At 41.5% G+C, this 57,671-nt stretch carries 48 protein-coding genes, 2 tRNA genes and 1 pseudogene (1 of these 51 running past the window's edge); 31 read left to right on the top strand and 20 right to left on the bottom strand.

Going from position 1 to position 57,671, the window contains the following annotated elements; translation table 11 throughout:
* Positions 1 to 398: 398 nt before the first annotated feature.
* Both H6G18_RS11855 and H6G18_RS11860 read right to left on the bottom strand, forming a co-directional pair.
* Entirely contained in the window at positions 399 to 584 is a 186-nt protein-coding gene (locus H6G18_RS11855) for a hypothetical protein (protein ID WP_190407307.1), read from the bottom strand.
* Between the two features lie 94 nt (positions 585 to 678).
* The gene (locus H6G18_RS11860; RefSeq protein ID WP_190407308.1) at positions 679 to 975 is read right to left on the bottom strand and encodes a hypothetical protein; all 297 of its coding nucleotides are present in this window, start codon (positions 973 to 975) and stop codon (positions 679 to 681) included.
* A gap of 306 nt (positions 976 to 1,281) precedes the next feature.
* Here H6G18_RS11860 and H6G18_RS11865 point away from each other — a divergent pair, with 306 nt between their 5' ends.
* Complete coding sequence (locus tag H6G18_RS11865) at positions 1,282 to 1,773, top strand: helix-turn-helix domain-containing protein (protein ID WP_190407309.1); 492 nt, start codon at positions 1,282 to 1,284, stop codon at positions 1,771 to 1,773.
* A gap of 49 nt (positions 1,774 to 1,822) precedes the next feature.
* Here H6G18_RS11865 and H6G18_RS11870 read toward each other — a convergent pair whose 3' ends face one another.
* The 5 genes from H6G18_RS11870 to H6G18_RS11890 form a co-directional block, all read right to left on the bottom strand.
* Positions 1,823 to 2,197, bottom strand: coding sequence for a hypothetical protein (locus H6G18_RS11870; protein ID WP_190407310.1), 375 nt, complete (start codon positions 2,195 to 2,197; stop codon positions 1,823 to 1,825).
* 14 nt (positions 2,198 to 2,211) lie between these two features.
* Positions 2,212 to 2,595, bottom strand: a complete 384-nt coding sequence (locus tag H6G18_RS11875; protein ID WP_190407311.1) for a papain fold toxin domain-containing protein — start codon at positions 2,593 to 2,595, stop codon at positions 2,212 to 2,214.
* 120 nt (positions 2,596 to 2,715) lie between these two features.
* Positions 2,716 to 6,294, bottom strand: coding sequence for a pyruvate:ferredoxin (flavodoxin) oxidoreductase (gene nifJ, locus H6G18_RS11880; protein ID WP_190407312.1), 3,579 nt, complete (start codon positions 6,292 to 6,294; stop codon positions 2,716 to 2,718).
* 368 nt (positions 6,295 to 6,662) lie between these two features.
* A complete protein-coding gene (locus H6G18_RS11885) occupies positions 6,663 to 7,103 on the bottom strand; it encodes a YidH family protein (RefSeq protein WP_190407313.1) in 441 nt (146 codons plus the stop codon).
* A 179-nt stretch (positions 7,104 to 7,282) separates the two neighbouring features.
* Positions 7,283 to 8,002, bottom strand: a complete 720-nt coding sequence (locus H6G18_RS11890; protein WP_206757212.1) for a hypothetical protein — start codon at positions 8,000 to 8,002, stop codon at positions 7,283 to 7,285.
* Between the two features lie 331 nt (positions 8,003 to 8,333).
* On the opposite strand from H6G18_RS11890, the gene H6G18_RS11895 reads away from it, so the two are divergent.
* The 8 genes from H6G18_RS11895 to H6G18_RS11930 all read left to right on the top strand — a co-directional run bounded on the left by H6G18_RS11895 (position 8,334) and on the right by H6G18_RS11930 (position 20,036).
* Positions 8,334 to 9,074 (top strand): cytochrome c biogenesis protein CcdA, encoded by a 741-nt coding sequence (locus H6G18_RS11895; protein WP_190407315.1) that lies wholly within the window; start codon positions 8,334 to 8,336, stop codon positions 9,072 to 9,074.
* 3 nt (positions 9,075 to 9,077) lie between these two features.
* On the top strand, positions 9,078 to 10,463 hold the full coding sequence (locus H6G18_RS11900) for a cytochrome c biogenesis protein (protein ID WP_190407316.1): 1,386 nt from the start codon (positions 9,078 to 9,080) through the stop codon (positions 10,461 to 10,463).
* 339 nt (positions 10,464 to 10,802) lie between these two features.
* Positions 10,803 to 11,516: a biliverdin-producing heme oxygenase gene (locus H6G18_RS11905; RefSeq protein ID WP_190407317.1), complete on the top strand. Its 714-nt coding sequence runs from the start codon at positions 10,803 to 10,805 to the stop codon at positions 11,514 to 11,516.
* A 400-nt stretch (positions 11,517 to 11,916) separates the two neighbouring features.
* Positions 11,917 to 13,299 (top strand): oxygen-independent coproporphyrinogen III oxidase, encoded by a 1,383-nt coding sequence (gene hemN / locus H6G18_RS11910; protein WP_190407318.1) that lies wholly within the window; start codon positions 11,917 to 11,919, stop codon positions 13,297 to 13,299.
* Between the two features lie 311 nt (positions 13,300 to 13,610).
* Entirely contained in the window at positions 13,611 to 13,883 is a 273-nt protein-coding gene (locus H6G18_RS11915) for a GlsB/YeaQ/YmgE family stress response membrane protein (protein ID WP_190407319.1), read from the top strand.
* A 153-nt stretch (positions 13,884 to 14,036) separates the two neighbouring features.
* Complete coding sequence (locus H6G18_RS11920) at positions 14,037 to 14,726, top strand: manganese catalase family protein (protein ID WP_190407320.1); 690 nt, start codon at positions 14,037 to 14,039, stop codon at positions 14,724 to 14,726.
* A 211-nt stretch (positions 14,727 to 14,937) separates the two neighbouring features.
* Positions 14,938 to 15,681: a DUF3891 family protein gene (locus H6G18_RS11925; protein ID WP_190407321.1), complete on the top strand. Its 744-nt coding sequence runs from the start codon at positions 14,938 to 14,940 to the stop codon at positions 15,679 to 15,681.
* 824 nt (positions 15,682 to 16,505) lie between these two features.
* Positions 16,506 to 20,036, top strand: coding sequence for a hybrid sensor histidine kinase/response regulator (locus tag H6G18_RS11930; protein ID WP_190407322.1), 3,531 nt, complete (start codon positions 16,506 to 16,508; stop codon positions 20,034 to 20,036).
* Positions 20,037 to 20,299: 263 nt separating this feature from the next.
* On the opposite strand, the gene purH is transcribed toward H6G18_RS11930, so the two are convergent.
* A complete protein-coding gene (gene purH / locus H6G18_RS11935) occupies positions 20,300 to 21,838 on the bottom strand; it encodes a bifunctional phosphoribosylaminoimidazolecarboxamide formyltransferase/IMP cyclohydrolase (protein WP_190407323.1) in 1,539 nt (512 codons plus the stop codon).
* A 343-nt stretch (positions 21,839 to 22,181) separates the two neighbouring features.
* Between purH and H6G18_RS11940 the strand changes: the two genes are divergently transcribed.
* Together H6G18_RS11940 and H6G18_RS11945 are read left to right on the top strand one after the other, a co-directional pair.
* Positions 22,182 to 23,189, top strand: a complete 1,008-nt coding sequence (locus H6G18_RS11940; RefSeq protein WP_190407324.1) for a zinc-dependent alcohol dehydrogenase family protein — start codon at positions 22,182 to 22,184, stop codon at positions 23,187 to 23,189.
* A 317-nt stretch (positions 23,190 to 23,506) separates the two neighbouring features.
* The gene (locus tag H6G18_RS11945; RefSeq protein WP_390824859.1) at positions 23,507 to 25,504 is read left to right on the top strand and encodes a pentapeptide repeat-containing protein; all 1,998 of its coding nucleotides are present in this window, start codon (positions 23,507 to 23,509) and stop codon (positions 25,502 to 25,504) included.
* Here the strand turns inward: H6G18_RS11945 and H6G18_RS11950 are convergent.
* From H6G18_RS11950 to folK, 3 genes are all read right to left on the bottom strand, one after another.
* Complete coding sequence (locus tag H6G18_RS11950) at positions 25,497 to 27,119, bottom strand: NAD(P)H-hydrate dehydratase (protein WP_190407325.1); 1,623 nt, start codon at positions 27,117 to 27,119, stop codon at positions 25,497 to 25,499. The genes H6G18_RS11945 and H6G18_RS11950 overlap by 8 nt on opposite strands.
* Before the next feature lie 110 nt (positions 27,120 to 27,229).
* Positions 27,230 to 27,778, bottom strand: a complete 549-nt coding sequence (locus H6G18_RS11955; RefSeq protein WP_190407326.1) for an NUDIX hydrolase — start codon at positions 27,776 to 27,778, stop codon at positions 27,230 to 27,232.
* An 84-nt stretch (positions 27,779 to 27,862) separates the two neighbouring features.
* Positions 27,863 to 28,357, bottom strand: a complete 495-nt coding sequence (folK, locus tag H6G18_RS11960) for a 2-amino-4-hydroxy-6-hydroxymethyldihydropteridine diphosphokinase (protein WP_190407371.1) — start codon at positions 28,355 to 28,357, stop codon at positions 27,863 to 27,865.
* A gap of 563 nt (positions 28,358 to 28,920) precedes the next feature.
* Between folK and H6G18_RS11965 the strand changes: the two genes are divergently transcribed.
* Positions 28,921 to 31,254, top strand: a complete 2,334-nt coding sequence (locus H6G18_RS11965; RefSeq protein WP_190407327.1) for a transglycosylase domain-containing protein — start codon at positions 28,921 to 28,923, stop codon at positions 31,252 to 31,254.
* Between the two features lie 314 nt (positions 31,255 to 31,568).
* On the opposite strand, the gene H6G18_RS11970 is transcribed toward H6G18_RS11965, so the two are convergent.
* A tRNA-His gene (locus tag H6G18_RS11970) sits at positions 31,569 to 31,641 on the bottom strand.
* Positions 31,642 to 31,765: 124 nt separating this feature from the next.
* Between H6G18_RS11970 and H6G18_RS11975 the strand changes: the two genes are divergently transcribed.
* The 3 genes from H6G18_RS11975 to cobA all read left to right on the top strand — a co-directional run bounded on the left by H6G18_RS11975 (position 31,766) and on the right by cobA (position 33,833).
* Positions 31,766 to 32,149 (top strand): DUF4359 domain-containing protein, encoded by a 384-nt coding sequence (locus H6G18_RS11975; RefSeq protein ID WP_190407328.1) that lies wholly within the window; start codon positions 31,766 to 31,768, stop codon positions 32,147 to 32,149.
* Positions 32,150 to 32,337: 188 nt separating this feature from the next.
* On the top strand, positions 32,338 to 33,051 hold the full coding sequence (locus H6G18_RS11980; protein ID WP_190407329.1) for a sirohydrochlorin chelatase: 714 nt from the start codon (positions 32,338 to 32,340) through the stop codon (positions 33,049 to 33,051).
* Entirely contained in the window at positions 33,048 to 33,833 is a 786-nt protein-coding gene (gene cobA, locus H6G18_RS11985) for a uroporphyrinogen-III C-methyltransferase (protein ID WP_190407330.1), read from the top strand. Before H6G18_RS11980 ends, cobA begins: the two co-directional genes overlap by 4 nt.
* A 62-nt stretch (positions 33,834 to 33,895) precedes the next feature.
* On the opposite strand, the gene H6G18_RS11990 is transcribed toward cobA, so the two are convergent.
* Positions 33,896 to 35,032 (bottom strand): response regulator, encoded by a 1,137-nt coding sequence (locus H6G18_RS11990; RefSeq protein WP_190407331.1) that lies wholly within the window; start codon positions 35,030 to 35,032, stop codon positions 33,896 to 33,898.
* 946 nt (positions 35,033 to 35,978) lie between these two features.
* Between H6G18_RS11990 and H6G18_RS11995 the strand changes: the two genes are divergently transcribed.
* The 13 genes and pseudogenes from H6G18_RS11995 to H6G18_RS12055 all read left to right on the top strand — a co-directional run bounded on the left by H6G18_RS11995 (position 35,979) and on the right by H6G18_RS12055 (position 46,969).
* A complete protein-coding gene (locus H6G18_RS11995; protein WP_190407372.1) occupies positions 35,979 to 36,674 on the top strand; it encodes a Uma2 family endonuclease in 696 nt (231 codons plus the stop codon).
* A gap of 151 nt (positions 36,675 to 36,825) precedes the next feature.
* Entirely contained in the window at positions 36,826 to 37,764 is a 939-nt protein-coding gene (locus H6G18_RS12000) for an RluA family pseudouridine synthase (RefSeq protein WP_190407332.1), read from the top strand.
* Positions 37,765 to 38,791: 1,027 nt separating this feature from the next.
* Positions 38,792 to 38,989, top strand: a pseudogene (locus H6G18_RS24740) (hypothetical protein); the annotation flags it as partial.
* Positions 38,990 to 39,667: 678 nt separating this feature from the next.
* The gene (locus H6G18_RS12010) at positions 39,668 to 40,189 is read left to right on the top strand and encodes a phycocyanin subunit beta (protein ID WP_010994704.1); all 522 of its coding nucleotides are present in this window, start codon (positions 39,668 to 39,670) and stop codon (positions 40,187 to 40,189) included.
* A 90-nt stretch (positions 40,190 to 40,279) separates the two neighbouring features.
* Positions 40,280 to 40,771 carry a phycocyanin subunit alpha gene (gene cpcA / locus H6G18_RS12015; RefSeq protein ID WP_190407333.1) on the top strand — a complete coding sequence of 164 codons (492 nt, stop codon included), beginning with the start codon at positions 40,280 to 40,282 and terminating at the stop codon, positions 40,769 to 40,771.
* A gap of 161 nt (positions 40,772 to 40,932) precedes the next feature.
* On the top strand, positions 40,933 to 41,793 hold the full coding sequence (locus tag H6G18_RS12020; protein WP_190407334.1) for a phycobilisome linker polypeptide: 861 nt from the start codon (positions 40,933 to 40,935) through the stop codon (positions 41,791 to 41,793).
* 129 nt (positions 41,794 to 41,922) lie between these two features.
* A complete protein-coding gene (locus H6G18_RS12025; protein ID WP_190407335.1) occupies positions 41,923 to 42,165 on the top strand; it encodes a phycobilisome linker polypeptide in 243 nt (80 codons plus the stop codon).
* Positions 42,166 to 42,177: 12 nt separating this feature from the next.
* Positions 42,178 to 43,005 carry a HEAT repeat domain-containing protein gene (locus H6G18_RS12030; protein ID WP_190407336.1) on the top strand — a complete coding sequence of 276 codons (828 nt, stop codon included), beginning with the start codon at positions 42,178 to 42,180 and terminating at the stop codon, positions 43,003 to 43,005.
* Between the two features lie 74 nt (positions 43,006 to 43,079).
* Positions 43,080 to 43,682: a HEAT repeat domain-containing protein gene (locus tag H6G18_RS12035; protein WP_190407337.1), complete on the top strand. Its 603-nt coding sequence runs from the start codon at positions 43,080 to 43,082 to the stop codon at positions 43,680 to 43,682.
* Between the two features lie 37 nt (positions 43,683 to 43,719).
* The gene (locus H6G18_RS12040; protein ID WP_190407338.1) at positions 43,720 to 44,559 is read left to right on the top strand and encodes a phycobilisome rod-core linker polypeptide; all 840 of its coding nucleotides are present in this window, start codon (positions 43,720 to 43,722) and stop codon (positions 44,557 to 44,559) included.
* 40 nt (positions 44,560 to 44,599) lie between these two features.
* The gene (locus tag H6G18_RS12045; protein WP_190407339.1) at positions 44,600 to 45,343 is read left to right on the top strand and encodes a phycobilisome rod-core linker polypeptide; all 744 of its coding nucleotides are present in this window, start codon (positions 44,600 to 44,602) and stop codon (positions 45,341 to 45,343) included.
* Positions 45,344 to 45,381: 38 nt separating this feature from the next.
* A complete protein-coding gene (locus H6G18_RS12050) occupies positions 45,382 to 46,092 on the top strand; it encodes a phycobilisome rod-core linker polypeptide (RefSeq protein ID WP_190407340.1) in 711 nt (236 codons plus the stop codon).
* Positions 46,093 to 46,207: 115 nt separating this feature from the next.
* Entirely contained in the window at positions 46,208 to 46,969 is a 762-nt protein-coding gene (locus tag H6G18_RS12055) for a phycobilisome rod-core linker polypeptide (protein WP_190407341.1), read from the top strand.
* Positions 46,970 to 47,097: 128 nt separating this feature from the next.
* On the opposite strand, the gene H6G18_RS12060 is transcribed toward H6G18_RS12055, so the two are convergent.
* Together H6G18_RS12060 and H6G18_RS12065 are read right to left on the bottom strand one after the other, a co-directional pair.
* Positions 47,098 to 47,910 (bottom strand): class I SAM-dependent methyltransferase, encoded by an 813-nt coding sequence (locus tag H6G18_RS12060; RefSeq protein WP_190407342.1) that lies wholly within the window; start codon positions 47,908 to 47,910, stop codon positions 47,098 to 47,100.
* Positions 47,911 to 47,918: 8 nt separating this feature from the next.
* Positions 47,919 to 48,557 (bottom strand): HD domain-containing protein, encoded by a 639-nt coding sequence (locus tag H6G18_RS12065; RefSeq protein WP_190407343.1) that lies wholly within the window; start codon positions 48,555 to 48,557, stop codon positions 47,919 to 47,921.
* A 169-nt stretch (positions 48,558 to 48,726) separates the two neighbouring features.
* Between H6G18_RS12065 and pruA the strand changes: the two genes are divergently transcribed.
* Positions 48,727 to 51,717, top strand: a complete 2,991-nt coding sequence (gene pruA / locus H6G18_RS12070; protein ID WP_190407344.1) for an L-glutamate gamma-semialdehyde dehydrogenase — start codon at positions 48,727 to 48,729, stop codon at positions 51,715 to 51,717.
* Between the two features lie 291 nt (positions 51,718 to 52,008).
* On the opposite strand, the gene H6G18_RS12075 is transcribed toward pruA, so the two are convergent.
* The 4 genes from H6G18_RS12075 to H6G18_RS12090 all read right to left on the bottom strand — a co-directional run bounded on the left by H6G18_RS12075 (position 52,009) and on the right by H6G18_RS12090 (position 53,409).
* Positions 52,009 to 52,082 (bottom strand) — tRNA-Pro (locus H6G18_RS12075).
* A gap of 50 nt (positions 52,083 to 52,132) precedes the next feature.
* Positions 52,133 to 52,498, bottom strand: coding sequence for a DUF1818 family protein (locus tag H6G18_RS12080; RefSeq protein ID WP_190407345.1), 366 nt, complete (start codon positions 52,496 to 52,498; stop codon positions 52,133 to 52,135).
* 29 nt (positions 52,499 to 52,527) lie between these two features.
* A complete protein-coding gene (locus H6G18_RS12085) occupies positions 52,528 to 53,082 on the bottom strand; it encodes a hypothetical protein (protein ID WP_190407346.1) in 555 nt (184 codons plus the stop codon).
* Positions 53,083 to 53,172: 90 nt separating this feature from the next.
* Positions 53,173 to 53,409 carry a DNA-directed RNA polymerase subunit omega gene (locus H6G18_RS12090; RefSeq protein WP_010998779.1) on the bottom strand — a complete coding sequence of 79 codons (237 nt, stop codon included), beginning with the start codon at positions 53,407 to 53,409 and terminating at the stop codon, positions 53,173 to 53,175.
* Positions 53,410 to 53,754: 345 nt separating this feature from the next.
* Here H6G18_RS12090 and H6G18_RS12095 point away from each other — a divergent pair, with 345 nt between their 5' ends.
* Positions 53,755 to 54,174, top strand: coding sequence for a fasciclin domain-containing protein (locus H6G18_RS12095; RefSeq protein ID WP_190407347.1), 420 nt, complete (start codon positions 53,755 to 53,757; stop codon positions 54,172 to 54,174).
* A gap of 198 nt (positions 54,175 to 54,372) precedes the next feature.
* Here the strand turns inward: H6G18_RS12095 and H6G18_RS12100 are convergent, their stop codons facing one another.
* On the bottom strand, positions 54,373 to 55,839 hold the full coding sequence (locus H6G18_RS12100; protein WP_190407348.1) for a glycoside hydrolase family 13 protein: 1,467 nt from the start codon (positions 55,837 to 55,839) through the stop codon (positions 54,373 to 54,375).
* A 240-nt stretch (positions 55,840 to 56,079) separates the two neighbouring features.
* Between H6G18_RS12100 and H6G18_RS12105 the strand changes: the two genes are divergently transcribed.
* Positions 56,080 to 57,671, top strand: the 5' portion of a protein-coding gene (locus H6G18_RS12105) for a S8 family peptidase (protein ID WP_190407349.1). The gene runs 166 nt beyond the window's last position; the window shows 1,592 of its 1,758 coding nt (coding positions 1–1,592); the start codon lies at positions 56,080 to 56,082; its stop codon lies beyond the right edge, outside the window.

The raw sequence follows: 57,671 nt of genomic DNA on the forward strand, positions 1-57,671 counted from the left end.
GTTATGTTCATTGGTTTGAGGAGATAATGTTATGTTGACTATTTTAGGACTTTTGGAGTTAGTCTAACTAAGAATGTAAAGTTTTGTATCAGCTTTCAACATTTCTGTTCTTGAACAAATTCTTCAGGATTTTTGCGGAGTGCTGAAAAAACTGTTTCTGGTAATTGAATTGCTACAGTTCGCATAAAATGACATATTATGGCTATTTTATATTTTTATTATAAAGCAATTTTGAATTAGCACAAAAATTATAACCCTGACTTCTTGAAGAAATCGAGGTTATGGAAAAGAGCGATCACCTCTAGATTAGAGATGATAAACTGGAGGCGATCGCTATCAACATAATGCGTACTCATTTACCTAGCTTACCTACTGAATTAAAAAACTTGTTAACCGCATTACAGACTACAAATCCAATTCCAAATATCTGATCCAATTTGGATAACAATACCAATTACTTCATATATTAACTGTATTAACCAAGCTGTATCATTGGCATCAAGGGCTGTCTTCACTTGACTAGCAAAACGATCATCAGCGTCAATTCGTTGAGCTATGCGACGTTTAATTTCATTTTTATCCATAATTTCTCCTTGTATTTTCATTTAATCTGAACACTCAAATAAATCAACCTGAACATCACTTATGAATTACTTAAGATCACATTCAAAGACAAATCTACATTTTTGATAGATCAAAGATAACTTTATCTTTTTGAGCATCGTATGCCACTATATTTGAAAAATTGCGTGCTTTATCCCAAGAGACATGGTTCATATCCTTTGATATAAATTTACCAAATCTTAAACTTGCTTCACCACCGATTTTGTTGACGATAACGCTCATCAATTTGGCAAGATTATATCTAAAGCGAGAAGAGCAATAGATGACATCTGAGTTTTCATAAAGACGTATAAAAATACCTTTATACCTGGGATAGGTATTTTGCAGCATATCTAGCGTGGATAAAGACATTACTCCAGAATAATAGACAAAGTATTTGTCAGAAGTGAAATTCTCTAATTTCAAATCAAAGATGCCATCATGAAATGTTTTAGATACAAACTTATTTTTATATGGTGCTATCAGCGACTTTTTGAAATAAGCTGCTTTTGCATCTAAAAGTTTTTCTGTTTCTTCAGTGGCATCAAATATAACATCATGTCCTTTTTTATAGAGAATCCAAGGTTTTGGCGTAATTAAATCCGCCTTGCTCAGATTATCTGACGAAAATCAGGATTTATACTAGAATTACATCAGGAATTACAGAGGATTATACTGATGACAGCCACCGATGAGCATTTTGGCGAAGCAGCCAGTGAATGGGATTTAGAGACTTTATACACGGATTTAGCCTCTGCTAAGGGAAAGCGACTGACACCAGTGGAGAAGTTACATCTGCGGGGGTTGCTTTGTGGTCATAGTCCGGCGGAAATTGCGGAAAAGCTGAGTAAAAATGGTAAGGGTGTGGAAACTGATCTTTGTGCAACTGTGTATAAATACGTTAAGGGTTTGGTTGATAAAAGTAATGGCAAGGTAGAAAATTGGCGAAATATTTCGGAATGGCTGGAAGAAGCCGGTTATAAAAGTTTGTCTTCTGCAAAAGTGCAGGGATTAGAGTTATTACCTGAAAAAAGTATAGTAAATATTACAAATATTAATATCGAAAAAAATCAAATAGTATTTTTAATTAACCTACGAATCCCAACTCAATTATCTTCAGATTTGCCAACAGAAAACTTAGGCGAAGATATTTTTAAAGGCTTACAATAGCTTGCTTGGGTTTTAACCAGATCGCCGATGTTAGGAGACGTACTCATTGTTAAATGCTTGAATAATCTGGATTGCTTTTGGTAGTTAATTCTAAATTTGCAGTGTTTGTTACTCCATGAAGGAATTGTTCAAATAGTTGAAAAAATTTATAAAAAGCATCTTTTTCATCAGTAGAATTTGCGAGGATAATACTATCCCAACTTTGACTGGTATTAATATTAAATTTATTCTGTACCCATTCTTGAAAATTATCAAAATTTTTTTCTTGTTTTGTACGCGGTAATCCTAATTCCATTCTCGCTTGACTATAACCGACCAATAACATATTTAATCTAGTAATAGAACATTGTCCTATATACATTCCTGGTCTTTGCTTAATTCTTTCTAATAAATGATAAAGATATTCATTTTTTACGTCTAACATATCTCTCAATATCCTCAAAATTCAATTTCTGTAATTTGAAATTGCTGACCAAAATGTACTAAGCCCTGAAACAAGAGATTTGCCATCCATTCATCTCTGGAAATTCCTGCGGGGTGGTGATTATCAAAAACTGTTTCTATACCATTAATAATAACGGCAATACCTTGATGACGACCATTAGTAGAGATAGCTTCTTCAGGAAATGCTTCATCATAAATAAAGCTGTTTGCTCCTGTGGATGCTCCTGTGTATAACTTAATCAGCTTGCCAGAGATTCTTTCGGAAATTAAGTAGTCTTTAATGACTTGACTACATTCTACACATTGAAAGTTGTCATAGCTGCTGGCAATAGTATAAATTTGACGCAGTTGTTCGGGATTAAGAGAAATGAAATGCAACTCCAGTAAAAATGCAATATTGGCATTTTAATACACATTCCGCATCCAATCATTTTACAAGTCTAGATTCAGACGAAAATAGTCATAGGTAATAGGAAAAACCCTATTACCCATTAACTATTACCTATTCGCCAAATATTGATACATTTGCCAACGTGCATCAACTTCTGCTTGCGCTTGTGCTAGCAATTGTTTAGCTAACTCTGGTTTACTTTTCGTCAGCATTTTGAAGCGATTTTCTTGATACATTGATTGCTCTACCGATTGAGTAGGCGATCGCATATCTAACTGTAAGGGATTTTTGCCCTGTTCTCGCAACAATGGATTATGACGATATAACAACCAGCGTCCCGATTCTACCAGAGCTTTTTGATGGTTCATGCCCGTAGTCATGTTGATACCGTGGGCGATGCAATGGCTGTAGGCAATAATTATTGATGGGCCGTCAAAGGCTTCTGCTTCTAAAAATGCTTTGAGGGTTTGGTCATCTTTCGCACCCATCGCTACACTCGCTACATACACATTACCGTAATTCATGACCATTAAACCCATGTCTTTCTTGGGTGCTGGCTTACCACTGGCGGCGAACTTGGCTACGGCTGCTTTAGGGGTGGCTTTGGAAGATTGACCCCCGGTGTTAGAATACACTTCTGTATCCATCACCAAAATATTTACATTGCGACCACTGGCTATCACATGGTCGATACCACCAAAGTCAATATCATAAGCCCAACCATCACCGCCAATAATCCAGACGCTTTTTTTCACTAGATAATCAGCCAGCGATTTGAGATTTTGGATTTTGGATTTGAGATTGGGGTCAAAGGTAGAAATTTTATCTAACTGTTGCTTTAACAGCTCAATCCTTTGTCGTTGTTCCCAGATATCAAATTCTGTTTTTTGTTGTGCTTTGAGAATAGACTCGACAAGGTTCTCACCCACTTCTGTGCTGAATTGTTGGAGTAGTTCCGCCGCAAACTCAGCTTGCTTATCTAAAGATAGACGGTAGCCAAAACCAAACTCGGCGTTATCCTCAAATAGGCTATTAGACCAAGCCGGGCCTCGTCCGGCGGCGTTTTTTGTCCAGGGTGTGGTGGGGAGGTTTCCGCCGTAAATGGAAGAACAACCAGTGGCGTTAGCAATAACTGCGCGATCGCCAAATAGTTGTGTTAATAGTTTTAAATAGGGTGTCTCTCCACAACCAGCACAAGCACCGGAAAATTCAAATAAGGGTTCTTGCAATTGTTGTTGGCGAATCTGATTGACTTTTAATTGTCGTCGGTCAGGATTAGGCAAACTCAAGAAGAAATCCCAATTTTCCCTTTCCTGTTCCCGCAAAGGTAGCTGCTGTGCCATGTTAATGGCTTTGCGTGACGGCTCAGATTTATTTTTGGCTGGGCAGACATTTACACAAATGGCGCAGCCTGTACAGTCTTCTGGGGCTACTTGGATAGTAAATTTTTGGTTTGCAAAGTCTTTATCTTTAGCATCCACCGACTTAAAAGTAAGGGGTGCATTCTGCAATTCACCAGGCTGATAAACCTTAGCGCGAATCGCACCGTGGGGACAAACCATCACACACTTACTACACTGTACGCAAACATCTCTATCCCATACAGGTATTTCTTGAGCAACGTTCCGCTTTTCCCATTTGGCTGTGCCTGTGGGAAATGTCCCATCAGGTGGTAGTGTACTTACAGGTAAGTCATCACCTTGCCACACCATGATTTTTCCCAGAACGTCCCGTACAAACTTGGGGGCGCTGGTGGGGAAGGGACTCTGGTTAGATAGGAATGCTTCCTCATCTATCCATTTCCCTTTTTCCTCAATTGGGATTGTTGCCTCATGTAAATTTTCTAGGGTCTGGTCTACCGCCTGTAAGTTCATGCGGACAACTTCCGCCCCTTTCTTACCATAAGTCTTTTCTATTGCTTGTTTTATTTTGGCGATCGCTTGCTCTTCTGGCAAGACCCCCGCTAAAGCAAAGAAACACACCTGCATAATGGTGTTGATGCGTCCACCCATCCCACTATCACGGGCTACTTGATTGGCGTTGATGATATAAAGTTTGAGTTGCTTATCCAGAATTTGCTGCTGTACTTTCAGGGGTAAATTTTCCCAAACAGTATCCACATTGTATGGACTATTTAAAAGTATAGTTGCCCCGTGAGCAGCTGCTTTTAAAACTTCGATGCGTTCCAAAAATCCCCAGTGATGACAACCAATAAAGTTCGCTTGGTCAATCAAGTAAGTAGAACGTATGGGTTGAGAACCGAAGCGCAGGTGAGAAACTGTCATTGAGCCGGATTTTTTGGAGTCGTAAACAAAGTAGCCCTGGGCGTAATTGTCCGTTCCTTCCCCAATAATCTTGATTGAATTTTTATTAGCCCCCACTGTACCATCAGCACCCAAACCGTAGAACATCGCCCGGACAACGTTATCCGGTTCGGTGGAGAAATTGGGGTCAAATTCTAAGGATGTATGCGTTACATCATCATTAATCCCGATAGTAAAGTGATTTTTCGGCGTAGTTTGAGCCAAGTTATCAAACACAGCCTTCACCATCGCCGGGGTAAATTCCTTCGATGAAAGCCCATAACGACCACCAACAACCGATTTTAAATTTGGGATTTGGGATTTTGGATTGGCTTCATGAATGGCTGTGACTACATCTTGATACAAAGGTTCTCCCGCGCTTCCTGGTTCTTTGGTGCGGTCGAGGACAGCGATCGCCTGTACACTATGAGGTAAAGCCTGGACAAATCTCTCTACATCCAAGGGGCGAAACAGTCGGACTTTGAGAACGCCTACCTTTTCACCACGGGCGTTGAGGTAATCTACTGTTTCATGTACAGTCTCACAACCGGAACCCATGAGAATAATTACGCGATCGGCATCACTCGCGCCGTGGTATTCATAGATTTGGTAATATCTCCCCGTGCGTTCTCCGAATTTATCCATGATATTTTGGACAACTTCAGGACAAGCGTTGTAGTAAGGGTTTGCACCTTCACGGGCTTGGAAGAAGACATCAGGGTTTTGGGCTGTACCCCGCAATAAGGGACGGTCTGGGGTGAGGGCGCGGCTACGGTGAGCAAATATTTTATCTTCATTGATGAGCGATCGCACATCATTATCTGATAAAAGTTCCACCTTCTGCACTTCATGGGAGGTACGGAAACCATCGAAGAAATGCAAAAATGAAACTCGTGTTTCTAAAGTTGCTGCATGAGCTATGAGGGCAAAATCGTGACTCTCCTGCACCGAAGCCGAACACAGCATGGCAAACCCAGTACCACGCGCCGCCATGACATCACTATGGTCGCCAAAAATAGACAGGGCGTGGGTAGCCAAGGAACGAGCTGCAACGTGAACCACCATGCTAGTTAGTTCACCCCCAATTTTGTAGAGATTGGGAATCATTAACAAAAGCCCTTGAGAAGCAGTGAAAGTTGTACTTAGGGAACCCGTTTGCAAAGCCCCATGCACCGCACCAGCCGCACCCCCTTCACTCTGCATCTGTACCACACTGGGAACTGTACCCCAGAGGTTGGGACGACCTTCCGCAGCCCAAGCATCAGCCCATTCCCCCATCGCTGAAGAGGGGGTGATGGGATAGATAGCAATTACTTCATTTAATTTATAAGCAACACGGGCGACAGCCTCATTCCCGTCGATAGTTGCAAAGGTTTGGCTCATAATCTGATTGTTGTCCTAGTCTCTAAACTGCAAATGTGGAGACGGAAGAATTAGAAATAGCCAAAGCCAAGAAGTTATACTAATTCAAAATTCAAAATACCCTGTGGGTAGGTTGACACCTGCGTAGCAAAGCGCTACAAACTTAAGAAAGTTAGATTTCATCTGTTACTTTATTTTTATAAAAACGAGTGTTTATTGGCGGCTAAGGGCTGATTCGACTTTCTACAAATACTCCATAGGTTAGTATCTCATCCGCAATACTTCGTATATGTGCAATCCATTAAGAATGTACTCTATTGGTCAATTTATTTAATGATGAGCTTTGGAGATGATTTTTCTGTATTTGTGGGGTAGAGGTGCGGGAATGGTTAACGCAGTTTTTGGGATTGAGGCTGCTTGAAAATAGAAGATGGTCGCGGTATTGATTGATCCCGTAACAAGAGTAAAGGAATACTTAAAAACCCTAAAATCATCACGACTCCAGTCATCAACCACACTGCAAATCGATTGGGTCGATAGTCGCCTCGTTCTATTTGCCAAAACACCTGATTATAACGCCACGCCGCGAGAGCGATCGCTAAAATACCAAAAAGTACTAAAGTAATCCCTAAGTTCTCGGAGTTAAAGATGGGATTGACAGAAGTTTCTCTTTGAGTAATCGCTGTATCAAGCTGACGCAAAAATAGCCCAAATCTAGCAATAGCAAAACCAAAACCAATTAATGCTATGGAAGTACGTAACCAAGCTAAAAAAGTACGCTCATTTGCTTGATGTTCTCGTTGACGGTCTATCTTCGGCAGCTTATTCATGATTAATCTGCTTGTGACTTGAATCAAGAGGAACACGAAAAATAAAATATTACCAGTAAACAGCAATTTTTGCTACCATTCACTAGTCATAATTATCATTTAAGGTCATTCAGGAGTTATCATCTAACTCTCTAAGTTTTTCTCCTACAACTTGAGTTCGATCAACCCCTACTCACTCTTTATTGCTGAAATCTTTTCCTTTCCGTCCCAACAATATTGATATGTATGTCTGTTACAAAAGACTTGATATATAAAAGTATGCCATGTATGAAAATAGTCAAACCAATAATTTCCAAACATTCTTCAATAGTGGTGATTACTTCTGCAATAAATAATTTTTGATTATATATATTAGGGAAATAATATACACCCAAGAACTCAATAACAACTCCACCAATAACAAAGAACGCAAAGGCTAAAACAAATAAAGTTTTAATTTTTTTGGGTAGATGCAATAAAAACTTAAAATAAATTAATGCAAAAACTAATGCTAAAGAAATATTTAAAATATCCCAATTTTGCCCAGGTGCAGATTGTGCCGTTTGATTTAATATGCCGTTAACTTTTTCATGAATTTCTAACAATTCATCAAAAGATAAATACATAAAAATAATTGCTAAACCATGCCAGTAAGGAACATAACGGTTTCTTTCTTTTTGCTTTGCTAAGGCGACCAATTCTAACAAGATAGAACAAAATATTAATATAAACCCTGTAAATAGAGTGGGAATATTACGCTCCTCATCTAAGTCGAACATTCTGACTACACCTGAAAACTGTTCTCCATTCACAAAGTATGCGTAAAACTGACCTGAAAGGCTGGCAAGACCAATACCTAATGTAATGAAGACAAGTAATCGAGTTATTTGGTTTGGAGAAATTTTAAAGTCCACTCTCATCCACCTCTTTTTCCATTCTTACAGGTAAAAAAAATACTCAGTAATTACGGTATTTTTGTAAAAAACTTTAAATCTGTGATCTTTTAACCTAAGATTACTTTTTCTTAATTTCTTCTTAAATAAGATATATAACAAAGTAGAAATTTTATCAACCCAGAGAAAAAATAACGGTAAATCTCTCTAGTGACATGACAGCCCCAAGGAGAAGTTGATGATATTCACACAAGTACTGCTTAAGCTTCTGGATATCGGTAAATCATTCGCCCAACGCAGAAGCCAAAAGTAAGCTAGAATGCAAGTATATTAAGCATTCCACGCTCAGTAATCATCCATGCTAGAGACTCTGCAAACCCAAATTTACCAACTAGAAAAATTTGCTAACACCCTTGTCTCTTACCAACTAACACACTTGAGTTTGCTGAGTATTGGCATCATTTTTGCCGCAGGGTTACTTACTAGTCTCACGCCCTGTATGCTCTCTATGCTGCCAATTACTATTGGCTATATCGGTGGTTATGAAGCCAAAAGTCGTTGGCAAGCTGCGGCACAATCAACATGGTTTGCTTTGGGATTGGCAACTACCCTAGCGGGACTAGGTGTAACGGCGGCTTTAGTGGGCAAAGTCTACGGTCAGATAGGTATTGGTTTACCAATTATTGTCAGTATCATCGCCATATTGATGGGGCTAAATTTACTAGAAGCATTACCTCTGCAACTCCCATCTTTTGGTGATACTAATTGGATTTCACCAAATTTACCTCCAGGGGTGCGTTCCTATGGCATTGGGTTAACTTTTGGCTTGGTCGCCTCTCCTTGTAGCACGCCTGTTTTAGCTAGCCTACTTGGTTGGGTTGCTAATACGCAAGATTTAATGTTAGGTGCTGTTTTATTGATTTCTTATACAGCCGGCTATGTAACCCCCTTAATTTTGGCAGGTACTTTCACAGCATCAATTAAAAAGTTGCTGGAATTACGTCGCTGGTCTGGTTGGATTAACCCAGTCAGTGGCGCATTGTTGGTAGGATTTGGTGTATTTTCTCTGATTTCGCGGATTCCCCTTGGCAGTTTTTAAGCAATGACTACAGATAATTCAGCCTCTACAGCATCCCCTTGGTGGTCAGTACCAGGAAAATTTTTGCGACGAGAGTTTTTACCTGTACTGACAGATTTGCGTCTAGCGATCGCTCTACTATTAATCATCGCTCTATTCAGCATCACTGGTACTGTAATTGAACAAGGACAGTCACCAGCATTTTATCAAGCTAACTACCCAGAACACCCTGCTTTATTTGGTTTTCTCACTTGGAAGGTCGTCCAGATCGTAGGGTTAGATCATGTTTATCGGACTTGGTGGTTTCTATCCTTACTTGTTTTATTTGGTACTAGCCTGACAGCTTGTACTTTTACCCGTCAGTTACCAGCTTTAAAAACCGCCCAACGCTGGAAATATTACGAAGAACCAAGACAATTTCAAAAACTCGCTTTAAGTGCAGAACTAGATACTGGTTCTGTAAATTCTTTAAGTCAATTACTACAAAACCGCCGATATAAAATTTTTCAAGAAAAAGACGATATCCTCTACGCTCGTAAGGGCATAGTTGGACGTATTGGGCCAATTATTGTGCATATAGGTATTGTGACTATCCTTTTGGGAGGCATTTGGGGGGCTATGACTGGATTTCTGGCCCAAGAAATGGTTCCCAGTGGTGATACCTTCCAGGTGAAAAATATTATTGATGCTGGGCCACTTGCTGCTGCCCAATTTCCCCAAGATTGGTCTGTGCGCGTTAATCGTTTTTGGATTGACTACACTCCCACAGGAGGCATTGACCAATTTTATTCAGATATGTCTGTCTTAAATAATCAAGGGGAGGAAGTTGACCACAAAAAGATTTTCGTCAATCAACCTCTGCGTTATCATGGCGTAACTTTTTACCAAACTGATTGGGGAATTTCTGCTGTTCGTGTCCGCCTGAATAAAAGCCCCATCTTTGAGCTACCAATGGCGCTTTTGAATACCAACGGCCAGGGAAGGATTTGGGGAACTTGGATTCCGACAAAACCAGATTTGAGCGAGGGAGTTTCCCTTTTAGCTAAAGACTTGCAAGGTATGGTGTTAATTTATGATACCAAAGGCCAGCTAGTTGACACTCTACGTGCGGGAATGTCTGCTCAAGTAAACGGTGTTACGCTAAAAATTTTAGATGTAGTTGGTAGTACTGGCTTACAAATTAAAGCCGATCCTGGCATACCAATCGTTTATACTGGCTTTGGCATACTGATGCTGGGTGTAGTGATGAGTTATTTTTCTCACTCACAAATCTGGGCATTACAAAAAGGCGATCGCTTGTATGTTGGTGGTAAAACTAATCGCGCTCAAGTCGCTTTTGAACAAGAAATTTTGGATATTTTAGAACGCTTGAGTTCACAGTCTACGACAGCAAGTAATCAGCAGTCTTAAATTAGGGTGCGTCAGTGCGAGAAAACTTAGTTGTACCAAGAAATTATTCATACTGACGCACCCTACTAACCGCCAATTTGGAATAATTTATTTTTTGGTGTTCCCTTAAGAGAAATATAAAAAAATATTAATAGCTATATGGTTATATACTTATTGATAGTTAAATGATTTTGGGGCTAAAAATAGTCTGGGTCTATATGGGCAGTGATAATTGCCAGATAGATGAATGCAGAGCCTCTCTAAACCTAGAATAACAATCCTCACAACTCTGGTAACTATTCTGAGTTGGTGGATATGACTGCCTAAAAATCTGGCGCTTGAATTAAGAAGGAAGCAAAAATGAGTAGCAATCTAGCCGTCAAACTGCGCTCTGGCACTCAAAAAGCGCATACAGCCGCAGAAAACGTAGGATTTATGAAATGTTTTTTGAAAGGCGTTGTCGATAGAGAAAGCTTTGCCAAATTTTTAAGCAACTTGTATTTTGTCTACAGTGAATTAGAAAGTGCGATTAAAAGTCATGCAAACAATCCAGCGATCGCCGCGATTGACTTCCCGGAACTGAATCGCCAAGCCGCTTTAGAAAAAGACATGGTGTTTTATTATGGCAGTGAATGGCGCAGCCTCATCGCGCCCTCAACTAGCGCTCAAGCTTATATCAAGCATATTCAAGAGCTTTCTGTCACCGAACCTGCACTATTAATCGGTCATACTTACACCCGCTATATGGGCGACCTCTCTGGCGGTCAGATGTTGCAAAAAATTGCTCAGTCAACCTTAAAACTATCTGGCTACGAGGGTACATCCTTTTATAATTTTGAGCAAATACCTGACAAAAAAGCCTTCAAGGACAAGTATCGTCAGGCGTTGGACTCAGTACCCGTTGATGACACAACAGCCGACAGAATTGTTATCGAAGCAAATAGTGCCTTCCAGTTCAATATGCAAATGGCTACAGACCTAGAAGGCAATTTAATTAAAGCCCTCGGTCAAGTAGTATTTAATAGCTTGACTAGCACCCGTAACCCTGGTAGCACTGAAGCTGCTGCATCGTGAGAGGCTAGGGACTAGAAGAAGCAGGGGGTAGAAATTCTTTAATTTTGGGCAGTGATTTTAAATCTTCGATTGTTCAATCCAAAATCCAAAATTTCCCCATCCCCTGATTTAGTTCAATCAACACATCATGGTCTAGCTTTGATATCTAAACTAAGAAGCAGCTAGAGCATAAAGCTTGTATTGGCAATTTGCTGTGCGTCGAAAAACAAATTGCTTTTCCCTTATACCCACATAACCAACCACTAGTTATGACGGAAGTCAAAATATCACTAGACAAAATTCCAAAAACTCCGTAAATAGGTGTTGTCGAATTTTGTAGCGCTTGCGCTTCCCGTAGGGTATTGTAATTTTTGACTTCCACGTAGCGGTAAGGTGTGGTTGCAGTACCTTGGAGGTTTTGATGGTTTTTGCCTTACCTGGTGTCAAATTTGATCTGGATATGATCAAAAAGTATGACACTCCTGCACCGAGATATACCAGTTATCCACCCGCTACACAGTTAACTGAAGGATTTACCTCCACCGATTATCAAAGGGCGATCGCCGCCTCAAATCAAAGAAAATCGCCACTTTCTTTGTATTTCCATATCCCTTTTTGTCAGAGTTCCTGCTATTTTTGCGGCTGTAACACGGTAATTTCCAACAACAAAAATATTGCTAAACCTTACTTAGAGCATTTGGAGAGAGAAATCAAGAATACAAGCAACTTGATTGACCCAGATAGAAAAGTATTGCAAATTCACTGGGGCGGCGGTACACCTAATTACTTAGATTGTGACCAAGTAGAATTTTTGTGGAAAAGTATTACTCATCACTTCAACATAGATCCACAAGCAGAAATATCTATTGAGATTAACCCCCGCTACGTTGATAAAGACTACATCTTCTTTCTGCGTGAGATTGGTTTTAATCGTATAAGTTTTGGCATTCAGGATTTTAATAGCCAAGTACAAAAAGCTGTCAACCGCATCCAACCAGAAGAATTGCTGTTGGATGCCATGAGTTGGATTAAAGCAGCTAAGTTTGATAGTGTAAATGTAGACCTGATTTATGGCTTACCCTATCAAACCTTGCAAACCTTTCGGGAGACGGTGAAGAAAACCGTTGCATTAGACCCCGATCGCATTGTAGTTTTTAACTTTGCCTACGTCCCTTGGTTGAAGCCAGCCCAAAAAAATATTCCTCTGGAAGCGTTGCCAAAACCACAGGAAAAGTTGGAAATTTTAAAAATGACCATTGAGGAACTGACCAATAGCCAGTATCGGTTTATTGGTATGGATCATTTTGCCAAGCCTAACGATGAACTAGCGATCGCGCAACAAAATCATACACTCCAACGTAACTTCCAAGGCTACACTACCCACGCAGGTACAGAACTCTTTGGTTTTGGTGCTACATCTATTAGTATGCTGCATGATGCTTATGTGCAAAATCATAAGCAGTTAAAAGATTATTACCAAGCAGTTGCTAGTGATGCGTTACCTGTAAGCAAAGGTATCAAACTCACAGCCGATGATGTTCTCAGACGGGATGTGATTATGTGCATTATGTCTAATTTCCATCTGCATAAGCAAAAAGTTGCAGAAAAATATCACATCAATTTTGATGAATATTTTGCTCAGGAATTAGACGCATTAAAACCATTAGAAGCTGATGGATTAGTTAGCATCTCAAGCAAACACATCCAAGTTACAGAAATCGGTCGATTATTAGTCAGGAATATCGCTGTTGTCTTTGATATTTATCACCACAATCAAGACAAACACTTCTCTCGTACTATCTAAGTCAGTAAACAGAAGGATAGGGGAGAATAAATTCTGGAATCTTGAATTGATTAGTCCCCAATCCTCACTGTATTCATAATCTTTAATCATTAGTAATTAGATAAAAAATATAGAACTAGCTACAAAATATCTTTCTAGGGAAAGATAGGCAATATTTTATGATCTGATTTTGGAGGAATCTTTCAATAATTAAATATTAATCCTCTATATCTATCTTCTGGATTTTCTATTTATCTCATTTGGGAGAAACAATTGTAAAGCAGACTTAGTAATCTAGATACAGATGCAAGTTAATTTTTTGAGGTGTTTATATGAATATTATTGCTTGGATAGTATTAGGTCTATTAGCTGGTGCGATCGCTAAAGCCATTTATCCTGGTACACAAGGTGGCGGCATCCTCTCCACTATGATTTTAGGTATCATCGGTGCATTTATTGGTGGTAGTCTATATAGCCTATTTGCAACGGGGACTTTACAATTAACCGCTACCAGTTTAAGTATTCCTGGCCTCTTAATCGCAATACTTGGGGCAATGATAGCTATTTATTTGTGGGGACTACTCAGCAGAAGTAGAAGCGTCTAGCTCCATGAGGCAAAAGACAAAATCAAAACTTATGGAAATATTAAGTTTTTGATTTTGTTAATCCTCCTTAAGTAAATACTTTTGTCTTAATGGCTAGCAACTGAATGTTGTAGTTAGTCTTCTATTTGTTGCAAATAATTACAGAGGCAGTTCATGTTTTTTCATAAAAAAGAGCCAATTCACGTTGTCGATATTGGGGAAGCCAACCCTCGTTTTGCTCAGTTACTTCTAGAGCAATTTGGTGGAGCAACAGGTGAATTATCGGCAGCTTTACAATATTGGGTGCAATCATTCCATGTGGAAAATGCTGGAATTAAAGATATGCTCCAAGATATTGCTATCGAGGAATTTGGCCATTTAGAAATGGTTGGCAAACTCATCGAAGCTCATACAAAAAATGTGGATCAAACAGAGGCTTATAAAAGTACTCTTTTCGCTGTGCGTGGTATGGGCCCTCACTTTTTAGATAGTCAAGGGAATGCTTGGACAGCAAGTTACCTCAATGAAGGTGGTGATGTAGTTCGGGATTTGAGAGCTAATATTGCAGCTGAAGCTGGAGCGCGTCAAACCTACGAAGAACTGATTAAGCTATCACCAGATGAAGGAACTCAGAAAACTTTAGTTCATCTTCTCACACGAGAAATTTCTCATACCCAGATGTTTATGAAAGCTTTAGATTCACTGGGTAAATTAACAGATCCATTCTTTGGCAATGTCCAGCCTGACGAAACCGTTGCGCTCTATTACAATCTGTCATCCAATGGTAATGGCCATGATGAACGTGGTCCTTGGAATTCAGAGCCAACATTTAAATATGTTGCTAACCCTCTGGAAAAGCACTGATAATTCAAGATTTGAGGTTTAAATTTCAGTTAGTTTTAGGGTGTTAGACAATCTATCGATCAAGTTACCTAACAGATGTATTTTAATGTTGGGTAACTAATTTATTAAGGATGGTAACTGATAATCATAAATAGAAATATTTTTGGGCTAATAGATAAAGTATTTAATAATCATTTTTAAAAATCACAACTTAAAATTCGGGAGATTAATTGTGATTGTGAATGCGACACCGACTGGATGGGAAGTTATTTATCACCGTTCCCATGCTTTATTAGCAGCTCAATTAGCGGGACAATGGAAACGCAAAAACTCTCCTGCCAGAATATACGAAACCCTAGCCGCAATCTCTCATCATGATGATTTAGAAAAAGAATGGGAAGAAGATAATCTGACTGAAGCTGGCACGCCTAAAGATTTTATGATGGCTGACGATACTATAAATTCAGATACTTCATGCCAAAAACTAGCTAATCTAGCCAATAATGCTCGTTATCGAGGACGGTGGGTAGCTATGTTAATTTCTATGCACATTAGCCGTTTGAATGAGTCAAAACGGGGTCAGGATAGCGGATTCGACAAATTTTTAGATGAACAATTGCAAAACCAACAACGTTACCGTGAAGAACTAGGTATAAAAAAAGATGAAGTAGATGCAGCTTATGCGTTCATGCAGTGGTGCGATCGCTTATCTCTCATTTTATGTCAGCAAGAGTTACCTGCTGACGAACGGTTTTTAGAAATTAGTCAGGGCCCTGATGGTCAACGCTATGACATCATGCAACGTAGCGATAACTTAATCACTGTCCAACCTTGGCCTTTTGAAGATGAGAACTTTACCGTCAATGTGGAAGCTTGTGACTTAAATCAAGTCAAATTTGCCAGTAACGCTGAATTAACTCAAGCACTGCAAACAGCCCCAATTAAGGTACTAGAGTGGACTTTCGTCAAAAGCTAAAAAGCACCTGGGAGTGTTGCCGTGTTTCCACCCCAGATGCTTTTAATTTTCAACTTGCTCCTCACACACAATCAGAGAATATCACTTGTTATTTTGCTAGGCAAGTATATTGTGTGACACTTTCTTAACTGCACAGAAAGTACTGGAATATCCTCAATCAAAAAGCGCCCGGGAGTGTGGCCGTGTTTCCACCCCAGGCGCTTTTTATTCTTAACTTGCTCCTCACACACAAGTAAAACATAACACTTATTGTTCTAAAAAGTAAATCTATCTTGTGACAGTTTGCTATCTGCACAAAATAGCAGTATTTTTCCGGAATCATGAAAAAACGCCTGGGAGTGTGGCCGTGTTTCCACCCCAGGCGCTTTTTATTTTTAACTTGCTCCTCACACACAAATAGAAGTTATCACCTATTTTTTGAGAAGGCAAGTATAAGGTGTAACGCTTTATGAATTCTTTAAATAAAGTCTCAAAATCAGTACTAATTTATTAAAGATTCTTAATAAACCTAGTCTATCTGTTTGCTGATTGAGTTGCTTCTATCGGCTATGTGTGAATCCAACAAAGCTATAATTTGAAAGGCAACAGTAACCCAACGGCCCGAAAAATTCTACTTCAGGGATGAGGTTGTTCCTATGAACTATGTACACTAACAAGTTATGAAAGTGGATTATTTTCCCTCTCTCCACTCTCTCTCCCCTACTCTTTACTTTAAAGTCAAACATTTATACTTGCTAGTGTGAGATATATCTCAAGATTGTTACCTATAGTAGAAGAACACTTTATGTCTGATAAACAGGTTACTGCCAGGGATTAAATGCAGTATGTTAAATATCCAGCGCTCTCATTTGCAGCGTTCCTGTATCTCTATTGTGTCAGTATTATTGGCGCTGTTACTAGGCTTATTGCTGGAAAGAGGTTTAAAAGTAGAGATTTCGCCACTTTTTTTTGCATCGGTAGTCTTTAGTAGCTGGTACGGTGGATTGGCTCCGGGTTTATTCGCTGCATTCTTGGCTATTTTAGTGAAAAATTATTTCTTCGTTGTACCGTTCTACTCACTAGGACTAAGCCAATGGAGTGACATATTAAATTTAATCGTCTTTGCCTCAGTAGCACTATTAATTAGTTCATTGAATTCGCAAATACGTGCTGCCAGGCAAGTATCTGAGGCAAAGCTAGCAAAGTTGAGGGTGAGCCATCACCAGTTGTTAGAGACAGCCCATGAAGGTATTTGGATATTTGACCATGAAGGAAAGACAGAATATGTCAATCCTCAGTTAGCCAAAATGCTTGGTTACAGTATTGAACAAATAGGTGATCGCTCAATTTTTGATTTCATTGCGCCTCAACAACGCCTGGAAATTGAGCAATGGCTAAAGCAACAGCAAAGGCACCATCAACAAACTAAACAGCAGTTTGACTTATGTTTACAACGCCATGATGGATCACCACTTTGGGTAATTATTTCCCTGAGTTCAATACTAGATCAGCACAGCCAATTCTCTGATGTAATGGGCTACACCCCACCGGATGTCATGGCTATGCTCACAGATATCACCGAGCGTAAGCAGTCGGAGGAGACTTTAGCACAGGAACAAGCAAAACGTGACCTCGAAGGCCAACGCCTGCGTGCCATCCTGGATATTCTCCCGATGGGAGTATTAATTGCTGATGCTAAAGGAAAGCTTTTAGAGATTAATCCGGGCGTGAAAGCAATTTGGGGAGAAGAGGCCCCATTGCTCGACAACACCAGTCAATATCATGAATATAAAGGATGGTGGGCAGATACAGGCAAACCTTTGGCAGCCAAAGAATGGACACTAGCCCGTACCCTAGCTACGGGTGAGGCCATAATTGGGGAAGAGATTGATATTGAAACATTTGATGGGCAGAGAAAAACCATCCTCAATTTTGCTATACCCATTTGTGATGAAACCGGAGCGATACTTAATGTAGTAGTTGTTAATGTAGATATTACTGAGCGCAAACGGGTAGAAGCAGCATTACGGCAAAGTGAAGCACTAGCCAAAGCACGAGCAGAAGAACTGGAAACTATCATGGAAACTGTGCCGGCGGCTGTCTGGATTGCTCATGATCCCCAATGCCATTTCATGACTGTTAACAAAACTGCTTATGAAATGATGCGGATGTCACCAGGATCACCGATGACAGCAACTCCTGCCAGTGGAGAATATCCCTTTCCATTTAAAATTCAAAAAAATGGTCAAGATATTCCCCTGAATGAGTTGGCAATGCAACAAGCCGGTCTGACTGGGCAAGAAGTAGAAGCAGAATTTGAATTTGTTTTTAGCAAAGAGGATGTACGATACATTTACGGTAAGTCTACTCCTGTACGTGATACAGATGGTAATGTCCGAGGCGTAATTGGTGCTTTTCTCGATGTCACTGATCGCCAGCAAGCAGAAGCAGCGTTACAGGAAAGTGAAGCTCGACTAAAACAGTTATTACAATCGAGTATTATTGGCATTATTGAGGCAGATTCAGAACGAATTAATTTTGCTAACGATGCCTTCCTCGAAATTGTTGGGTACACCCATGAAGACTTGCTCACAGGAAAGCTTTGTTGGCAAGACATGACCCCACCAGAGTATAGTGAACTGGATCAAGCCAAGGTAGAGGAAGTATTAAATTCTGGATTCTGCACTCCCTTTGAGAAGGAATATATCCGTAAAGACGGCTCTCGTGTTCCCATTTTATTGGGTGCTGCTCGATTAAGTGTCAGCCCATTAAGATGGGTCTGCTTTATTCTAGATTTAACAGAACGCAAACAAGCAGAAGCCGCACTACAACAAAGCGAATTGATGTTTCGCACACTAGCAAACACAATGCCGCAAATGTTTTGGATTACACAGCCTAATGGCTACCATGAGTATTTCAATCAACGTTGGTATGACTATACAGGAATGACATTAGAGCAAGCCCAAGGCGAAGGATGGCAAAACATTCTCCATACTAATGATGTGCAAGCCACGATGGCACATTGGCAAGATTGTGTCCAGACTGGCAAAAATTATGATATCGAGTGTCGTTTGCGTCGTGCGGCTGATGGAGAATACCGTTGGCATTTAGCCAGAGCCTTCCCATTAAGACATGACAATGGTCAAATATTAAAATGGTTTGGTTCTTGCACAGACATTCATGACCAGAAGTTAGCTATTGAGGAACGCGCCCAGGCTTGGGAACAGGAACGTGCAGCCCGGATAGAATTAGAACAAGCCAACCGAATGAAAGATGATTTTCTAGCAATAGTTTCTCATGAGTTGCGATCGCCACTTAATCCCATTCTCGGCTGGGCAAAACTCCTCAAGAGTCACAAGTTAGATACATTCAAAACTCATCAAGCCCTAGAAGTTATCGAACGCAATGCCAAATTACAAGCGCGATTAATAGACGATTTACTAGACGTTTCGCGGATTTTGCGTGGTAAGTTGAGTTTGAATGTCTGTACAGTTGATTTGGCAAATACTGTCGAATCTGCATTAGAAACTGTGCGTCTAACGGCTGAGGGTAAATCAATTCACATAGAAACTGAGTTGACTTCCAATGTGTGCCGAGTAGAAGGCGACCCCAACCGTTTACAGCAGGTGGTGTGGAATTTGCTGAGTAATGCTGTAAAATTTACACCCGATGGAGGGCGAATAGAAGTTAAGTTAGAACGAATTGGTTCTTTAGCGCAAATTCAAGTCAGCGATACAGGAAAAGGTATTAGTCTTGACTTTCTCCCTTATGTGTTTGAACGCTTCCGCCAAGCCGATGAGGTGACAACCAGAAAATTTGGTGGATTGGGGTTAGGGTTAGCGATAGTCCGTCATCTTGTAGAACTCCACGGTGGTTCTGTGCAGGTAACAAGCCCAGGAGAAGGATTAGGCACAACATTTACTGTCAATCTGCCCCTGATTGTGGCTTCTCAAGTATACGACGAGTATTTTGCCCCTGACACTACCCCAAATCTACAAGGACTGCGGATAGTAGTGGTAGATGATGATCCTGATACTTTAGAATTGCTAAGTTTTATTTTGGAACAGTATGGAGTGGAAGTTAAGGCAGTAAATTCAGCTAATGAAGCATTGCAAGCGATCGCTCAAACCAAACCAGATTTACTATTAAGTGATATTGGGATGCCAGAAGTCGATGGCTATATGCTGATTCAGCAAGTCAGAGCGATGGAAGTAGCATCAGACACAAAGTTACCAGCGATCGCCCTCACCGCATTTGCAGGGGAAACTAACTTTCAAAAAATTATTTCTGCTGGCTTTCAAAGGCATCTCACCAAGCCTGTAGAACCATTAGAATTGGCAACAGTTATAGCTAATTTGATTTACAGTAACTCGTGATTTTTATATTGAGTAATGAGTAAGGAGTAAGGAGTAATGAGTAATGAGTAATGAGTAATGAGTAATGAGTAATAGAATCAATTTTTAGATAATTAAAAAGCGCTCAGAAGTGTTACCGTGTTTCCACTCTAAGCGCTCTTAAATTTCAACTTGCTCCTCACACTCCTAGAGTGTAACACTGCGTTGAAACCAAAGCTGATGTTATCAGTGACACTTTGCTAACTGCACCAATGTGAGGAGGAAGTTTTGTATTTTCTCCTGCCTTAGTGTAAAAAGTGACGCACGCCAGTTAACACCATGAGTAAACCCAGTTCGTTCGCAGCTTTGATAGAATCTTGATCCCGCAGACTTCCTCCTGGTTGGACAATAGCGGTAATACCGGCGGCGGCGGCGGTTCTGACGGAATCATCGAAGGGGAAAAATCCATCGCTGGCGAGGATTGCACCTTTAGCTTTGTCTCCTGCTTGTTCTAAGGCGATTTTGGTGGAACCGACGCGGTTCATTTGTCCTGCACCTACACCTAGAGTAGTGCGATCACTTGTGATGACAATGGCATTAGATTTAACGTGTTTGCAGACTTTCCAAGCAAACAGCAATTCTGCTAATTCTTCAGCAGTAGGCTGGCGATCGCTAACCACTTTCCATGTACTCGGATCCGCAACCATATCATCCGCAGCTTGCACAAGAAAACCGCCAGCAATCTGTTTGATTAAGGTTTTCGAACCACTACCCAAATCTGCTAAAGTTAATATCCGCACATTAGATTTCTTTGCCAGAATTTTTTGTGCTTCTTCATCACAATCAGGCGCAACCACACATTCTAAAAATGTCTTCGTTAACTCGCTGGCTGTAAGTGCATCGATGGGACGGTTCAGGGCGACGATACCCCCAAAAGCAGAAGTAGAATCAGCATTAAACGCCTTTTGATAGGCTTCAACAATGGTATCTCCCAAGGCTGTACCGCAAGGATTGGTATGTTTAATAATGGTTGCGGCTGGTGTATCGGTAAATTCGCCAATAATTCGACGGGCTGCTTCTAAATCAACCAAGTTATTGTAGCTGAGTTCTTTACCTTGTAGTTTCTTGGCTGCTGCCCATCCTGTTGGGGTAGTCCCTGTTTGATACCAAGCTGCTGGTTGATGGGGATTTTCACCGTAACGCAGAGATTGTAATTGTGTACCACCTAGACTGTGTTGTTGGGGTAGGGATTCTGGAGATTGTTGACTGAGGTAGGAAGCGATCGCCTGATCATAATTAGCCGTATGTAAAAATCCTTTTAAAGCGGCTTTTTGGCGAAATTCTAAAGACGCTTCCCCATTATTTTGGTGTAACTCTTGCAGATATTCATCATACTGTGCTGGGTCACACAACACCGTCAAATGAGCAAAATTCTTTGATGATGCGCGTAACATCGCCGGGCCGCCGATATCAATCTGTTCCACAGCTTCCGCTAATGTCACCCCTGGTTTAGCGATCGTAGACTCAAACGGATAGAGATTTACCACCACCAAATCAATCGGGCGAATTTGGTTACTTTCTAAATCTGCAACATCACTAGCTACATCCCGCCTCGCCAAAATCCCACCATGAATCCGGGGATGTAAGGTTTTGACTCGTCCGCCTAAAATTTCTGGGGAACCCGTGTAATCTGCAACCTTCGTCACAGGTAAACCCGCATCCTTGAGGGCTTGAGCTGTTCCCCCACTGCTGATTAAATCAAACTCAAATTCTTCCACCAAGCGACGAGCTAAGTCAATTAAACCAGTTTTGTTAGATACACTCAGCAGTGCTAGACGCGCCATGTCTCGATTCCTCAGATGCGAAAGACCCCAATTTTCACATAACCCTTGGTTCACTTCAAGACCATTGGGAATAACAGTTCAAAATTCAAAGAAGATACACTTAATTATCTCAGAACCAACAAATTATCATAAGAAAATCTCTGCGTACCTCAGCGCTACTCTGCGTTAAAAAGGATAAAATCTGGCGCAGCTTTACAAAGAAACCGATAATACCATACTGCCTTGAGATGGTATCTGGTTTTCTTAATGGCAAATTGCGAATTGGTATTAGACTGTGTTGGTAGGCTCAATTATTATTGAGCCTACATCTTTTTTGGAGAAGTTCAGCCTGGAGGAGAAAATTGTGAAAGCCGTTCTCATGACAGCACCTGGTAGTCCAGAAATGCTGCAATTACAGGAAGTTCCCCATCCCAGTGTTCCTGTGGGAAGTACAGAACTTTTAGTCCGCTTGGTAGCGGCTGGTGTTAATCCCCTTGACACCAAACTACGGAAACGTGGTACTTTTTACCCAGAACAAATGCCCGCCATTTTAGGATGTGATGGTGCAGGTATTGTGGAAGCTGTGGGTAATGGTGTTCAGCGTTTTCATGTGGGGGATGCAGTATATTTTTGCAATGGTGGTTTAGGTGGACACCAGGGAAATTACGCTGAGTACACTGTGGTAGATGAACGCTTTGCAGCCCATAAACCTGCTTCTCTGTCCTTTGCTGAAGCCGCAGCCGCACCTCTGGTACTCATTACCGCATGGGAAGCTTTATATGAACGGGGAAGGTTAGAACCAGGTGAAAAAGTTTTAATTCATGCGGGTGCGGGTGGTGTTGGTCATGTAGCGATTCAATTAGCAAAACTCAAAGGCGCAACTGTTTCTACTACTGTTGGTTCTGAAGAAAAGGCGCGTTTTGTCGAGCAAATTGGCGCTGATCATGTTATTTTCTACAAACAAACAGACTTTGTTCAAGCTGCTTTAGATTGGACGAACGGCGAAGGCGTTGATTTAGCTTTTGATACCGTTGGTGGTGAAACCTTTCACAAAACCTTTCCCGCAGTACGTGTCTATGGCGATATTGTGACGATTCTGGAACCTGATGCGAATACAGTTTGGAAAATTGCCAGAAACCGTAATCTGCGTATTGGTTTGGAATTGATGCTGACACCGATGCTGTTAGGCTTAGTAGAAGCACAGCAACACCACGCAGAAATTTTAGCAGAATGTGCTGACTGGATTGACCAAGGTAAGTTAACAATTCATGTTAGTCATCAGTTTCCCTTAAAAGATGCAGCTAAAGCTCACCAGTTACTTGAATCTGGTGGTATTACAGGGAAAATTGTTCTGCTGATTAGCGATGAGTAATGAGTGATGAGTAATGAGTAATGAGTAATGAGTGATGAGTAATGAGTAATGAGTGATGAGTAATGAGTAATGAGTAATGAGTAATGAGTAATGAGTAGGGAGTAGGGAATATTTATTTATTACTTAGATTGTTTAGCTGGTGGCAAAAAGTTAAGTTATTCATCGGTTTGTGTGCGTTTTTATTGTTTTTGCTTCCTCTCCCAGTTTGGGCAGCACCAATACAACCAGAACGTACACCTTTAACTCTAGAATTATTACAAGAGCGATTACGAACACCAAATCTCCGCGAAGGCAATTTAACTGTAGATTTGCGACAAATGGTAATTGATTTGCGTCCAGAAGATGTTAGTTTTCGAGATGCGTTTTATCAGATGTTGCGGAAGGAACTACAAAAAACGGGGGCTAAACCTCTAGGTTTAGACTTGAGTTATTCTCTGATTCAAGGGGATTTTATAGGTAGTGATTTAGGCTTAAAAACACCTTTGTATGCTCAAGCGATCGCTCCCATTTTTACCCCTACTGAACAAGCTCAATTAGAACGTTTACGGCTCGTTTGCTTGCAATCATTAGCTGTAGGTTTACACAATTCTAAAGACTGTCGATCACTTCTGGGAACTCAATCAACAGTATCCAGTGAAGTGACTGTTTTTCGTGGTGCATTAACCCTGGAACAAACCCGATTTAATGGGGAAGCAACATTCGCTAACACATTTTTCCTGCAATCTGTCAATGCTAAAAATGCCACATTTCTCCAGTCTACTAATTGGCATGAAACTAGATTTAGTCGTCCTGTAAATTTCACTAGTGCAAGTTTTAGACAAGCTAGTAATTTTCAAGATAGTGTTTTTTTTGACCAAGCTAATTTTAAACAAACCCAATTTCAAGAAATAGCTAATTTTCAAGGAATTAGTTTTGAAAATACAGCTAATTTTAATCAAGCTAATTTTAAACAATTAGCTAAATTTAATGGTGTCCAGTGGCTAGGAAACGCTGATTTTTCTGGTGTGAGATTTGCTAATCAAGCTCAATTTACGCGGGCTAATTTTAATCAGTTACTTTCTTTAGTAGAGACAAGTTTTGAGCAAGCTGTGATTTTTCGAGAAACATTGTTTAATCAACCAGTAGATTTACGAGGAACAAGTATTCTCAATCAAGCAGATTTTAGTGATGCTATATTTTCTCCAGCAGCATTTTTAAACGTCCCTGGATTAACATTTAATTCTAATCAAGCCAAAATTTTAGGTAATCCAGGGGAGATTGGCAAAATGTTTTATATTCCTACATTGCAAGGGAATCAAAATGTTTTGCGGAATTTAGGACAGAACTTTCGACAACAGCAGCAAGTTACTGATGCTAATCAATTAGAATATACAAAACAACAACTACATCTCAAAGAATTAAGTCAACGTTTAATCGGGACAAATATTAATAGTGCATCTGTAGTAAATTTAATTAACTTGGGTTTTTCGCCTACTCAAGCAAATGTGATTGCTAAACGTCGAGAAGTAAAACCATTTCGTAACAGCAGTGAGTTATTGAGTTTAGCAGACATTGATTTAGAAATATACACCAAATTGAGCGATCGCCTGGTAGTTGCTGAACCCCTTTCACTAGGAAGTTGGTTACTGGAGGCTTGGGGTTGGTTAGCCTTGAGTGTATTGTTGCTGTTAAGTGGCTATGGGACAAACTTTTGGCTAGTTTTTGGCGTGGGGGGAGTAGCGATCGCTTATTTTGGGTTACTCTTTTGGTTAGTAGATCGCGCTCGTCGTCTACATCCTACACCCATCATTCCCACATACTACGAAACCGTTGCCATATTAACTAGTTTTAGCTGTTTAGAATTTTTTAGTTTATTAGCTATTTTTCAGAATGCTGAACAGCCTTTACTCACATTAGGCTGTATTTTGATGATTATTTTCCCCTTACCTGTAGCATTATTAATTCGTCTTTATCAACAAGGACGTTATCACGATTTAATGAATATTTCCTACTTCACAGAAGATGGAACCTTCAGACAACTACGCCTACTAATTGGACGCTTACCAGTCATCCCCAGAAATCAAACCTTTCGAGAAAGATATATGCCATTATTAAGCGATCGCCATTGGAACTGGCTCAATTATTATGATTTTAGTCTCAATAATTTATTGCGGTTAGGATTTAACGATATTCGCCTCAGAGATGAACATTTACCAGGAATTATTGCTACCCTTGCTTGGTATCAATGGAGTTTAGGCGTACTCTACATCACCCTAGTTCTGTGGACACTCTCCCGCACAATTCCCGGATTAAATCTATTAATCTATCTCAAATAACCCCTCCGCGCCCCTCCGCGTTTAACACCCCCAACAAATACTGTGACAAGGTAAACGCATCTACCCCTAACTCAGTACGTTCACGAGCTGCTAAAATACCTGCTTGAGCGTGCCACCATGCAGCAGTAGCCACAATATCCTCTATCGGGATTTCTTTATTTACCACTTGTGCTAACAATCCCCCAAGTAACCCCGTTAACACATCGCCACTACCACCACGAGCTAAAGCTGGTGTACTTTCGGGATTAATCCACACTGAACCTTGAGGATTAGCTATGGCAGTTCTCGCCCCTTTTAACAATACCACTGCCCCACTTTGGGCGGACGCTTCCCGCACAGCCTTGACTCTATCGTGTTTAGCATCAGCAACATCAGGAAACAATCGAGAAAATTCCCCTGTATGGGGTGTGAGTATTGTTGCAGATTGGCGTTTTTGTAATGTGGGAATTGTCCCTAACTGTGCCAAAATATTTAAACCATCGGCATCGAGAATTAAAGGGCGATCGCTAGTTAGAACTTCCTCCACAATAGATGTAGCATCTTTAGTTAAACCAGGGCCACAGGCGATCGCACTAAAGGAACTTAAATCAGTATTATCTGGTAATTGTAACTGAGCGATTGCCCCTGTTTCCGTCTCAGGACAACCAATCACCAACGCTTCCGGTAAATGGGATACCAAAAGATGCTTGAGAGATTCGGGTACAGCAATTGATAGCATCCCGACACCGCTACCCCTAGCACCCAAAGCCGTCAAAATCGCCCCACCAGCATAACGCCGGGAACCACAAATTAATAGTAAATGCCCTTCTTTATACTTATGCGTCACTGGGGGACGGGGTAAAGGTAAAGTAGATAGGGCTGCTGCTCGTGTAATCCGTTTGATTTCGGGTGTATCTCCCAACACAGCCAGCACATCAGCTAAAGGTATATCAAAATCAATTAGCTCAACTTTACCTACATAATCTAAAGCTTGATCCTGCAATAAACCTTGCTTCCATAAACCTAAACAAAAGGTATAAGTCGCCCGAATCGCGGTTCCCAATACTTCACCTGTATCAGTATGTAACCCCGAAGGCAAATCAATACTAATAATTGGTTTACCCCATTCATTCAACTGATTAATTGCTGAAGCAATGGGTTCAGTAATTTTTCTTTCTAAACCAAAGCCAAACAACCCATCAACCAAAACATCACAATCAGATAATTGCTCAATATCTTGATAACAAGGAATCCCTAGACTTTGAGCATACTGCAAATGCTGTGAAGTTAATTCCTTCAGCTTATCAAAAGGTGAATAAATCCAAACTTCATACCCCATAAAATGCAATTCCCGCGCCACAACCAACGCATCACCACCGTTGTGTCCTGGCCCCGTGAGGATTCCCACACGGGAAGAAATACAATCTTGTCCTAAAATATCTTGAATGCGCCTAGCAATTAATCCTGCCACTTTTTCCATCAAAGCAGATACAGGCATTCCTGCTGCAAATATCCGCGCTTCAATGTCTCGCATTTGCGTAGCAGTAACTATGATTTGGGAAATGTGTTCGTTTCTAGTTAGCACTGCACTTTGTTCTAAAGCAAGAGCGTTCACCGAAGGTGTTGGCGGAGCCATCGCTTCATACAATTAATTTTATCCTAGCCTGAACGATAAAAATCATCTAAAAGGGACGCACAGTAATCTGTACGCCCCTACAATAATCTATTTGTATCAGCAAGCTGACTTTAAACTAAAAACGGCCGCGCTAAGAAAAAGCTAGTAATTGACTTCGCATCTATGGGTTCTCCCTCCAGAATGGCTCTTTCCATTTCTTCTGGTGTTAACAGTACAGTTTCAATATCTTCGTCGTCGTCTTGTTTTGGTGGTGTGTCTAGCTTTTCTAAATCCCTCGCCAGAAAAGCATAGATAATTTCATCGGAATAACCAGGTGCGAGGAAAAACTCGCCTAATTTATCCCACTTTTGCGCGCTATAACCAGTTTCTTCTTCTATTTCGCGCTTTACGGTTTCTAAAGGCTCTTCTGTGGGTTCTAAAGTTCCTGCGGGAAATTCAAGTATCCGCCCTTGCACAGCAAAACGATATTGACGGACGAGTACAAGTTTACCTTCTGGCGTTACAGGCACAGCTAGAGCGCCGCCGGGGTGACGAATGCACTCCCATTCGCCTTCGGCTTTGTTGGGTAAACGCAAGCGATTGACTTCAAAATCAAATTTGCGCCCTTTATAGAACAAGCGTTGTTTTAATAGCTGTGGTAATTCTCTACCTAATGGCATAATTAAGATTATTTTGTCTTAAATAGCACAGATAAACACTGGAGTTGTTCGTCCTATCAGCGTTTTCTGCTCTGGGTAATGGTTTTAACTGCCCTTTAACAAATGTACATCAGAACAGTCTACCTTTTTTACCAGCTCTCTAATTACATATCCGGAAAGTGGCTCTATCCAATCAGGCACAATCTCCGCTAAAGGCACTAATACGAAGGCTCGCTCTTGCATTCGCGGATGAGGTATCTGGAGAATTGGTGTATCAATAATTAAGTCATCATACAATAACAAATCCAAGTCCAGCGATCGCGGGCCCCAACGTTCTTGTCGCACCCGCCCAAATTTTTGTTCTATTGCTAGCAATGTTTCTAACAATTTTTGGGGATTCATCTCTACCTGTAGTGTGATGCAACCGTTTAAGTAATCTGGTTGTGGCGGCCCTACTGCTTTGGTGATATACCAACTGGATTTTGCTTGTAGTTGAATGCCTGGAATAGCTGCTAATTCTGCTGTTGCAGCTTCTAATATTGTTAAAGAATCACCTATATTACTACCAAGGGCGATCGCTGTTTGCGTGGCGTTGCTCATCGCACTTGCTTGAATCTTTGGCGTAAATTCTGCATCGTGGTTTGTGAATACTTTTTGGCTATTTTTATTATTATAAACAGTCAATAGAATTTACTGTATTTTTATTTACAAACACTAATTACTTGAATACTGTAACAGTTTTGTGTTATTTCTGATATTCGATGTGCGACTTCAATCTTCCCCATTTCTCCAAAAATTCGAGGATTTTGTTGCCAATAAATGATTTATGAAGGCTACAAAAAAATGATAATTTAAAATTTATCAAGCTTTAAGGCTGTGATAAAGATCAAATCAATATAATTTTCTATTTATTTTGTTAGGCTATCTGTCCCTGAATTTCCACTTGTTAATAGTTCTGCAAAAAACATTTTTATAAAATGATGAATTTAGTTAATTGTTTATAAGCTATTATGATAACACCAATGTGTTGCACAGAAACTTAATTTATCTCTTAAGGATTAGTGCAAAATATTGTGCGAAGAACTAACGTGGAGAAACTTAATCTCCTAGTTCAAGCAACAAGTAACTAAATTTTGAGTGACTCTGACAAGGGGGAACTACACTTGCCGCCTAGTAATCGTTACGAGCAACAAGAATCCACAAATGAGAGCTTACCGCCAACAAAGGTGGTAAGACCAAATAAATTACTCAACCGGATAGGTGGTCTAACGTCTGGGATCGTTAGTGGATTTACGAGCCGCCAGCAGCCTATCTATCGTCGTTTATGGTTTTGGGCTGGCTTAAGTGTAGGTGGTGGGATCATTGCCTTCACCTATTTATTAGGGGAAATAGATAGAAGCTTACCTGATAAATCGGAACTGCAAGCAGTTGTTCGTGAGCAAACAATAACTATCAAAGCTGTTGATGGGAGTATATTACAGCAGCAAGGAGAAGCAACCAGAGAAAAACTAAATCTGGAGCAGATACCTGATACTCTCAAAAACGCTTTTATTGCTTCCGAAGATAGTAGATTTGGGCAGCATGAAGGTATTGATGCCCCAGGAATTATCAGAGCCGCAATTAATAATTTGCGATCGCAAAATGTGGTAGAAGGTGGCAGCACCATTACCCAACAGTTAGTCAGAATTCTGTTTCTGAAACACGAGCGTACAATCTGGCGCAAACTCAAGGAAATGCGTCTGGCTCAGAAATTAGAACAAGAATTAACCAAAGAGCAGATTTTAGAGCGTTATTTGAATTTAGTATATTTGGGTGCTGGAGCTTACGGAGTAGCAGATGCGGCATGGGTATACTTCAGTAAACCAGTAGACCAACTTACCCTTGATGAAGCAGCAATGATTGCGGGGCTACCGCCTGCACCAAGTCTGTTTTCCCCAGACAGAAGCCCAGAAGCTGCCAGAAAACGGCGAAATTTGGTATTGCAACGCATGGAAACAGAGGGCTTCATCACCTCTGCCCAAAAGCAAGCCGCCATGCAAAAAGCAATTACTCTCAAATCCAGTTTGCCCAAACGACTGCAAGTAGAATCGCCTTACTTTAGCACTTACATTCAGCAAGAATTACCAAAGTATGTTTCTCCTGAGGTGTTAGCCACTGGAGGCCTAACTGTAGAAACAACCTTAAATCCAACTTGGCAAGCAGCAGCCGAAGCAGCAGTTGCTAAAACCTTAAAAAATCAAGGACGTTGGCAAAACTTTAGACAAGCAGCTTTAGTCGCCATTGACCCCCGTAACGGGCAAATACAAGCTATGGTTGGGGGCAGAGACTTCGGTAAAAACCAATTTAACCGCGTTACCCAAGCAAAACGCCAGCCAGGCTCAACATTTAAGGGTTTTTTATATGCTACCGCGATCGCTACTGGCAGAAGCCCTTACGATACTTATTTAGATGCTCCCTTTGTTGTCGATGGCTACGAACCAAAAAACTACGGTGAAACTTTCCGGGGCATGATGAATATGCGCGATGCTCTCACCCGTTCAGTGAATGTGGTAGCCCTGAAAGTCATGCTTGATGTGGGATTTGAGCCAACTATTCAGACAGCCAAGAACATGGGGATTAAATCGCAACTCAATCCTCATTATTCTCTAGCTCTTGGCTCGAATGAAGTCAATTTATTAGAGCTAACCAGTGCTTACGGCAGCTTTGCCACCCAAGGATTACACTCTGAGCCACATGGCATCCGCCGCATCCTCAACCGCAAAGGAGATGTCATTTGGTCGGCAAAATTTGATTCTCAGCGAGTCCTTGACCCTACTAGCGCTGCCATCATGACATGGATGCTGCGTAACGTTGTTGATTCTGGCACTGGTGCAGCAGCCAGACTTCCGAATAGACCAGTGGCCGGGAAGACCGGCACATCCGATGAAGCCCGTGATTTGTGGTTTATTGGCTACATTCCCCAACTAGTGACAGGGGTTTGGTTAGGTAACGATGACAATCGCCCCACCTCTGGCGGTAGTGGTAGCGCTGCGTCTACTTGGCATGAATTTATGAAACAAGCTGTAGAGGAAATGCCAGTAGAAAAATTCCCTGAAAGACCCAAATTAGAAGGTCGCAAAGGCAGCATTAAAGCAAAACCTATCAAGCCCAAACAAATCCTCCACCGTTCTCTTAAATCTGATCCTGAAGCAGTCCAGGATACCAGTTCATCCACAAGGCGCAGAAGAAGAAATCAGCAGTTAGAACAAAACACCCCGACTGATTCACCCAGAAGAAGAAGAAGACGCTCTAGCAGCCAAGAATCTGGCTCTAGTGTTAGTGAAAATACATCTCGCACAAGACGGCAAAACAGGGTAGCAGAGTCAAATACCCCAGTACCCCGTAGAGATCGAAGGTCTTCATCTCTAAGAAGTAGTAGTTCTAGCTCCGCTAATTCTTCAACACCCAAACCTTCCTGGCGAGACAGGCTCAGACCTATGCCATCCTCTTCTGACTAATCCCAGTTGCTAGTTAAAGTGTTTTTTCTGCGAATGTGTACTGCACCAAACAGAGAAATGGTGTATCTAGATTTAGTTTTGAGATTTGGTAATTGGTGACGGGTAATTGAAAAGCAACTTTCTCCCATTACCCATTACCAGTTTTGTAAGGCGTTTTATGATGTACGTGTACACCTTGGGGCTGGAACCTGAGAGGAAATAGAAACTCTACAAGACACCGCAAGCCAAAGAATGAGCTACAAAGCTCATATTTTTCAGATTATCCCCATTTGAACAATGGTGTACATTATTTATGCTATCTTTTAGCAAAAAAGGGCGAACGAGGGGACTTGAACCCCCGAATGGTGGAACCACAATCCACTGCCTTAACCACTTGGCTACGCCCGCCATAGACATACTTGATTATAGCACGTGTTTGGTGAATTGATCCAGATTTTTTTGAAAGGAACGGACTGTACTGATTCAGAGTCTGAGGAATGCAAATTAATTTAGCGAATTAAAGTTAGAAAGTATGAAACTATTTACCATCATGGCATCTGTAGGAGCGTTAGGACTAGCAGCTGTGTTGGGAGTAGGAATGGCGAAAACCAATCCTCATCAGACTGAATATGAAGAGTATGCTGTACAACGACTGACGGGATACTTAAAAAATGATGTCTGCAATAAAACAACGAAGCTCTTAGAACGGTTAATAAATTATAACTGTGACAAATTAGTAGATTCCGCTAACCCCCAAATACGGCAACTCCTCTCAGCTACTACCGAAAGACAAGACTTTGTTCTTTTTAGCATTTACCGTACTGAATTAAAATTAAGTACCTGGATACCATCCTACAAATTTGAAACCGTGGGAGCATTTAATAACTTTTATACTTACACGGCAGAAGAACAGTGAAGAGCAGGGGGCAGGGGAGCCACTGCGGTCTTCTCTACGTTCCCTACGGGTGGCGGAAGCCTCTCGTAGAGAAGTGGTCTCCCCAAGTGGAGCAAGTGGCGTAGCAGGGGAGAAGAAAACCAATAACCAATGACTAATAACTTTCTGTAACATAGTAAAAATAGTTACGAAAAATTGACCTATTGCCCATGTCATCTGCCTACTTGCTGGTATCCCACGGAAGCCGAGATCCGCGTCCAGAAATTGCTATGCAGCAATTAGCAAAGCTGGTGGCTGAAAAACTACATATTCCAGAAAAGCTAGTGGGTACAGGATATTTGGAAGTGGTTTCTGAGCCTTTGCATGAGCAGATTAGAAATTTTTCCCAAAATGCTGAAGCTGTTGGTTGTCATCGCCTGAAAATCATACCCTTGTTTCTGCTCCCAGGCGTTCACGTGATGACGGATATTCCTAGTGAGGTAGCACAGGCACAACAGGCTGTATGTCAAGATATCCTGATTGAATTACAACCATACTTGGGTAGTCATGGGGGTTTACAAGCATTCCTCCAAAAGCAAATCGCTAGTATAAAAGCAGAAGCGTGGATTCTTTTGTCTCATGGTAGCCGTCGCCCAGGTTCTCTACAGCCAGTGGAGATAATGGCGGTGAATATAGGGGCTGTTACTGCTTATTGGTCTGTAGCTCCTAGTTTAGAATCGCAGATAGAAGAGTTAGTAAGGGCTGGTTACAAAGAAATTGCGATTTTGCCATACTTTCTATTCTCAGGTGGCATAACTGATGCGATCGCTCAAGCAGTTGAGGCGCTAAAATTACAATTTCCTGGGGTGAGTTTATACTTAGCAGCACCTCTGGGAGAAAGTGGAGAATTAGCCGATTTAATTGGGGATTTAATTTACAGATGAACCGCACAGACAACGAGGGGAAAAAGGATTTGGGTAAGGTTTATTTGGTGGGTGCGGGGCCTGGTGATCCAGGGCTGATGACTGTGAAGGGAAAAGGTATCTTAGAATGTGCCGATGTGGTGATTTATGATGCTTTAGTCAGTCCGGCAATTTTGGCAATGATTAATCCCCAAGCAGAGCAAATTAACGCTGGTAAGCGGATGGGGCGACATTCACTGTTGCAAGACGAAACAACTCAACTACTAATTGAACAAGCCCAACATCACGCTGTTGTCGTGCGCTTAAAAGGTGGCGATCCTTTTATTTTTGGTCGTGGTGGAGAAGAGATGGCTGATTTGGTTGCTGCTGGTATCCCAGTGGAGGTTGTGCCAGGAATTACATCTGGGATTGCAGCGCCAGCCTATGCAGGGATTCCCTTAACTCATCGCTTATATAGTTCATCTGTTACTTTTGTAACTGGTCATGAGGCGGCTGGTAAGTATAAACCGAAGGTAAATTGGCAAGCGATCGCCCACGGTTCAGAAACAATAGTAATTTATATGGGAATCCACAACCTACCTTACATTGTGGAACAGTTAAATAAGGCTGGATTGAGTTTAGAAACACCGATTGCTTTAGTACGTTGGGGTACACGTCCCGAACAAGAAGAACTAATTGGTGAATTGGCGACAATTGTAGAACTAGTGGAAAAAAGCGGGTTTGAAGCACCAGCGATCGCAGTCATTGGATCGGTAGTCAATATGCACCGTATTTTATCTAGATTAGAGTTGCTGCATGATTAACGCTTTTAGTCTATGATCGGTCACGAGTTTCAGCTTCATGACGTAACTGACGAAATTAAAAATTACACAATATGTTTAAAGATTACTTTTAGTAAATCTCCTTGAGTAAAAGGTTTAGTTAAATGACCTGACGCTCTGACTATCTTAGCTCTGGCTCTATCAATTAGACTAGCTTTTGCTGTCACCATAATCACAGGTGTGTTTTTAAAATATGAATGTTTGCGTAATAAAGAACATAATTCATAGCCATCTAAATCAGGCATATCAACGTTGATCAAAATGATATCTGGCTTTGTGCAGAGAATTTCCATCAAAGCTTTTAAGGAATCTGTTACGCCAATTACTGCAAATATTTGGTCATCTAAAAAAGTTCTAATACTATTTAGTACAATTGGATTTTCATCAATACAAAATATCGTATAAACTTTTTTATCAGCAGATGGAGATACCTGCTGATATCCATTATTTACAGTATTAGGCTGAGATATATAGCGCTTTGGATATTCTAAAGATTTATTAGTATTTATTTGTGGTAATCGTGGCTCAGGTTTAGGCTGAGTATGTGTACGCGATGTAAATTTATTACTATGTCTGCTGTTAATTGACGACTGATTATTTTCTGTAGATGAAGATGTTTCTTGAGTAGATGCTTCCCTACGGAATTCTTGGGGAACACGTCCACGCTGTTGACATTGTTCCACTAATAATCGAACATTCAGGTAACAAAATTTAGGTAAATCGTCTAAAAAACTTTCGGGAATAAATTCATAACTACCTTCTTCTAATGCCAGAAATGATTCTAAAACTTCTAATGCTAATTCTTCTATGAGAATGGCTGTTTGTGTGGAACTAATATATTTCTGATTTACTAACCAACAAATAGCCAAATAATCGGGATTTGGTATTGCTTGACTTTCTATTCCCGTTTCAAAAATTGCTCGTAACTGCTCGTTAATTTCTTTAGGTAGTGTCGTAATTTGTTGGCTCAAACTCCGCAAATGTCTATAAAGCGGTTCAAACATTCTCTCGGAATAGCAAGCATAAATCAGCTTACCCTCTTCTACATATATTGACCAAGTGCCTGAAGTACTGAATACTTGCAAGCAACCAGTAACTGTCTTCCCAGTAATTTTTTTTAATAAAGATAAGGGTTGTAATTTCTGAAAGAATCTGTACCTAGTAATCGGAAGTGTTTTCATGGCGATCGCTCTGCTATTAAATCAAGATTTAAAATAAAAATTAGTGAAAAAGCTTCCACTGTTGACCAATATGTTTGTGAAAATAGTTTTAGTTAAATTTAAGTTTTTACATTTGAGTAACGACAGTGAATTTTGACTTTTTGCCATGACAAATTTTCCACCAAGCAGTAGCACATCTAAGTACAACTCACCCTGAGTGGAATAGCGTCATGATGCCAAACAGAAAAATTACTCAACTGATTACTAGAAAACAGTGTTTCAAAAACCAGATTGATTTTCTGTATCTTTCATTAACTTGGCTAATCTAACAGTACCTTAAGTACTACACGTAGAGTTATTGGCTCAAACCCATCAGTAGCAAAAGTTTTATCTGTCTTCTCACTGTATAACGCCAAATTAAGGTAAATTAAGCTGAAATACGGTTACATAGTGAGAAGCGAGTGTTTTTACGCACTCAGCAATTGTTGCTTTGTAACTTACTTAAGTTTGAGATTTTAGAGATGTTATTAGCCAGATTTTTCACAGCAATCACTTGCCAAATGTCAATAGCAGATTTTTACTATAAAGATTTCTCTTTTCTTTAAATGGTAGATAGGCAAGTAATGGCTTACTAAATGCTAGGTTACTCTAATTTATCTAGGGAAATAAAAATAATATATAAACTTTATGGCTAATGCTTAAAGAAAGCGTGAATAAAAATTAAACTGGAAGGTATTTGAATACTTCCTTACTCATTAGTTTTCCTGAGGGTGAAAAATTGTACAGTAGAAACCACATTTTTATAATTTTTTAATGTGAATCCTGTTCAGTGTATGTGCAATATTGCCATTTCCACAATAAATTAGCGATCGCCTACATTGGCTTGTTGCTAAACCTTACCTGTTTCTGGCTCTTAACTCAATTCGTTAAAATTAACAATGCCACTTGTGAAACGGGAATTACCGCAATGGTTACACTGATACCATCCTCCACCTCAAAAGGCATTATCTACCCGGACAGCGACGGACTGCCAATAGCAGACAACACAAAACAGTTTGAGTTGATTGTACTAATCAAGAAAAACTTGGACTTATTGTTTGCCAATGACCCTAATGTATTCGTCGCAGGTGACTTACTCTGGTATCCTGTTGAAGGTGATAACCTAAAACGTCGTGCGCCTGATGTAATGGTGGTTTTTGGCAGACCAAAAGGCGATAGAGGCTCCTATATCCAATGGCAAGAAGAAAACATTTCACCGCAAGTAGTGTTTGAAATTCTCTCCCCTGGTAATACTGCTAAAGAGATGATTGCAAAATACAAGTTTTATGAACGCTATGGGGTAGAAGAATATTATTTATATGACCCTGAGAAATTTGAGTTAAGTGGTTGGTTACGCTCTGGTGATGAATTAGCGGAAATTTCCCAAATGGCTGGATGGACAAGTCCTCGTCTCGATGTCCGCTTTGAGTTGTTAGATAGTGACCTTCAGATTTATCGTCCAGATGGTCAAAAGTTTTTAACATATTTAGAACTGGCGCAGCAAAGGGAAGAAGCGCAAATACAAGCTGAACAAGAACGCCAACGCGCTGAACAAGCAGAAAACCAATTATCAGCACTTCGTGCTTTACTGCAAGCCAAAGGAATTAATCCAGACGAATTATGACTCAGGGCTGAGTGTTGAGTGCTGACTTAAAAATATTATTTTCTAATCGCCAAAATTTCCTGAATTTTGTGGCGCTTGCGTTTCCCGTTCGCGGTAGCGTTGCGTAACAAAGAGTATTTTGAATTTTAAATTGATTTGTCCTTAGTGCCTAATGTTGAACGAATTTTACTTACTAGTTGAAGAAAACAGCGAACGCATCGACCGTTATCTTGCTGAAGAATTACCAGATTTATCCCGTTCTCGGATTCAACAGTTAATTGAACAGGGTAAAGTCCAAGTTAATGGCAAAGTTTGTACATCTAAAAAGATAAACCTGAAAGTAGGCGATCGCATCATTTTAGCAATTCCCGAAGCCCAACCCTTAGAACTACAAGCAGAAGATATACCCCTAGATATTCTCTATGAGGATGACCAGCTACTCATTCTCAACAAACCAGCTGGTTTAGTTGTTCATCCAGCACCCGGACACCCTAATGGCACATTGGTAAACGCTTTGTTGGCGCATTGTCCTAATCTCCCAGGTATTGGGGGTGTGCAAAGACCGGGAATTGTCCATCGTTTAGATAAAGATACAACGGGGGCAATAGCGATCGCTAAAACCGACATTGCTTATCAACATCTACAAGCGCAACTCCAAGCCAAAACCGCACGGCGAGAATATTTAGGTGTTGTTTATGGTGCGCCAAAAACTGCAACTGGCAAAGTAGATTTACCCGTTGGTCGCCATCCCCAAGACCGCAAGAAAATGGCTATTGTCCCCGTAGAAGAAGGGGGAAGGTCAGCCATCACCCATTGGCAAATACAAGAACGTCTGGGAAACTTCACATTAATTCACTTTCAACTTGAAACTGGACGCACTCACCAAATTCGGGTTCACAGCGCTAAGATGGGTCATCCTATAGTCGGCGACCCTGTGTATGGTTCCGGTCGTTCTGTGGGAGTAAATTTACCAGGTCAAGCTCTCCACGCTTGGCGATTGAGATTGCAACATCCAATTTCTGAAGATTGGGTTGAAGTCACAGCAACTCCTCCACAAAGTTTTACAACTCTCTTAGACATTCTTAGACGCAGAGCCGCCATATCTTCTTGACCCTGTTTAAGCAATCAGACTCTTCATTTTGAAAGGGGTGCGAGGGTAATACCATTTTGGATTTTAGATTTTAGATTTGGGATTGAAAACCGCTTGGTGTATATGGGTTTTCTCCGTCCATCTGTCGCCATCATTTTTCAAATTAGAATAACTAGTCGTCTTACTGTCAGCAAGACAGCATATATAAGCTTGATTTAATACCAGGGTAGAAAAAATGCTCAATCATTTATTAAGTAAAGTAAATAAAATGATTTAATTATTAAACTATTGTTCATACAAAGTAACTAAAACCTTTATAAAAAAATAAGTTTTGGGAAAGTCTGTGTGTATTAACACTAACTTAAAAAACTTAAGAATAAATTCATTCAAGCGGTATGTAAAATAATAAATAAGGATTTAAAAGCAATTTTAAATCCTTATTTTAATTACTAATATAATTTACATATAGGTGCAGGTTTTTTCAATTATCTATTCGGGAAAGATTGCTTTAAAATTTACTCTTTAGGCATGGATAATAATTGTAAATAAACTGAAAAATGGTGCAATTACCTTTAGATAGGAATAAAAAAGGCTTGACCGTAGCAATTGCTGCTTTATCTAATAATCACTAAATTCTCTATTGCGCTACTCATTCAAAATTTCCTTCACTTCGGGACACTGCAAGAATACTGGCGCTCCGACTTTTCTCTGTATTCAGAATTAATTCAAAATTTTTTATTCTTCATTTTGAATTATCTTGGCACAAGCCTTCCCTATGTTAGTGTAAGCCTAGCTGTAGGCTAATTTACATTTTCCGTTCAAGAAAATTCACTATTTAATGTTAATAATTAGTGATTGAGAATTTTATACTGTTATACTTTCAGTCCATTATCTTGTACATTTTTCCATCAAAAGTCAACTTATTAATAAACCCATATTTAGCTTACAACTAAATCAGGCTGAGACTCCAGAATAAGCGATCGCTTTAGCCGCTATTACTGCCTTAACCTAAACATTTCATCATCACTATCCTAACAATGCCCAATAAAAGCTAATTTGGGTATTACTCACACCCGAAGATCGAGGATTACGTTACGCGGTGGAGGTGTCTTTACAAGAAATTGCCACACCAGAAGCTCAAGCTGTTTTACGACAAGCGATCGCTTTGGGTTCAAAAAAGCAGGGATCTGAAATACTCTTCCCCAATCCCCACTGTCTTTTCATCTCTGGATTTGCGTTAGCGTAGTGGACGCAGCGCAGCGAGTTTTTAAATTATGAGATTTTGTGTAATCCCATATCTGTCTTGAAATTATAGTGCTTCGACGAGGGAAACCCGTCCACGCAACTTTCCGCAAGATCCAAAATCCAAAATTCTCCAGTCCCCTTCTCTACAAATGTTGCGAAAAATTAATTTTACGTTTATTCACAAAAACCATCCTGATGAAAAACTTCAAGTAAAACAGCAATAGATTGCTATCACTACGTTTGTGGAAATATTAAAAAATAATTAACCCTCCTATATTTCTGCTAAAACCGCTAATTTATGAAGTTGTGTTACGAAGAATTAGTGGTTTTCTCAGTTCTAGCCCTTGTATGTAAAGCAGTTGAGGGGGTTCTTATTCCTGCAACTTATTTATTCACAATTTTTAACAAAATAAGGATCTATAGCATTGTATAAACATAAGCTGGAGGGGTTAAACAACAGACAAAAGTTAAACAAGGCAATCGATTCATAAAGTTTGCCAGCTTCTCATAAAATCACCCCAGTTTCTCATTTTTCTCATTTTATTGAAGTGGCAAGAAATTTTGAGACTACCTGAGAAGCAGTTTGATCCCTGGTCTGTTTACAACCGTTTCCGAGAAATAAAACATAGCCAGTTTTAATCCAGACATCTCTCAACCAAGAATTAGGAGATTTAAGTCCATGACATTAGACGTATTTACCAAGGTGGTTTCTCAGGCTGACTCCAGAGGCGAGTTCCTCAGCAACGAACAACTAGACGCTTTGGCAAATGTTGTTAAAGAAGGCAACAAGCGCTTGGATGTTGTTAACCGCATCACCAGCAACGCTTCTGCGATCGTTACCAACGCTGCTCGTGCATTGTTTGAAGAACAACCCCAGTTGATTGCTCCTGGTGGTAACGCTTACACCAACCGCCGTATGGCTGCTTGTCTGCGCGACATGGAAATCATCTTGCGTTACGTCACCTACGCTATCCTCGCAGGCGATGCTAGCGTTCTAGACGATCGCTGCTTGAATGGCTTGCGCGAAACATACCAAGCATTGGGAACTCCTGGTTCTTCCGTAGCTGTTGGCGTTCAAAAAATGAAAGATGCTGCTGTTGGTATCGCTAACGACCCCAACGGTATCACCAAAGGCGATTGCAGCCAATTGATCTCTGAAGTAGCTAGCTACTTTGATCGCGCTGCTGCTGCTGTTGGTTAATTTTAACGAGCAAAGTCCAGCACCTACTGAAACCTAATTATTTAGGTAACAGGTAAAAAACTACGAAATTACTAAGGAGAATTTTACATCATGGTTAAAACCCCCATTACCGAAGCTATTGCTGCTGCTGATACCCAAGGTCGTTTCTTAGGCAACACCGAACTCCAATCAGCTCGTGGTCGTTATGAGCGCGCTGCTGCTAGTTTAGAAGCTGCTCGTGGTCTAACCTCTAACGCTCAACGCTTGATTGACGGTGCAACCCAAGCTGTTTACCAAAAATTCCCTTACACCACCCAAACCCCCGGCCCTCAATTCGCTGCTGACAGCCGTGGTAAATCCAAGTGCGCTCGTGACGTTGGTCACTACCTACGCATCATCACCTATAGCTTAGTTGCTGGTGGTACTGGCCCCTTGGATGAATACTTAATTGCTGGTTTGGCTGAAATCAACAGCACCTTTGATTTGTCTCCTAGCTGGTATGTTGAAGCTCTGAAGCACATCAAAGCTAATCATGGTTTAGGCGGTCAAGCTGCTAACGAAGCTAACACCTACATCGACTACGCTATCAACGCTCTCAGCTAGATAGCTTCCTGCCCGGAAAGGGGTGCAAGTGCTGGATGTAGTTATCACCTAGCAGTTGAATCTCGTTCCGGGCATAGTTTTATGTATGAAAAAGGGACTAACACTTTTTCAAATTCAGTAGTCGGTAGTGAAAACCGGCAAAAAAATAGGGGAAACTTAAAATGGCAATTACAGCAGCAGCATCGAGGCTGGGAACAGAGCCTTTTAGCGACGCACCTAAAGTAGAATTACGCCCCAAAGCTAGCAGAGAAGAAGTAGAATCAGTGATTCGCGCCGTTTATCGGCACGTTTTGGGTAATGACTACATACTCGCATCAGAACGCCTTGTTAGTGCAGAGTCTCTATTGAGAGATGGTAATCTAACAGTGCGTGAGTTTGTGCGTAGCGTTGCTAAATCAGAACTCTACAAACAGAAATTTTTCTACAACAGCTTCCAAACTCGACTAATCGAACTCAACTATAAACACTTGTTGGGTCGCGCTCCTTACGATGAGTCAGAAGTTGTTTACCACTTAGACCTATACCAGAATAAGGGTTACGATGCCGAGATAGACTCCTATATAGATTCATGGGAGTATCAAAGCAACTTCGGCGATAACGTCGTTCCTTACTATCGTGGTTTTGAGACTCAAGTAGGGCAGAAAACAGCAGGTTTCAACCGGATGTTCCGTTTGTACCGTGGTTATGCTAACAGCGATCGCGCTCAAGTAGAAGGTACTAAGTCTCGATTGGCGCGGGAATTAGCTAGTAACAAAACTTCTACAATTGTTGGGCCATCTGGAACTAATAATAGTTGGGGTTTCCGGGCTTCAGCAGATGTCGCTCCCAAGAAAAACTTGGGTAATGCCGTTGGCGAAGGCGATCGCGTCTATCGACTAGAAGTTACCGGAGTTCGTAACCCTGGCTACCCCAGTGTACGGCGGAGCAGCACGGTATTTATAGTACCTTACGAGCGGCTCTCTGACAAGATCCAGCAAATCCACAAGCAAGGTGGCAAAATCGTTAGTGTCACCTCAGCCTAAGGTAAGGGGATTTTGTCAGTGGTCAGTGGTCATTATTCAGTGGTCAGGATTCAAAAAACTGACAACTAGCAACTGACAACTAACACGCGACAACACGGTAAAACTTACAACAATGGAGATAGAGAAGTAATGTTCGGTCAAACCACACTTGGGGCTGGTAGCGTTTCTTCCTCCGCTAGTCGAGTATTTCGTTACGAAGTCATAGGCTTGCGGCAAAGCTCAGAAACAGACAAAAACAAATACAACATCCGTAACAGTGGCAGTGTATTTATCACAGTGCCATACAGCCGGATGAACGAAGAATACCAACGGATTACCCGCTTGGGTGGCAAAATCGTCAAGATTGAGCAATTGGTTTCCGCAGAGGCATAATAGCGCCTGGTAATGATAGAACCTAGTGTGGAAGAATTTCCCGCAGAGAACGGGCCACAGCTAACACCAGAACTAGCCATAGCTAACCTGCAATCATCAGACTTAAGTCTCCGCTATTATGCTGCTTGGTGGTTGGGTAAGTATCGAGTGAAGGAAAATGCTGCTGTTGATGGCTTAATTGCAGCGTTAGAGGATGAAGCCGACAGAACCGAACTCGGTGGCTATCCCCTGCGACGCAACGCAGCCAGAGCATTGGGAAAATTGGGCGATCGTAAAGCCGTGCCAAGCTTAATTAAGTGCTTGGAATGCGCAGACTTTTACGTGCGTGAAGCAGCTGCCCAATCTCTAGAAATGCTCAAAGATAAAACAGCAGCACCAGCACTCATCAAATTACTCGATGGGGGAGTTGCCCAGGCCGTGCAAGTCACAGGACGACCTCATCTAGTCCAGCCCTACGAAGCAGTATTAGAAGCTTTAGGAGCTATTGGTGCTACTGGTGCTATCCCTCTGATTCAGCCATTTCTAGAGCATCCAGTCTCACGAGTGCAGTGTGCCGCAGCCAGGGCAATGTACCAGCTCACACAAGAACCAGTATATGGAGAGCTGCTGGTGAAAGTGTTGGCAGGTAACGACCTGAACCTACGACGGGTTGCCTTAGGAGACTTGGGTGCAATAGGATACTTGGCAGCAGCAGAAGCGATCGCCAACGCCAAAGCCGAAAACAGCTTCAAACTCATAGCCCTCAAAGGATTGCTAGAACATCAGATACCAGAGTCAAACGCCCTCACAATATCTGATCATGCCATCCGGGTCATGAACCTCATGGATTCATTGTTGTAGTCAATAGTCCGTAGTCTATAGTCCATTGACTGTTGACTATTGACTGTTGACTATTGACTATTAAATATTGACTAATGACTGATGAACTAATTAATGGCGTTGCCCTGGCAGATACACCAGAGAAACTGGTAACAGCAGTACAGGAATTGGCAATGGCCAAAGATGTAGCTGCGATTCCCACTTTAATAGCTGTGTTTGGTTATAACAACCCAACCGCAGCAGCAATTGCTTCCACTGCTTTAGTGCAGTTGGGAGAAGCAGCAGTTCCCCAGTTACTCACCCAAATAGATGACTACAACTATGGCGCACGGGCTTATTCGATTCGCACTCTCGCGGCGATCGCTGATCCCCGTGCTTTAGATGTATTAATCGATGCTGCTGCTACAGACTTTGCTCCCAGTGTCCGCCGGGCTGCGGCTAAAGGATTAGGGAACTTACACTGGCACAAGCTAGAGTTTCCCGACAACCAAACAGCACCCAAAAAAGCCTTGGAAACACTGCTGTTGATTTCCCAAGATGCAGAATGGTCGATTCGTTATGCAGCGATCGTCGGTCTGCAAGGTTTAGTAAATATACCTGATTTACAACAGCCCATCCATACTAGACTCAAAGAAATGCTGGCTACTGATCCTGAAAAGGCAGTCCAAGCACGTATTCTATTGGCTCAAAGTCAATAGTTAAAATTGAGTTTCATAAGAAAAGGTGAAAGTAAAAATGTCAATACCTCTTTTGGAATATGCACCTTCTTCACAAAACCAACGTGTAGAAGGCTACGAAGTTCCTAATGAAGATACCCCAACTATCTATCGGTTGAGTGCTGCTATCGATGATGCTGATGTTGATGCCATTATTTGGGCAGCATATCGGCAAATTTTCAGCGAACACCTGATCATCGCCAGCAATCGCCAACGCTTTTTAGAATCTCAACTACGGAATCGGGCAATCAACGTCCGTGATTTTATCCGAGGATTAGGTAAATCAGAGGTTTACCGCACCCAGGTAGCAGACCTCAACTCTAATTACCGTTTAGTTGACATTACCTTAAAAAGGTTCTTGGGACGTGCAGCTTATAACCAAGATGAAGAAATCGCTTGGTCAATTGTCATCGGCACTAAGGGATTACATGGTTTTATCGATGCCTTATTAGACAGTGATGAATACCAAGAAAACTTTGGCGATGATATTGTCCCTTACCAACGCCGCAGGTTTAAAGATAGACCCTTTAACCTAGTTAACCCTCGGTATAACGCATACTGGCGCGATCGCCAAACTCTCGCCTCCCTGGGTGGACGTTCCTTCTACAGCGCCCGTACCTCAGGCACTTTAACCAAAGACGATATCCGTCGCGCCATCCCCGCCAACTTCATGGCATTGGCAGGCAAAATTCTCGCCCCAGAACGGAACTACCAGCGCACCATCGCTTCCGTAACATCCCAAATCAAAGATATAAAAATTCCCGACACCAGCCGCGAAGTTACAACCCCCCAACCAACAGTTAAACCGACAGCCGTAGCTTTGCCATATCGTTATATTCCTGGCAATAAAACCACTTGAGAAGGCAACTGACAACTAATAACTGACAACTAACCAAACCATGTCAATCCCATTACTAGAATACAAACCCAGTTCTCAAAACCAGCGTGTTCCTGGGTACGAAGTTCCTAACGAAGATACTCCCAGAATTTACCGCATCGAAGACGCTGCCTACGATGGCGAACTCAAAGAACTAATTTGGGCTGCTTATCGGCAGGTGTTTAGTGAACACGTCATCCTAAAATTCTTCCGCCAAGGCAATCTAGAATCCCAATTGAAGAATCGGGCAATCAGTGTCCGCGATTTCATTCGGGGTCTAGCTAAATCAGAGGCTTTCAAGAGTTTAGTCATCAAGAGTAACTCTAACTACCGCCTTGTAGAATTAGCACTGAAACGGCTTTTGGGTCGTGCGCCTTATAATAAGGATGAAGAAATTGCTTGGTCAATCAAGATAGCAACCAATGGTTGGGATGGCTTTGTTGATGCTCTGCTCGATTCTGAAGAATATCAGAGCAACTTTGGTGAGAATATAGTCCCCTACCAACGGCGACGCTATAAAGATAGACCCTTCAATCTAGTCACACCACGCTACGGCAACTACTGGCGCGACAAGTTGGAAAGTGAGCGCTACATAGAAGGTGATATTAAAAATTTCTTGGAATTAGCTAAATCCATAGAAATCAAGACCGTCACCTTTACACCAGTAAGCACTGCCAATATTAAAATTCCCGACACAACCCGGAACACCACACCGGCAGGGATTCCCATCTCCGTAAATCCTAGCGCCAATTTCCCCGTGCGGTAAGTTGCCGACCAACTTCTTTGAAACCGGAGATTTTCACAATGGCATTACCTTTACTGGAATACAAACCCACAACTCAAAATCAACGAGTTCGGAGTTTTGGGACGGCTGATTTAAATGAGGATACTCCTTATATCTACCGTCTAGAAGATGCCAACTCTCCCAGTGAAATTGAAGAACTGATTTGGGCTACCTATCGCCAAGTCTTTAACGAACAAGAGATTCTCAAGTTCAATCGACAAATTGGCTTAGAAACCCAACTCAAAAATCGGTCAATTACGGTTAGGGATTTTATTCGAGGTTTAGCTAAGTCAGAGCGCTTTTATCAGCTAGTTGTCACACCTAACAACAACTATCGGCTGGTGGAAATGTGCCTCAAGCGGCTATTGGGACGCTCTCCCTATAACCAAGAAGAAAAAATTGCTTGGTCAATTCAAATTGCCAGCAAAGGTTGGGGAGGATTTGTTGATGCTTTGATTGACAGTTCAGAGTATGAGCAAGCCTTTGGTGACTACACCGTACCCTACCAGCGCAAACGGATGACTACAGACCGACCATTCAGCTTTACACCTCGTTATGGTGCTGATTACCGTGACAAAGCCTATACCCTCAGACAAGAACGTTATATCACCGATTGGTATAGAAGATCCAATCGTAATTATGATGGGGCGGCAATATTAGCAGTATTGCTGGTCATCAGCGCTGGATTGACTTTCCTGTTCGTCCTAAATTGGTTGGGGTATCAGCTCTAGCTATTGACCTAATGCGGGAAAATAAGTAAAGCATGAAGGAGGATTTTGAGAAATCAAACCTCTTTCAGTTGATAAAGCTAGCTGTTTAACTTTTTAATAAGGGGAATAACTCAGCATGGCATTGCCATTACTTCAATACAAACCAAGCTCTCAAAATCACCGGGTTGCCAGCTTTGGTGTCGCTGACCAAAACGAAGATACACCATACATCTATCGCATAGAAGATGTTAGCTCCTACACTGATATTCAAAACATCATTTGGGCTTCCTATCGCCAAGTCTTCAGCGAACATGAAATTCTCAAGTTCAATCGCCAAAAAACGCTGGAATCCCAGGTGAAGAATGGCTCTATTTCTGTGAGAGATTTCATTCGTGGTCTAGCTAAATCTGAAGCCTTCTACCGTCTAGTTGTCTCAGTTAACAACAACTACCGCCTAGTTGACATCACTCTAAAACGTCTTTTGGGTCGTTCTTCTTACAACAAAGACGAGCAAATCGCTTGGTCTATTGTCATCGGGACTAAAGGTTTTAGCGGTTTTGTTGATGCACTCATCGACAGCGAAGAATACACCAATAATTTTGGTGAAAACATCGTACCTTACCAACGTAAACGGATGGAAGGTCGTCCCTATAACTTGGTAACTCCCCGTTACGGCGAAGACTTCCAAGAAAAAGCAGGTACAGTGCAAACAGACTGGCGCTTTACCTTGGACAAGTTCTACAGTCGCAAGTCCAAAGAAAAACAACTGCGCGAAGGCGACCCTCGCAAATTTGCGGATATGGCAGTGTCAGTTGGTGGTCAAGGTAACTACGCACAAAGAATCTCTGCTTTTGATATTGACTATCTAAATGCAGTGCCAAACCGTAGCAGACGCTAAGATTTAACATCTGATAGTCTGAATTTTATACTGGGTCTAGTTTTTGCGTTGATGTGACGAAAAGTTTGCAGTTTCTCTGTTGGCTGGGTGTGACATTGGGTGGAGACTAGACCCAGTAGCTTTTTATACTATATTTTTCGACCACTCACAAAAAAAGTTAAATTTTCGTACCAAACACCTTGTTCTGTTGCTTTCGCTTCAATCTCTCGACAATATTCTGCTTTTACTTCTTCCATCTGTTCTGATGACAGATTTAAAAGAGGATTTTCTCTAGGATGGAACCATCCACCATTCCATCTTTTAGCTTGTTCCAGACTGTGGTAGAAACCAAATTGTTGAGTTTTCACTTCAATATCTTCAAAACCGGCTGCTTCCATTAGAAGATGGCATTTTTGGATAGTACCTGTTGGTTCATTTATATTGATGAGTAAAATATCATTCTTTGCACAAGCCTTAATAATAGTTGGTGCTTCACATGATTCTTGAGAACAACAAGAAAATCCTACTATTCCGCCTTTTTTAAGAAATCGATACCACTTACTTAAAGCAGCCGGAATATCTCTAAAATAGACTATGGCTGTAGAACAAAGAATGACATCAAAACTTTCATCTTCAAAATCAATATACTCTGCGTCTGCTTCAATTAATTCGATATTTTGCAAACCTAATTTATTAATCTTCTCTTGTGCTTGAGCAAGCATACCTGAAGAAAAATCTACGCCTATGACTTTGCCAGTAGCACCAACAATTTCAGCAGCAGCGATCGCCATAATACCTGTTCCCGTTGCCAAGTCCAAAACTTTCTGCCCATTTTGTAGGGGAATTAGTTCTAATAAAGGCAAAGCGCGGCGAATTGTATAATCGTTGTCATACTTGCTTCTACTGTTGAAGAAGTTGATTACTTCTGTCTTATATGTTTGCTCGTATTGTGTGTTATCCATGAACAAGATTACTTGTTAAGTCTTTGAATTTCTGCTTGTAAATTAGCTCTAGCAGATTGTTCTGATTTATCATATATTAACGGTGTGCAATATATACGCTGTCTTTGCAAAAATCTTTCTAGAACTTGTGTGCGTCCTTGAATATAATCACTGTCTGACATCCAAGCGTATTCTTGGCGGATGGCGTGAGCGTATTCTTGATAGTCAACTGGGTTAGTAGCCAAAATTGCCAAATCTGCATCTAGTAGGACTTGGCTATCAATATCATCATCAGCTTGGTGGTGTTTGGTGTTGAGGATGAGGCGCTTCACTTTAGTTAGACAACTGAGGGGAATGCCTAAACTACTAAGTGATTCACAAGCATATTCAGCGCTTTTTTCTTCATTATCTTGAGCCTGGGTGTCATAAATAATATCGTGAAACCAAGTTGCAAGTTGTACCGCCGCCAAATCTTGAGTGTAAGCTTGCAAACTCTGGATGGTATGGAAGACAGAACTAATGTGTTTAAGTGTGTGGTAATGGCGACTAGGATTTGAATAAGCTTGAATTAAATTTGTAAAGACTTGTTCGGCAGATGCCTTTTCCACCTCAAAGCTTTGAAGTGTATGTTGCCATTCGTAAAACAAAAAATTCTTTTCAGTAAGCATAAATTCTTCTGTGTGTTTAGAAAATTATTCACTACAGAAACAAAGAGAGGAAGCCTTACGTATTTTAAATTTGAATTGCTTATGTGTGGTGACAATAAAATTCACGAGTCACAATAGAAAGCACGGACTTTCCAGAGAAAGTCTTAAGTTGACTCAGGAGTTCCTATCAGTGGTATTACAAGTACAAACCAGCACCTACGAAGCTAAAACTCAAGAAATTGCTAGGCAATTATTAGCTGCTACCCAAGAAAATCGTTCATTTCTTGCCTCTTTGCGCGATCAAATGCGTTGGGATGACAAATTGCTTGCTTGGGCGATGAGTAACCCCGGTTTACGGGTGCAATTATTTAGGTTTATTGATACTTTGCCCGCATTACATAGCAAAGCAGAAATTGCTGCTCATTTACAAGAATATTTAGGAGATGAATCTGTTGAACTTCCCGCAGCTTTAAAGGGGATGCTGAATTTTGCTAACCCTGATTCTATGCCGGGACAAGTGGCTGCAACTACTGTATCAACGGCAGTTGAGACTTTAGCTCATAAATATATTTCTGGGGAAAATATTAAGCAAGTCATTAAGACAGTTGAACGACTACGAAAAGAAAAAATGGCGTTCACCATCGACTTACTTGGTGAGGCGGTAATTACGGAAATTGAGGCACAGTCTTATTTAGAACGCTATTTAGAATTAATTACTCAATTAACAGAAGCGTCTAAGAATTGGGCTAATATCCCGGCTATTGATGAAGCCGATGGGGAACAGATAGCAAAAGTCCAGGTTTCTGTGAAGTTAACGGCATTTTATTCCCAATTCGATCCGTTAGACGCTAAGGGTAGTGAGGAGAAAGTTAGCGATCGCATTCGTATTTTATTACGTCATGCTAAGGAGTTGGGGGCAGCTATCCATTTTGATATGGAACAGTACGCCTACAAAGACTTAACTTTAAATATTTTGCAAAAAATCTTATTAGAAGATGAGTTTCGTCAACGCACAGATATAGGGATGACGATTCAAGCATATCTAAGAGATAGTGAGCAAGATGCTAGAAATATCATTGCTTGGTTGAAACAGCGCGGTTATCCTTTAACAATTCGTTTGGTAAAAGGCGCATATTGGGATCAGGAAACTATCAAGGCAGCACAAAAGCACTGGAATCAACCTGTTTTTAACGATAAGGCGGCGACTGATGCCAATTTTGAAGCGATAACTCAATTATTGCTGGAAAATCATCAATATGTTTATTCTGCCATTGGTAGCCATAATGTGCGATCGCAAGCTTTGGCGATGGCAATTGCTGAGACTTTAAATATCCCCAGGCGGCGGTTTGAGATGCAGGTGCTTTATGGCATGGGGGATAAGTTAGCGAAGGGTTTGGTTGATCGGGGGTATCGAGTCCGGGTTTATTGTCCTTATGGTGAGTTATTGCCGGGGATGGCTTATCTGATTCGGCGGTTATTGGAAAATACGGCGAATAGTTCGTTTTTACGGCAAAATTTGGAGAATCGTCCGGTGGAGGAGTTGCTGGCAGCGCCGAAAGTTGATTTAGCCCAGGCAAAGGTGCATTCGCCGGAGGCATTCTCACAGGGTAGACACTTTGTGGGGGCGGCGGATACAGATTACGCAGAGGAGGAGGACAGAACAAAGGCGGCGCGGGCTTTTGCTGTGGTACGTGGGGAGTTGGGCAAGACTTATTTACCTCTAATTAATGGGGAGTATGTGCAGACTGCTGAGGTGATTGATTCTGTTAATCCTTCTAATTTTAGTGAGGTGATTGGTAAGGTTGGATTGATTAGTGTGGAACAGGCGGAGCAGGCAATGCAGGCGGCGAAGGCGGCTTTTCCTGGGTGGCGGCGGACTCCTGTTAAGGAACGGGCGGCGATTTTGCGGAAGGCGGCTGATTTGATGGAACAGCGTCGGGCGGAATTGTCGGCTTGGATAGTTTTGGAAGTAGGGAAACCTGTTAAGGAGGCGGACGCAGAGGTTTCAGAGGCGATAGATTTTTGTCGCTACTACGCGGATGAGATGGAACGGTTATATCAAGGTATAAATTATGATGTTGCTGGGGAGACGAATCGTTATATTTACCAGCCACGGGGTATTGCTGTCGTCATTTCTCCTTGGAATTTCCCTTTGGCGATCGCCTGTGGAATGACTGTTGCTGCCTTGGTTACAGGCAATTGCACCCTGCTTAAGCCTGCGGAAACTTCTTCTGTGATTACTGCTAAACTGACGGAAATCTTAATAGATGCTGGCATTCCTAAAGGTGTATTTCAATACGTGCCGGGTAAGGGTTCACAAGTAGGGGCTTATTTAGTAAGTCATGCCGATACTCATCTGATTGCTTTTACTGGTTCTCAGGAAGTTGGTTGTCGCATCTATGCAGAAGCGGCTACACTCAAACCACTACAAAGGCACATGAAGCGAGTAATTGCCGAAATGGGCGGGAAAAATGCCATTATTGTCGATGAAAGTGCTGATTTAGACCAAGCCGTTGTCGGAGTGGTACAGTCAGCTTTTGGTTACAGTGGGCAAAAGTGTTCTGCTTGTTCGCGGGTAGTAGTGGTGGAAGCAATTTACGATGCTTTTATCCGGCGAGTGGTGGAAGCGACGAAATCCTTAAATATTGGCGAGGCGGAGTTACCTAGTAGCCAAGTCGGGCCAGTGATTGATGCCAATGCCCGCGATCGCATCCGCGAGTATATTGAGAAGGGTAAGGCAGAATCTCAGGTGGCGTTAGAGTTAAGCGCACCGAACCACGGTTATTTTGTCGGGCCAGTCATCTTTGGTGAAGTTCCACCCAATGGAACGATAGCCCAGCAAGAAATTTTCGGACCTGTGTTAGCAGTAATTAAAGCTAAAGATTTTGCTCAAGCCTTAGCAATTGCTAACGATACCGACTACGCCTTGACTGGTGGGCTTTATTCCCGCACACCTTCCCACATTCAACAAGCCCAAGAAGAATTTGAAGTTGGTAACTTATATATCAACCGTAACATTACAGGGGCGATCGTTGCTAGACAGCCCTTTGGTGGCTTCAAACTTTCTGGTGTCGGTTCCAAAGCCGGCGGCCCTGATTATCTGTTGCAGTTCTTAGAACCACGCACAATCACAGAAAACATTCAACGCCAAGGTTTTGCACCCATTGAAGGTGCAGAATAAAGAATAAAAAGCAATACAGTTCAGTGAAGAAATAAAATCAATTACTGCCAATACAACAGATAGACTTTTTTGGAGGGGGTTTGGGGGACGCAACCGTCCCCCAATAGGGGGTTTGGGGGAGAATCCCCCGAATCTTGGTTCTCAACAAATTGATTGACTAATCACCTTAACTGAACCGTATTGGAATAAAAAGAGGTGCGTCGCTTGACGCACCTCTTTTTAAAATAATTAAATTGAAGGATTGAGTTGGGGGAAACTCTACAACCTTTACGTAATTCAGTGTCCTATCAATCGGAGCGGCGGGATTCGAACCCACGACCTCCACTACCCCAAAGTGGCGCGCTACCAAGCTGCGCTACGCCCCGGTCAGAATTATTATATTACCGCAAACTCTGAGTAGAATCAAGGGGTAAGCTCAAAAAACTTTCAGCATTCCAGCCGCTTGCAACAAATTAGGCACAGCAGAGGGATTCCATTTACCCTCAACACAGCGTCCTGTATTCAGAATCAAGCGCAGGCTATATTCATGAGGATAGCCTTCTACCTCCATCCATAATAAATCGCTTTCGGCTTCACAGGCAATCTTCTCCTCATCCATTAATTCGGCGGCGAGTTGCTTCATAGTGTTTGCTAACTTAGCTAAGAGATGGCAAAAATCATCTAACTCAGCTTCGGTTAACTCAATTGCCCAATCATCAGTACCGACTAAACCTTTAAATTCGGTTGCATTGGGATTCCAACCAATGCGCCAGCCAGCACCACTTTTAATTAGACGTTCCATGAAAATTTTGATGAAAAGGATGGGGTGATTTATTTGAGGAGTTCAGCGCCTCCTGTTTGGGGAAGTGTGGTGTTGGGAGTGTTGGGACTGGTTGAGGTGCTGGGGCGTGGAGTTGGTTGAGTGGTGGTATTTGGGTTAAAAATATTAGTTAAAACTTGTACTAAAGCATTGCGTTGATTACGATTGAGGCGAGAAATGGCAGCGCGATCGCCTTCTATGGGATTCTGCCGCAATGTATCATTACCTGGATAGGTACTGTCGTACATAATTTCATTAGCATCCAAGTAATCAGCTAGAGTTAGTTTCCAATCTAGGCGATAATTAGGAGCGCGTTCTTTCACATATACGTGATATCTAATTAAGCGACTTGCCAAGGTATTATTCTCTGCCACTCTGCCAGTTTCTCTACTGGTGTATTGATTTTCTCTAGGAAAGTCGGGCAATTGTTGATACACTTGCTGCCAAACTTCACCAGGGCTAATTCTCTGAGCTATCGCAGGTTGGATGCTGGTTAAATTAACTCCACCCAAAGTAATAACACCCGCTACCACAAAGGCAGTTGTCAATGCTGAGTTAAACTTCACAAATATAAACTGAAGGGTTGACAAATATTCTGAGAAGAAAGGGCAAAGTGACTGGTGATCAACTCAGCACTTTCAACTCAGCACTATATTTTAAATTTCACCAATGATTTCTGGTTGTGTCAATTCATCAGACATTTCAATAATTGCCCTGAGTACTGGCTTCATCATTGCATCTTCAGCACTTTCAAATTCTTCATAACGCCGACGTTTGGCGCGATTTGCCACCTGAACCGTAATGCGGTAGCGATTTGAAGCTGCACTAATTAAATCCTCAGCACGGTGCATAATCTGAGATTGGGTTGTCTCGAACTTAGAACGCTTGAGCATAGTAATGGGTTCTTGGGGACATACCCTAGTTTAGCAGTACTGATCAAGACTAGGGACAGGAAACAGGCAGAGGAGAACCCAATACGGTTCGGATAAGCAGGGGGTGCAGGGGGAGAATAGAAGCAGGGGAAGAGAAATTGCTTAATAATAACTCTCTTCCCTCCCTGCCTCCCCTGCACCCCCTGCTCACCTCAACAGATAACTCTGTTAACCGAACCGTATTGGAGGAGAACCCATCATGACTATTGACTAAATGACTCTAACCTTTCTCTTGATAGAGGTTGATTGCTTTTGTCTATTTATAAGTTGGTAGTAACTGTGAAGTTAATAAATTAACCAAATATCATGGCTGACATTGTGGAAACTGCTGTTAAAACTGGAAAATTCAATAAATTGGTGCAGGCGGCTGAAGCTGCACAAATCTTAGATACTCTCAAGAGTCCTGGTATTTTCACTTTGTTTGCACCCACTGATGAGGCTTTTGCAAAGTTACCAAAGGGAACTTTAGAAACATTGCTAAAAGACATCCCCAAGTTGAAAAAGATTGTGACATATCACGTAGCTTTTGGTGATGTCCGTTCTGATGATTTGGTGCAAATTGAAGAAGCAGAAACTGTCGAAGGATCTGTTTTAGCGATTGAATTTATCGATGGTAAATTTAAGGTGAATGATGCCACAGTTCTACAAACAGACATCCTTGCTGATAACGGTGTGATACACGTTATTGACACTGTGTTGATGCCGGCAATGGTTGCGGGGAAATAAGGGTAAAATTCGTAATTCGGCGTTGATGAATCGAGGGATGATTTAGCAAGTTATAAAATTTCTTCCCCTGCTTCCCCTGCTTCCCCTGCTTCCCCTGCCTGCCTAAATTCATCCCCCTGTTCGGCAACGCCCGTAATTCTTCTGGGGTTGGGGTATGACTGATTTTTTGCCCCAGTCCCCAGTCCCCAGTTCCTGTCCTTAGTTGCCTAAACCAAGAATGCAGCCACTACGTGGGGGGAGATTTAACGAAAGTTGTTTTGTTTTGCCTTCGCTATGCCAGTTAAATTCTGCTTTGCCATACAATATTTTGTTTGGTTGAGTCTGCAAATTGGCAATATCTACATCAGCTTGGGCTGTGGCTGTACCTACATTGACGGCGATAATCAATTCTTCTTTGCCTAAAGTGCGGGCAAAAATATACAATGCCCCTTGCGCCAAGAGAACTTGATAGTCACCTGTGCGTAAGGCTGGGTAAGTATGGCGCAAAGCTATTAGTTGACGGTGCGTCTGGTAAATTTCTTGATCCCAGTTGGCTTCCAGGGGAAAACCCCGACGAGAATCGGGATCTATTGCGCCTGGTAAACCAACCTCATCGCCGTAGTAGATACTGGGCGCACCAGGAAATGTCAGCAACAATAGGGTTGCTAATTCTACACTGGCTTGATCACCGCCAGCAATGGTCAAGAGTCTGGCTGTATCGTGACTTGCTAGTAAGTTGAGTTGGGTTAGCTGAATTTCCCAGGGGTAAAATTGCAGTAGTTCCTGAATTTTGGCGGCGTACTCGGTAGCAAAGAGGGGTGGATATGGTTGATAATCGCGGCTTTGGACTTGTTCTAAGACTACGCGATCGCCTGCGGCAAAGGCAATTGTCGGCCCGGCAAATAAATAGTTCATCACGCCGTCAAATTGGCTACCATCCAGCCACTCACGGGAATCTCCCCACACTTCACCCACAATATAAGCTTCGGGGTTGATGGCTTTGACGCGATCACGGAATTCTTGCCAAAAACCAGGAGTTTTAATTTCAAATGGTACATCTAACCGCCAGCCGTCGATACCGAATTTAATCCAATATTCGGCAATTTCCATGATATATTCCCGCACTTCTGGGTTGTCATGGTTAAATACAGGCAAAGCACGATTATCAGCCCAACCTACATAGTTTGCCGGCAATTCACCTGTATATGGTGCGAGGGGCCAGCCTTCAATTTTGAACCAATTCACCCAAGGGGAATGGGGGCCATTTTCTAAAACGTCATGGAAAAAGAAAAATCCCCGGCTGGAATGGTTGAATACGCCATCGAGGACAACTTTAATATTTCGTTGATGGGCTGCGTCTAGTAGTTCTTTGAAAGCTGTATTACCCCCCAACATCGGGTCTACTTGATAATAGTCGTGGGTATGATAGCGATGATTACTGGCAGATTGAAATATGGGTGTAAAGTAGATAGCATTGATGCCTAAATCTTGAATGTAGTCTAACTGCTCAGTAATGCCCCACAAATCACCACCTTTGTAACCTTGTAGTGTGGGCATTGCATCCCAATCTTCCCAACGCGCATCTTGCAATAAACGCTTATGAGGCTGTTTGCTTCTAGCAAAGCGGTCTGGAAAGATTTGGTAAAATACTGCGTGTTTCACCCAATCTGGTGTTTGAATTTCCATTAGTTTCCCTTTATGCCTTCAGGTGCGATCGTGACAAATAATTGCCTATTTGCGATTCTCACTTATGATAGAAAATTTAATTTTACTTATCATTCATCAGTAGTTTATTTCCTGGTTTTTTAATTCATTTGATGTTATTCCTAAAAGTAATAAACATTCAAAATAAAAGCTCAACTAACACCAGAGTTGCATCAAAAATACCGCTAATAAACTAAACTACTGCTGTGAAATTGGGTCAAAATGCGACACGAAAAACTTTCTCCTGGGTTATTGTTGGCTTATCAAGACTGGCAAAATGAAGGCGAGACAAATTTAATAAATCACAGGCGATCGCTAGGTATATTACCACCTAAAAGTATTATTAAACCGATCAAAAGTATTGTTTTTATTTACTGCAATGCTGACGCTGACTTAAGCCATCTTTCACAGTACGGTGTTGAAGTTAATCAAAATTCTGGCAGTGTCAGGACGGCTTTTTTACCCCTAGAAAACCTAGCAATTTTATCAGAAGAAACCGCCATCCACCAGATTAAGCCATCACGCCGACTCAAACTGCGGATGGATGTTGCACCTCAGGTTGTGCAATTGCCGGATTTTCAAACCAAAACTGGATTAACTGGTAAAAATGTCATCATCGGCATTATTGATACAGGAATTGATGCCAAACATCATGCTTTTGCTGGACGTATTTTACGTATTTGGGATCAAACTTTACCAGGGCTAGGCGTAAATGAGGGAAGCTACGGTGCTGAGTTTACAGACACACAGTTAAGCATCTCTCAAGATACCGAAGGACACGGAACTCATGTTGCGGGAATTGCGGCTGGTGCGGATGCTACTTATAGCGGCGTAGCGTCTGAGGCAGAATTAATTATTATCAAATCTGATTTACAAGATGCTCACATTGCTGATGGTATCCGCTATATTTTTCGCGTAGCAAGGGAGTTGGGAAGACCAGCCGTAGTCAATATTAGCTTGGGTAATCATGCTGATGCCCATGATGGTAGTGATTCTCTATCACAAATTATCGATGCTGAATCGGGGAGAGGTAGAATTGTTTGCTGTGCTGCGGGTAATGAAGGCAACTACAATATTCACGGTCAAGCCAACATTCCCAGTGGACGTAGCCGGGGAATGCGTTTTCATGTTCCTCTCAATCAAATTGGCATAGTCTGGTTAAACGCTTGGTATGTCAGCAGTGGTCAATTGGAAGTATCGGTACGGAGTCCCAACGGTTTTGTTAGTCCCTACCAAAAAATCATTACCGACGGTAATCCTACCCAAACTTACAATTTGCCTGATTCTCAAGTAGAACTTGTCACCCCAGGGACTGACCCAGCCAATGGTGATTATAATTTCTTTGTGCAGATTCGTGGTCAAGGGCGATCGCCAGTACAAGGTGGTGTGTGGCAATTGCGGGTACGTAACATCTCCACATCTGATACCAAATTGGATGTGTGGGCGCTGGATGATAACTCATCAGTATTTTTTACAGGTAAAAGCATCAAGGATGCAGTAAAAATTGGTTCTCCAGGCTGTGCTAATAGTGCGGTAACAGTTGCTGCATACACAACCAAAGCCAAATATCAGGATATAGATAGTCAAATTCGAGAAATGGGACTAGATTTAAATACCATTTCCGATTTTAGTAGTGAAGGGCCTCTGCGAAACAATGCCCAAAAGCCAGATGTAGCTGCACCAGGGGCGATGATCGTTGCTGCACTTTCTAGTCATACTAATGGCGATGGTCTGCAACCGACCGTAGGTCATCGTTCAATGATGATTAATTCCCAGTTTATAGCCATGTCTGGTACAAGTATGGCAGCACCATT

It is taken from the genome of Anabaena subtropica FACHB-260 (assembly GCF_014697105.1).
Taxonomy (GTDB): Bacteria; Cyanobacteriota; Cyanobacteriia; order Cyanobacteriales; family Nostocaceae; genus Trichormus; species Trichormus subtropicus.

Bases quoted from the DNA above. Each gene is read 5' to 3' on its own strand.
- H6G18_RS11855 (WP_190407307.1), bottom strand. From the start codon at position 584: ATGGATAAAAATGAAATTAAACGTCGCATAGCTCAACGAATTGACGCT.
- H6G18_RS11860 (WP_190407308.1), bottom strand. From the start codon at position 975: ATGTCTTTATCCACGCTAGATATGCTGCAAAATACCTATCCCAGGTAT.
- H6G18_RS11865 (WP_190407309.1), top strand. From the start codon at position 1,282: ATGACAGCCACCGATGAGCATTTTGGCGAAGCAGCCAGTGAATGGGAT.
- H6G18_RS11870 (WP_190407310.1), bottom strand. From the start codon at position 2,197: ATGTTAGACGTAAAAAATGAATATCTTTATCATTTATTAGAAAGAATT.
- nifJ (WP_190407312.1), bottom strand. From the start codon at position 6,294: ATGAGCCAAACCTTTGCAACTATCGACGGGAATGAGGCTGTCGCCCGT.
- H6G18_RS11885 (WP_190407313.1), bottom strand. From the start codon at position 7,103: ATGAATAAGCTGCCGAAGATAGACCGTCAACGAGAACATCAAGCAAAT.
- H6G18_RS11890 (WP_206757212.1), bottom strand. From the start codon at position 8,002: ATGAGAGTGGACTTTAAAATTTCTCCAAACCAAATAACTCGATTACTT.
- H6G18_RS11895 (WP_190407315.1), top strand. From the start codon at position 8,334: ATGCTAGAGACTCTGCAAACCCAAATTTACCAACTAGAAAAATTTGCT.
- H6G18_RS11900 (WP_190407316.1), top strand. From the start codon at position 9,078: ATGACTACAGATAATTCAGCCTCTACAGCATCCCCTTGGTGGTCAGTA.
- H6G18_RS11905 (WP_190407317.1), top strand. From the start codon at position 10,803: ATGAGTAGCAATCTAGCCGTCAAACTGCGCTCTGGCACTCAAAAAGCG.
- hemN (WP_190407318.1), top strand. From the start codon at position 11,917: ATGGTTTTTGCCTTACCTGGTGTCAAATTTGATCTGGATATGATCAAA.
- H6G18_RS11915 (WP_190407319.1), top strand. From the start codon at position 13,611: ATGAATATTATTGCTTGGATAGTATTAGGTCTATTAGCTGGTGCGATC.
- H6G18_RS11920 (WP_190407320.1), top strand. From the start codon at position 14,037: ATGTTTTTTCATAAAAAAGAGCCAATTCACGTTGTCGATATTGGGGAA.
- H6G18_RS11930 (WP_190407322.1), top strand. From the start codon at position 16,506: ATGTTAAATATCCAGCGCTCTCATTTGCAGCGTTCCTGTATCTCTATT.
- purH (WP_190407323.1), bottom strand. From the start codon at position 21,838: ATGGCGCGTCTAGCACTGCTGAGTGTATCTAACAAAACTGGTTTAATT.
- H6G18_RS11945 (WP_390824859.1), top strand. From the start codon at position 23,507: ATGGTAATTGATTTGCGTCCAGAAGATGTTAGTTTTCGAGATGCGTTT.
- H6G18_RS11950 (WP_190407325.1), bottom strand. From the start codon at position 27,119: ATGGCTCCGCCAACACCTTCGGTGAACGCTCTTGCTTTAGAACAAAGT.
- H6G18_RS11955 (WP_190407326.1), bottom strand. From the start codon at position 27,778: ATGCCATTAGGTAGAGAATTACCACAGCTATTAAAACAACGCTTGTTC.
- folK (WP_190407371.1), bottom strand. From the start codon at position 28,357: ATGAGCAACGCCACGCAAACAGCGATCGCCCTTGGTAGTAATATAGGT.
- H6G18_RS11975 (WP_190407328.1), top strand. From the start codon at position 31,766: ATGAAACTATTTACCATCATGGCATCTGTAGGAGCGTTAGGACTAGCA.
- H6G18_RS11980 (WP_190407329.1), top strand. From the start codon at position 32,338: ATGTCATCTGCCTACTTGCTGGTATCCCACGGAAGCCGAGATCCGCGT.
- cobA (WP_190407330.1), top strand. From the start codon at position 33,048: ATGAACCGCACAGACAACGAGGGGAAAAAGGATTTGGGTAAGGTTTAT.
- H6G18_RS11990 (WP_190407331.1), bottom strand. From the start codon at position 35,032: ATGAAAACACTTCCGATTACTAGGTACAGATTCTTTCAGAAATTACAA.
- H6G18_RS11995 (WP_190407372.1), top strand. From the start codon at position 35,979: ATGGTTACACTGATACCATCCTCCACCTCAAAAGGCATTATCTACCCG.
- H6G18_RS12000 (WP_190407332.1), top strand. From the start codon at position 36,826: ATGTTGAACGAATTTTACTTACTAGTTGAAGAAAACAGCGAACGCATC.
- H6G18_RS12010 (WP_010994704.1), top strand. From the start codon at position 39,668: ATGACATTAGACGTATTTACCAAGGTGGTTTCTCAGGCTGACTCCAGA.
- cpcA (WP_190407333.1), top strand. From the start codon at position 40,280: ATGGTTAAAACCCCCATTACCGAAGCTATTGCTGCTGCTGATACCCAA.
- H6G18_RS12020 (WP_190407334.1), top strand. From the start codon at position 40,933: ATGGCAATTACAGCAGCAGCATCGAGGCTGGGAACAGAGCCTTTTAGC.
- H6G18_RS12025 (WP_190407335.1), top strand. From the start codon at position 41,923: ATGTTCGGTCAAACCACACTTGGGGCTGGTAGCGTTTCTTCCTCCGCT.
- H6G18_RS12030 (WP_190407336.1), top strand. From the start codon at position 42,178: ATGATAGAACCTAGTGTGGAAGAATTTCCCGCAGAGAACGGGCCACAG.
- H6G18_RS12035 (WP_190407337.1), top strand. From the start codon at position 43,080: ATGACTGATGAACTAATTAATGGCGTTGCCCTGGCAGATACACCAGAG.
- H6G18_RS12040 (WP_190407338.1), top strand. From the start codon at position 43,720: ATGTCAATACCTCTTTTGGAATATGCACCTTCTTCACAAAACCAACGT.
- H6G18_RS12045 (WP_190407339.1), top strand. From the start codon at position 44,600: ATGTCAATCCCATTACTAGAATACAAACCCAGTTCTCAAAACCAGCGT.
- H6G18_RS12050 (WP_190407340.1), top strand. From the start codon at position 45,382: ATGGCATTACCTTTACTGGAATACAAACCCACAACTCAAAATCAACGA.
- H6G18_RS12055 (WP_190407341.1), top strand. From the start codon at position 46,208: ATGGCATTGCCATTACTTCAATACAAACCAAGCTCTCAAAATCACCGG.
- H6G18_RS12060 (WP_190407342.1), bottom strand. From the start codon at position 47,910: ATGGATAACACACAATACGAGCAAACATATAAGACAGAAGTAATCAAC.
- H6G18_RS12065 (WP_190407343.1), bottom strand. From the start codon at position 48,557: ATGCTTACTGAAAAGAATTTTTTGTTTTACGAATGGCAACATACACTT.
- H6G18_RS12080 (WP_190407345.1), bottom strand. From the start codon at position 52,498: ATGGAACGTCTAATTAAAAGTGGTGCTGGCTGGCGCATTGGTTGGAAT.
- H6G18_RS12090 (WP_010998779.1), bottom strand. From the start codon at position 53,409: ATGCTCAAGCGTTCTAAGTTCGAGACAACCCAATCTCAGATTATGCAC.
- H6G18_RS12095 (WP_190407347.1), top strand. From the start codon at position 53,755: ATGGCTGACATTGTGGAAACTGCTGTTAAAACTGGAAAATTCAATAAA.
- H6G18_RS12100 (WP_190407348.1), bottom strand. From the start codon at position 55,839: ATGGAAATTCAAACACCAGATTGGGTGAAACACGCAGTATTTTACCAA.